The sequence below is a fragment of the Phycicoccus ginsengisoli genome, assembly GCF_054779295.1.
In genome coordinates this window covers 1-57,671 of sequence record NZ_BAAGYN010000008.1, presented here as the reverse complement: position 1 = coordinate 57,671, position 57,671 = coordinate 1, and the positions used below count along the sequence as shown (strand labels likewise).

General features: G+C 73.8%; 46 protein-coding genes and 1 riboswitch (1 of these 47 running past the window's edge). Of the genes, 31 read left to right on the top strand and 15 right to left on the bottom strand.

Annotated elements, in window-relative coordinates; genetic code table 11:
• The 3 genes from ACYVDO_RS14160 to ACYVDO_RS14150 form a co-directional block, all read right to left on the bottom strand.
• Positions 1-2,300: the 5' portion of a multicopper oxidase domain-containing protein gene (locus ACYVDO_RS14160; protein ID WP_460936971.1), read on the bottom strand. Its footprint begins 412 nt before the window's first position; 2,300 of the gene's 2,712 nt are visible here — the first part of the coding sequence; its start codon is at positions 2,298-2,300; its stop codon lies off the left edge, out of view.
• Positions 2,301-2,368: 68 nt separating this feature from the next.
• On the bottom strand, positions 2,369-3,637 hold the full coding sequence (locus tag ACYVDO_RS14155; protein WP_460936969.1) for a hypothetical protein: 1,269 nt from the start codon (positions 3,635-3,637) through the stop codon (positions 2,369-2,371).
• Positions 3,634-4,371: a helix-turn-helix transcriptional regulator gene (locus ACYVDO_RS14150; RefSeq protein WP_460936967.1), complete on the bottom strand. Its 738-nt coding sequence runs from the start codon at positions 4,369-4,371 to the stop codon at positions 3,634-3,636. The genes ACYVDO_RS14155 and ACYVDO_RS14150 overlap by 4 nt, the downstream gene beginning before the upstream one ends.
• 66 nt (positions 4,372-4,437) lie before the next feature.
• On the opposite strand from ACYVDO_RS14150, the gene ACYVDO_RS14145 reads away from it, so the two are divergent.
• Both ACYVDO_RS14145 and hrpA read left to right on the top strand, forming a co-directional pair.
• Complete coding sequence (locus ACYVDO_RS14145; protein ID WP_460936964.1) at positions 4,438-5,316, top strand: DUF2249 domain-containing protein; 879 nt, start codon at positions 4,438-4,440, stop codon at positions 5,314-5,316.
• A gap of 77 nt (positions 5,317-5,393) precedes the next feature.
• Positions 5,394-9,383 (top strand): ATP-dependent RNA helicase HrpA, encoded by a 3,990-nt coding sequence (gene hrpA, locus ACYVDO_RS14140; RefSeq protein ID WP_460936962.1) that lies wholly within the window; start codon positions 5,394-5,396, stop codon positions 9,381-9,383.
• Between the two features lie 114 nt (positions 9,384-9,497).
• On the opposite strand, the gene ACYVDO_RS14135 is transcribed toward hrpA, so the two are convergent.
• The gene (locus ACYVDO_RS14135) at positions 9,498-11,051 is read right to left on the bottom strand and encodes an MFS transporter (RefSeq protein ID WP_460936960.1); all 1,554 of its coding nucleotides are present in this window, start codon (positions 11,049-11,051) and stop codon (positions 9,498-9,500) included.
• Between the two features lie 40 nt (positions 11,052-11,091).
• Positions 11,092-11,718, bottom strand: coding sequence for a TetR/AcrR family transcriptional regulator (locus tag ACYVDO_RS14130; RefSeq protein WP_460936958.1), 627 nt, complete (start codon positions 11,716-11,718; stop codon positions 11,092-11,094).
• A 190-nt stretch (positions 11,719-11,908) separates the two neighbouring features.
• Here ACYVDO_RS14130 and ACYVDO_RS14125 point away from each other — a divergent pair, with 190 nt between their 5' ends.
• Positions 11,909-12,838 (top strand): PAC2 family protein, encoded by a 930-nt coding sequence (locus ACYVDO_RS14125; protein WP_460936955.1) that lies wholly within the window; start codon positions 11,909-11,911, stop codon positions 12,836-12,838.
• A 111-nt stretch (positions 12,839-12,949) separates the two neighbouring features.
• Here ACYVDO_RS14125 and ACYVDO_RS14120 read toward each other — a convergent pair whose 3' ends face one another.
• Positions 12,950-13,750, bottom strand: a complete 801-nt coding sequence (locus tag ACYVDO_RS14120) for a DUF1206 domain-containing protein (RefSeq protein WP_460936953.1) — start codon at positions 13,748-13,750, stop codon at positions 12,950-12,952.
• A 68-nt stretch (positions 13,751-13,818) separates the two neighbouring features.
• Positions 13,819-15,534 (bottom strand): DNA polymerase, encoded by a 1,716-nt coding sequence (locus tag ACYVDO_RS14115; RefSeq protein ID WP_460936951.1) that lies wholly within the window; start codon positions 15,532-15,534, stop codon positions 13,819-13,821.
• Between the two features lie 183 nt (positions 15,535-15,717).
• Between ACYVDO_RS14115 and ACYVDO_RS14110 the strand changes: the two genes are divergently transcribed.
• Complete coding sequence (locus tag ACYVDO_RS14110) at positions 15,718-17,238, top strand: S8 family serine peptidase (protein ID WP_460936950.1); 1,521 nt, start codon at positions 15,718-15,720, stop codon at positions 17,236-17,238.
• A gap of 202 nt (positions 17,239-17,440) precedes the next feature.
• Here the strand turns inward: ACYVDO_RS14110 and ACYVDO_RS14105 are convergent, their stop codons facing one another.
• On the bottom strand, positions 17,441-17,932 hold the full coding sequence (locus tag ACYVDO_RS14105; RefSeq protein WP_460936948.1) for a SufE family protein: 492 nt from the start codon (positions 17,930-17,932) through the stop codon (positions 17,441-17,443).
• On the bottom strand, positions 17,929-18,837 hold the full coding sequence (locus tag ACYVDO_RS14100; protein ID WP_460936946.1) for a sulfurtransferase: 909 nt from the start codon (positions 18,835-18,837) through the stop codon (positions 17,929-17,931). Before ACYVDO_RS14100 ends, ACYVDO_RS14105 begins: the two co-directional genes overlap by 4 nt.
• A 93-nt stretch (positions 18,838-18,930) precedes the next feature.
• On the opposite strand from ACYVDO_RS14100, the gene ACYVDO_RS14095 reads away from it, so the two are divergent.
• From ACYVDO_RS14095 to ACYVDO_RS14070, 6 genes are all read left to right on the top strand, one after another.
• Positions 18,931-19,647, top strand: a complete 717-nt coding sequence (locus ACYVDO_RS14095; RefSeq protein ID WP_460936944.1) for an EcsC family protein — start codon at positions 18,931-18,933, stop codon at positions 19,645-19,647.
• Positions 19,648-19,888: 241 nt separating this feature from the next.
• Entirely contained in the window at positions 19,889-20,290 is a 402-nt protein-coding gene (locus ACYVDO_RS14090) for a YkvA family protein (RefSeq protein WP_460936942.1), read from the top strand.
• A gap of 180 nt (positions 20,291-20,470) precedes the next feature.
• Positions 20,471-21,604 carry a DUF4192 domain-containing protein gene (locus ACYVDO_RS14085; RefSeq protein WP_460936940.1) on the top strand — a complete coding sequence of 378 codons (1,134 nt, stop codon included), beginning with the start codon at positions 20,471-20,473 and terminating at the stop codon, positions 21,602-21,604.
• A gap of 94 nt (positions 21,605-21,698) precedes the next feature.
• A riboswitch (SAM riboswitch) is annotated at positions 21,699-21,808 on the top strand.
• A 15-nt stretch (positions 21,809-21,823) separates the two neighbouring features.
• Entirely contained in the window at positions 21,824-22,960 is a 1,137-nt protein-coding gene (gene metX, locus ACYVDO_RS14080; protein ID WP_460936939.1) for a homoserine O-acetyltransferase MetX, read from the top strand.
• A gap of 93 nt (positions 22,961-23,053) precedes the next feature.
• Complete coding sequence (locus tag ACYVDO_RS14075; protein ID WP_460936937.1) at positions 23,054-23,455, top strand: universal stress protein; 402 nt, start codon at positions 23,054-23,056, stop codon at positions 23,453-23,455.
• A 210-nt stretch (positions 23,456-23,665) separates the two neighbouring features.
• Complete coding sequence (locus ACYVDO_RS14070; RefSeq protein WP_460936935.1) at positions 23,666-25,351, top strand: RNA polymerase sigma factor; 1,686 nt, start codon at positions 23,666-23,668, stop codon at positions 25,349-25,351.
• Between the two features lie 176 nt (positions 25,352-25,527).
• Here the strand turns inward: ACYVDO_RS14070 and ACYVDO_RS14065 are convergent, their stop codons facing one another.
• The 5 genes from ACYVDO_RS14065 to ACYVDO_RS14045 all read right to left on the bottom strand — a co-directional run bounded on the left by ACYVDO_RS14065 (position 25,528) and on the right by ACYVDO_RS14045 (position 32,532).
• Positions 25,528-27,279: a DUF5671 domain-containing protein gene (locus tag ACYVDO_RS14065; RefSeq protein WP_460936933.1), complete on the bottom strand. Its 1,752-nt coding sequence runs from the start codon at positions 27,277-27,279 to the stop codon at positions 25,528-25,530.
• On the bottom strand, positions 27,276-27,722 hold the full coding sequence (locus tag ACYVDO_RS14060; RefSeq protein ID WP_460936931.1) for a hypothetical protein: 447 nt from the start codon (positions 27,720-27,722) through the stop codon (positions 27,276-27,278). The genes ACYVDO_RS14065 and ACYVDO_RS14060 overlap by 4 nt, the downstream gene beginning before the upstream one ends.
• Positions 27,723-27,905: 183 nt before the next feature.
• Complete coding sequence (locus tag ACYVDO_RS14055; RefSeq protein ID WP_460936928.1) at positions 27,906-30,290, bottom strand: transglutaminase family protein; 2,385 nt, start codon at positions 30,288-30,290, stop codon at positions 27,906-27,908.
• Positions 30,287-31,546 (bottom strand): DUF58 domain-containing protein, encoded by a 1,260-nt coding sequence (locus tag ACYVDO_RS14050; RefSeq protein WP_460936926.1) that lies wholly within the window; start codon positions 31,544-31,546, stop codon positions 30,287-30,289. The genes ACYVDO_RS14055 and ACYVDO_RS14050 overlap by 4 nt, the downstream gene beginning before the upstream one ends.
• A gap of 8 nt (positions 31,547-31,554) precedes the next feature.
• On the bottom strand, positions 31,555-32,532 hold the full coding sequence (locus ACYVDO_RS14045) for an AAA family ATPase (protein ID WP_460937229.1): 978 nt from the start codon (positions 32,530-32,532) through the stop codon (positions 31,555-31,557).
• Between the two features lie 455 nt (positions 32,533-32,987).
• Between ACYVDO_RS14045 and mraZ the strand changes: the two genes are divergently transcribed.
• From mraZ to ACYVDO_RS13940, 21 genes are all read left to right on the top strand, one after another.
• Complete coding sequence (gene mraZ / locus ACYVDO_RS14040; RefSeq protein ID WP_460936924.1) at positions 32,988-33,419, top strand: division/cell wall cluster transcriptional repressor MraZ; 432 nt, start codon at positions 32,988-32,990, stop codon at positions 33,417-33,419.
• A gap of 218 nt (positions 33,420-33,637) precedes the next feature.
• Positions 33,638-34,630 carry a 16S rRNA (cytosine(1402)-N(4))-methyltransferase RsmH gene (rsmH, locus tag ACYVDO_RS14035; RefSeq protein ID WP_460936922.1) on the top strand — a complete coding sequence of 331 codons (993 nt, stop codon included), beginning with the start codon at positions 33,638-33,640 and terminating at the stop codon, positions 34,628-34,630.
• Complete coding sequence (locus ACYVDO_RS14030; protein WP_460936920.1) at positions 34,627-35,346, top strand: hypothetical protein; 720 nt, start codon at positions 34,627-34,629, stop codon at positions 35,344-35,346. Before rsmH ends, ACYVDO_RS14030 begins: the two co-directional genes overlap by 4 nt.
• Before the next feature lie 363 nt (positions 35,347-35,709).
• A complete protein-coding gene (locus tag ACYVDO_RS14025; protein WP_460936918.1) occupies positions 35,710-37,497 on the top strand; it encodes a peptidoglycan D,D-transpeptidase FtsI family protein in 1,788 nt (595 codons plus the stop codon).
• Between the two features lie 17 nt (positions 37,498-37,514).
• Positions 37,515-39,077: a UDP-N-acetylmuramoyl-L-alanyl-D-glutamate--2,6-diaminopimelate ligase gene (locus tag ACYVDO_RS14020; RefSeq protein ID WP_460936915.1), complete on the top strand. Its 1,563-nt coding sequence runs from the start codon at positions 37,515-37,517 to the stop codon at positions 39,075-39,077.
• Positions 39,074-40,525 carry a UDP-N-acetylmuramoyl-tripeptide--D-alanyl-D-alanine ligase gene (locus ACYVDO_RS14015; protein WP_460936913.1) on the top strand — a complete coding sequence of 484 codons (1,452 nt, stop codon included), beginning with the start codon at positions 39,074-39,076 and terminating at the stop codon, positions 40,523-40,525. The genes ACYVDO_RS14020 and ACYVDO_RS14015 overlap by 4 nt, the downstream gene beginning before the upstream one ends.
• Positions 40,522-41,604 carry a phospho-N-acetylmuramoyl-pentapeptide-transferase gene (mraY, locus tag ACYVDO_RS14010; RefSeq protein WP_460936911.1) on the top strand — a complete coding sequence of 361 codons (1,083 nt, stop codon included), beginning with the start codon at positions 40,522-40,524 and terminating at the stop codon, positions 41,602-41,604. Before ACYVDO_RS14015 ends, mraY begins: the two co-directional genes overlap by 4 nt.
• Entirely contained in the window at positions 41,601-43,100 is a 1,500-nt protein-coding gene (gene murD, locus ACYVDO_RS14005; protein ID WP_460936908.1) for a UDP-N-acetylmuramoyl-L-alanine--D-glutamate ligase, read from the top strand. The genes mraY and murD overlap by 4 nt, the downstream gene beginning before the upstream one ends.
• Positions 43,101-43,103: 3 nt before the next feature.
• Positions 43,104-44,369: a putative lipid II flippase FtsW gene (gene ftsW, locus ACYVDO_RS14000; protein WP_460936906.1), complete on the top strand. Its 1,266-nt coding sequence runs from the start codon at positions 43,104-43,106 to the stop codon at positions 44,367-44,369.
• Positions 44,369-45,484, top strand: a complete 1,116-nt coding sequence (gene murG / locus ACYVDO_RS13995; protein ID WP_460936904.1) for an undecaprenyldiphospho-muramoylpentapeptide beta-N-acetylglucosaminyltransferase — start codon at positions 44,369-44,371, stop codon at positions 45,482-45,484. The genes ftsW and murG overlap by 1 nt, the downstream gene beginning before the upstream one ends.
• A complete protein-coding gene (gene murC, locus ACYVDO_RS13990) occupies positions 45,481-46,920 on the top strand; it encodes a UDP-N-acetylmuramate--L-alanine ligase (RefSeq protein ID WP_460936902.1) in 1,440 nt (479 codons plus the stop codon). Before murG ends, murC begins: the two co-directional genes overlap by 4 nt.
• Entirely contained in the window at positions 46,917-47,660 is a 744-nt protein-coding gene (locus ACYVDO_RS13985; protein WP_460936900.1) for a cell division protein FtsQ/DivIB, read from the top strand. The genes murC and ACYVDO_RS13985 overlap by 4 nt, the downstream gene beginning before the upstream one ends.
• Positions 47,661-47,925: 265 nt before the next feature.
• A complete protein-coding gene (gene ftsZ / locus ACYVDO_RS13980) occupies positions 47,926-49,218 on the top strand; it encodes a cell division protein FtsZ (RefSeq protein WP_460936898.1) in 1,293 nt (430 codons plus the stop codon).
• 75 nt (positions 49,219-49,293) lie between these two features.
• Positions 49,294-50,019: a peptidoglycan editing factor PgeF gene (gene pgeF, locus ACYVDO_RS13975; RefSeq protein ID WP_460936896.1), complete on the top strand. Its 726-nt coding sequence runs from the start codon at positions 49,294-49,296 to the stop codon at positions 50,017-50,019.
• A complete protein-coding gene (locus ACYVDO_RS13970; protein WP_460936894.1) occupies positions 50,016-50,747 on the top strand; it encodes a YggS family pyridoxal phosphate-dependent enzyme in 732 nt (243 codons plus the stop codon). Before pgeF ends, ACYVDO_RS13970 begins: the two co-directional genes overlap by 4 nt.
• A gap of 49 nt (positions 50,748-50,796) precedes the next feature.
• Positions 50,797-51,291, top strand: coding sequence for a cell division protein SepF (locus tag ACYVDO_RS13965; RefSeq protein WP_460936892.1), 495 nt, complete (start codon positions 50,797-50,799; stop codon positions 51,289-51,291).
• A gap of 45 nt (positions 51,292-51,336) precedes the next feature.
• Complete coding sequence (locus ACYVDO_RS13960; protein WP_460936890.1) at positions 51,337-51,624, top strand: YggT family protein; 288 nt, start codon at positions 51,337-51,339, stop codon at positions 51,622-51,624.
• Between the two features lie 159 nt (positions 51,625-51,783).
• A complete protein-coding gene (locus tag ACYVDO_RS13955; RefSeq protein ID WP_460936888.1) occupies positions 51,784-52,920 on the top strand; it encodes a DivIVA domain-containing protein in 1,137 nt (378 codons plus the stop codon).
• 239 nt (positions 52,921-53,159) lie between these two features.
• Positions 53,160-54,221 carry a TraR/DksA family transcriptional regulator gene (locus tag ACYVDO_RS13950; protein WP_460936886.1) on the top strand — a complete coding sequence of 354 codons (1,062 nt, stop codon included), beginning with the start codon at positions 53,160-53,162 and terminating at the stop codon, positions 54,219-54,221.
• Positions 54,194-54,820: a signal peptidase II gene (gene lspA, locus ACYVDO_RS13945; protein ID WP_460936884.1), complete on the top strand. Its 627-nt coding sequence runs from the start codon at positions 54,194-54,196 to the stop codon at positions 54,818-54,820. Before ACYVDO_RS13950 ends, lspA begins: the two co-directional genes overlap by 28 nt.
• On the top strand, positions 54,813-55,736 hold the full coding sequence (locus ACYVDO_RS13940; protein ID WP_460936882.1) for an RluA family pseudouridine synthase: 924 nt from the start codon (positions 54,813-54,815) through the stop codon (positions 55,734-55,736). The genes lspA and ACYVDO_RS13940 overlap by 8 nt, the downstream gene beginning before the upstream one ends.
• Positions 55,737-55,893: 157 nt before the next feature.
• On the opposite strand, the gene ACYVDO_RS13935 is transcribed toward ACYVDO_RS13940, so the two are convergent.
• Entirely contained in the window at positions 55,894-57,180 is a 1,287-nt protein-coding gene (locus ACYVDO_RS13935) for an MFS transporter (protein ID WP_460936880.1), read from the bottom strand.
• Positions 57,181-57,671 lie beyond the last annotated feature (491 nt).

The following is a 57,671-nucleotide window of genomic DNA, read 5'->3' as shown; positions in this document are numbered from 1 at the left end:
TGCACCAGGAGGTACTCGCGGTCGACCCGGGGCAGGCCCGGCGGGTCGATGACCACCGCGCCGAACATGCCGTTGGCGATGTGCAGCGACATCGGCATCGAGCTGCAGTGGTACATCCAGATGCCCGCCTGGCGAGCGGTGAAGGCGAAGGCGACGGACTGGCCGGGCGCGATGGTGCGCATCGGCTCGTCGGGGGCCAGGGCGCCGGCGTGGAAGTCGACCGAGTGGCCCAGGCCCGCGTCGTTGCGCAGGGTCACCTCGAACCGGTCGCCCACGTGGCCGCGCAGTACCGGTCCCGGCGCCGTCCCGTTGAACGTCCACAACCGTTGCCGCACACCGACCGCGACCTCACGCTCCACCTCCTGCGCGACGAGCGCGACGCGGTGCACCCGCGCACCGGTCGCCGGGGCCAGCCGCGCGTCGCGGGCGGTGAACCCCGCCGCCGGCGTGGCCAGGAAGTCCGGTGTCGCGTCCCCACCCGTGGCCTCCGCGCCACCCGCACCTCCTGTGCCCCCGGTGGCGCTCGCCGCCGGCCGGCCGGGCGAGGTGCCCTCGCCGGTGGTCGCGTGCTGGTGTCCGGCGGCCGCTGCCGCGCCGATGACCTTGACGGAGAACACCATCCCCATCTGGCGGTGTCCGACGATGGTGCACCACCCGTCGAGGTCGCGACCGACGGCGGCGACCTCCACGCGCCCGGTCTGGCCGGTCGACAGGCGCCCGCTGCTCTGTCCGGTCTCGAGCGCGAGGTCGTGCACGTCGCTGTCGCGGTTGACGACCTCGATGACGAGCCGGTCGCCGGCGGGCACGTCCACCGCGGCGGGGTGGAACCGCATGCCACGGGCCTCGACGCGCACGGTGGTGGTGTGGCCGGTGGCCGTGACGCCCGCGGAGGCGGCGGACGTGACGGCGCCGAGCCCGGCCGGGTCCACCACGGTGCCCAGCGCGACCGCCAGCACGACCGCCGACAGGCCGGCCGCCGCCCACCCGGTATGCCGCGTGCGCACCTGTGCGGGCGGCTCCGGCTGGTGGCGCACTCCGGTCGGCGTCGGCCGGGGCGTCGCGGCGCCGTCCGATGCCGGGGCCGTCCGGCCGACGCGCCGGGCCGCCCTGAGCGCCAGGGGCAGCAGCACGAGGAACGACGCGTGGGCGGCGAGCACCAGTGCGGAGACCAGCACCCGCACGACGCTGGGCGACGGGAGCAGGAGCAGCACCAGGCCCGCGTTCGCCACGGTGACGCGCAGGGCGGCGCCGCGTTCGAGCACGTCGGTGGTGGCGCGCACGACGGAGGGGCCCCCTCCGCGGACCACCGGCAGCAGGTAGGTCAGGGCGCCCAACAGCACCTGGACGCCGAACCCGGCCGCGAGCGGCACGGCCACGCGGTGCGTCGCCTCGCCGGCGGCCACCCAGTCCGGCGCCAGCAGCACGAGCACCGCGAACCAGCCGAGCGACACGGCGAGCCATGCCACCGCCGCGAGCACCGACCACGCGGCATACGACTGCGGCGGTCGCGCCCGAGCGGCGCTGACGGCCGGGCGCAGGGACCAGAGGGCGGCACCGAGGAAGCCGAGCAGTGCCAGACCGGTGACGACGCGGCCTCCGGCGAGGGCGGCGGCCACCACGACGACCAGGGAGACGACGAGCACCGGCAGGGCCTGGCGCGACTGCCGCTCGGCGCCCTCGGCGATGCGGGTGCGCAGGATGGTGGGCCACAGCGTCAGGAGCGTGCCGAGCACCGTGAGCCCGAGCCAGCCGAGGACGTTGGCGGCCACGTGGGCCAGCACGAGGCGGCCGTGGAGCAGCTCAGCGGGGTGGCGCGCCAGCAGCGTCCCCAGCGCCGCCCCGACGGGGAGGCAGGCCGACGCCGCGACGTAGTAGCGCACGGACGCGCCGAAGCGGGACGGCAACGCCCGGTGCGCCTGCAGGGCGACGGCGACGCCGTGGGCGGCCGCGGCGGCTCCCACGCCGACCGCACCGGCCAGCGTGAGGAGCCAGGTGTCGGTGACGACCCCGGCGACCACGGCGACCACGCCCGCGTTGAGGAGCACCAGCCTCGCGACCTGCCCGCGCCGTGAGGGGGAGGGGTTCTTCAGGAGCGCGTCGGCGAAGTGGGCGCTCCAGACCAGGACGGCGTTGGTCACCGCGCCGAGCAGGAGCAGGTGCACCAGCAGCCAGCGCGACTCGGGCACGAAGGGGTGGGCCAGCGCGACCCCGAGCAGGGCCACCAGCCAGGTGATGGAACCGCTGTTGGCCGCCAGGTGCCAGCGGACCCGCGGCCGGGGTCGCTCGCCCCCGGCGCCCACCGGGCGTCGCGCCGGGCCTCGTGCTGGTCCTCGCGACGGGCCCCGCGCCGGCCCGCTCACCGGGCCGTTCACCGGGGCCCTCCCACGGGGAGCGTGCCGCTGGTGGCGGCCCGCGCGGGTGAGCCGTTCTGGTCGGGGATCGGTGACACGCCGTCGCAGGGAGGCGGCGGGGAGTCCGGCGCGGTGGCATCCGCACGGGGTCTGGTCCAGCGGCTGGTCCAGCGGCTGGTCCAGCGGCTCGTCCGGCGTGGCGCGCCGCTTCGCGTGCTGCGTGGCGTGCCGCCCGTGGCGGCGGACCAGGCCGTGACCGCGAGGAACAGCAGGACCGCCGCCGCGTTGCCCACGCCGCCGGCCCGGCGGCCGCCGTCGACCCCCCAGGCGTCGCCGGCCAGGACGCGCACGACGAGGGAGGCCTGGAGCAGGAGGGCGGGGACGTACATCACGGTCCGGTACGGGAGCCGGACCCGCAGCACCGCCGGAAGGATGACCGGCGCGTGCGCCAGGATCATCGACAGGGTGAAGCCGAGGAAGACGGCGTGCACGGCGGCGTCGTAGGCGGGGCCGTCGAGCACCGGTCCGGCGAGGAGCCAGGTCCCCCCGGCCACGGCGAGCCAGGCGTAGCCGGACAGCAGGCAGACGGCGATGAAGCGCGGGAGTCCGGTGCCGTGGACCGTCCGGCGGGCCACGTCGTGCACGGCCAGCCACCCGACCAGGACGAGCACGGCCGCCCCGAGGAGCGGGAAGCCGGCCGCGGGCCACAGCAGGGACGCGACCGCGGACACCATGACGGCGGCGGAGGTCAGCACCAGCGCGGCTGCCCCGCCCGCGCCGAGGAGCTGGAGCCGGGCGAGCTCGAGGCGTTCGCCGGCGATGGTGAGGACGACGAAGCCGGCCAGCCAGGGCAGCAGCCGCGGCACCGGCACGGAGCCGAGCCAGAGCAGGGCCCCGCCGGTCGCGAGCACCGCGCCCAGGGCCTGGACGAGCACCGCGTCGTCACGCTGGCGGCGCCACAGGGCCACGTAGACCGCCACGAGCGCGGCGGCGCCTGCCGTCGAGAGCCCCTGGCCCACGCGCAGCGGCACCGGCGCGACCAGGAGGAGTCCGCCGCCGCCGAGCAGGACGGGCGCGGCATACCCCATCGGCCGGCGCAGGGCCACGGCCCGCTCCAGCGCGACCAGGGTGCCCACGAACCCGAGGACGAGCAGCGGTCCGTGCACCTCGGGGAGCCGCTGGGAGAGCCTCAGCGCGGGGGCGTCGAGCAGCCGAAGGCCGGCGTCGACCCCCAGCAGCAGGGCCAGCCCCGCGGGGAGCAGGAACGGCAGCCGGCGCCAGGTCACGACCGGTCGCCGCCGGTCCGGGCGGTCGCCCCGGTGAGGTGGAGCAGGCAGGCGCCCGGCTCGGCGAAGGGCACGAGCGACGTCTCGCCGCTGCGGGTGTGCCAGGTGTCGAGGGCACCACGGACGATGCCGAGGTGCACCGAGCAGACGACCTCCGGCTCCTCGCGGGCCGCGGCGAGGAGGGGGCACTGGCGCAGCCGCACGGTCTCGACCCGGCTGTCCGCGGTGGGGTCGAAGCCGAGGCCGCCGAGGAGGTCCACCACGTCCCGCCGCGCGCCGGCGGGGGAGGAGGGGGCCACCCGCTCGGACGCCAGCTGCTCACCCCAGACCCGGCCGGCCTCGACGGCGTCCTCGCGCGGGTGGGCGCTGCTGCGGGCCAGCTGCATCGCAAGGGCGGTCGCGAGCCCGGCGTACTCGCGCACCACCGGCTGCGGCAGCTCGCTCGCCGCGTAGAGCCACGCGGGTCGTCCCCGGCCGGAGGACCCCGCCCGCTCGCGGGTGGCCAGCCCGGCGTCGACGAGGGCGTCGAGGTGCTCGCGCACGGTGTTGGGGTGCTGGCCGGTGCTCTGCGCCAGCGCGGCGGCCGTCACCGGCTCGGCGTGGCCGGCCAGAAGGTCGAGCACCCCGGCCGCGGCACGGCTCGGGGCCGCCCGGACAGCAGCCCGCGCGGAAGCCGGTCGGGGCCCCAACCCCGGAGTCGCCAGGCGCTGGTCCAGGGGAGTTGTTATTTTCACGGAAAGAAGTGTATTAAATATGTAGACGCCCTGCCACTCGCGGCAGGACCCTTCCGGGAGGACATCGTGGACACCGTCGTCATCGCATCGACCGAGCAGGACGCCGCGGCCGTCGAGGCCGTCACAAGCCACCACGCCGAGATGGCCGGCACCCTGGCCGCCCTGGCCCGCCGCGTGGCGACCGCCGGTGACACCGACGCGGCGCTCGCGGCCCGCGACGACCTCGTGCGCTGGGCCCAGCACGACCTCGTGCCGCACGCCCTCGCCGAGGAGAAGGCGATGTACCCGCTGGCCCACCGTGACGACCGGGGACGGCTGCTCGTCGACGCGATGCTGGCCGAGCACCAGCTCATCCTCGGGCTGGTCGAGGCACTGAGGACGGCGGGTTCGCAGGTCGAGGCCGCCGCCGAGGCGCGCGCGCTCGCGGTGACGTTCGAGAGCCACCTCGCCAAGGAGAACGAGCAGGTGCTGCCGCTGCTGGCCGCCTCGCCCGACGTCTCGCTCGCCGGCGCCCTCGCCGGGATGCACGAGCTGCTCGGTGGCCACGACCACGGCCACGACCACGGTCATGACCACGACCACGACCACGGCGAGGGCCACGGCCACGAGGGGGGCCACGGCCACGAGGCGGGCCACGACCCGGACGCCGCCGCGGACGCCTCCGCGTCCACCGGTGGTTGCGGGGGAGCCTGCTCCTGCGGCGAGACCGACGGTGCCGACCTGCCCGAGCTCGACGCGCGCACGGTGCCGCACGCCATCCGCCACGCCACGATCTTCGGGGCCCTCGACGCGGTCCGGGCCGGTGGCGGCATGGTGCTCGTCGCCCCGCACGACCCGCTGCCCCTGCTCAAGCAGCTCGAGGGCCGGGCGCCGGGAGCCTTCGCCGTCGACTACCTCGAGCGCGGCCCCGAGGCCTGGCGGCTGCGCTTCACCCGCGTCGCCTGACGCCCCTGCACTCCCGGGCCCGGCATCCCCCCTGTGCCGGGCCCGGGTGTCCCGGCGCCGCACGTATGCTGGCGCCCATGCCCAGCCCCGACTCCGGCGACCGCGCCGCGGGGCCGGGGAGGCAGGACCCCCGGCGCCGGTCCGGCGCCGGACGCGGCAGGGGCGCCGCGCGGGGCCGCGGCTCCCGGCATCCTCGGACCCCACCCCTCCGGCCCCCGCGGGAGATCGCGCTCCCGGAGCTGCACTACCCCGAGGAGCTGCCGGTCGTCGCCCGCAAGGACGACATCGCGGCGGCCATCCGCGACCACCAGGTCGTCGTGGTCGCCGGCGAGACGGGGTCGGGCAAGACCACCCAGCTGCCCAAGATCTGCCTCGAGGTCGGCCGCGGCCGCGACGGCCTCGTGGGCCACACCCAGCCCCGGCGCATCGCTGCCCGCTCCGTCGCCGAGCGCATCGCCGAGGAGCTGCAGGTCGAGCTCGGGGGCGTCATCGGCTACCAGGTGCGGTTCACCGACACGAGCAGCGACGACACGCTCGTCAAGGTGATGACCGACGGCATCCTGCTCAACGAGATGCAGCGCGACCGGATGCTGCGCAAGTACGACACGATCATCATCGACGAGGCGCACGAGCGGTCCCTCAACATCGACTTCATCCTCGGCTACCTCAAGCAGCTGCTCCCGCGCCGGCCCGACCTCAAGGTCGTCATCACCTCGGCGACGATCGACCCCGAGCGGTTCGCCCAGCACTTCGCCGACGCCAGGACCGGCGAGCCCGCGCCGATCATCGAGGTGTCGGGCCGCACCTACCCCGTCGAGGTCCGCTACCGCCCGCTCGTCGACCCCGACCGGGAGGACGCCGAGGAGCGAGACCAGGTCACCGGCGTCGTCGAGGCGGTCGAGGAGCTGTGGACCGAGGCCCGCGGCGGGGACGGCGGCGGCCAGGACATCCTCGTCTTCCTCTCGGGGGAGCGGGAGATCCGCGACACCGCGTCGGCGCTCGAGGGCCTGGGGCTGCCGCAGACGGAGGTCGTCCCGCTCTACGCGCGGCTGTCCGCGGCGGAGCAGCACCGCGTCTTCTCCAGGCACTCCGGACGCCGGATCGTGTTGGCCACCAACGTCGCCGAGACGTCGCTGACCGTCCCGGGCATCCGGTACGTCGTCGACGCCGGCACCGCCCGGATCTCGCGCTACAGCCAGCGCACCAAGGTGCAGCGGCTGCCCATCGAGCCGGTCTCGCAGGCCAGTGCGAACCAGCGCGCCGGCCGGTGCGGCCGCGTCGCCGACGGCATCTGCATCCGGCTGTACTCCGAGGCCGACTACGAGTCGCGGCCGGAGTTCACCGAGCCCGAGGTGCAGCGCACCAGCCTCGCCTCGGTCATCCTGCAGATGACCGCCCTCGGGCTCGGTGACGTCGCACGGTTCCCGTTCGTCGACGCCCCGGACCCGCGCCAGGTCGCCGACGGCGTGCGCCTCCTCGAGGAGCTCCAGGCCTTCGACACGGTCGCTGAGGGCTCCGGGTATGCCGTTGAGCCGGGGGAGGAGGCCGTGTCGCCGCGGCGACGGGGCCGCGAGCGGCGGCTCACGGCATACGGGAGGTCGCTGGCCAGGCTGCCCGTCGACCCGCGGCTGGGGCGCATGCTCATCGAGGCCGGGAAGCTCGGGTGCACCCGCGAGGCGATCGTCATCGTGGCCGCGCTGTCGATGCAGGACCCGCGCGAGCGACCGGCCGACAAGCAGACCCAGGCCGACCAGGCGCACGCCCGGTTCCGCGACGAGCACTCGGACTTCATCTCACTGCTCAACCTCTGGGGGTACCTCAAGGAGCAGCAGAAGGCGTTGTCGCACAGCGCGTTCCGGCGCATGTGCCGCACCGAGTTCCTGCACTACCTGCGGGTGCGCGAGTGGCAGGACCTGCACACCCAGCTGCGGCGGGCCTGCCAGGACGTCGGCATCGACCCCAGGCAGGCGACCGCTGCACCGGGGGAGCCGCCCAACGCCGACCTCGTGCACCAGGCGCTCCTCGCCGGCCTGCTGTCCCACATCGGGGTCCGCGACGAGGCGAAGCGGGACTACCTCGGAGCGCGGGGTGCGCGGTTCGGCATCTCGCCCGGGTCCACGCTGTTCCGCCGGCAGCCGGCGTTCGTCATGGCCGCCGAGCTCGTGGAGACGACCCGGCTGTGGGCGCGCACCAACGCCCGGATCGACCCGCTGTGGGCCGAGCGCGCGGCCCCACACCTGGTGAAGCGGACGTACTCCGAGCCCCGCTGGTCGCGCAAGCAGGGGGCCGCGCAGGCGACGGAGCGGGTGACCCTCTACGGCGTGCCCCTCGTCGCGGCCCGCACGGTCAACTACGCCCGGATCTCGCCGGAGGAGTCGCGCGACCTGTTCATCAGGCACGCGCTGGTCGAAGGGGACTGGGAGACCCACCACGAGTTCCAGCGCGCGAACACCGCTCTGCTGCAACGGCTCTCCGAGCTCGAGGAGCGCGCGCGCCGGCGCGACATCGTGGTCGAGGACGAGGACCTCGTGGCCTTCTTCGACGAGCGCGTCCCGGCCGACGTCGTCTCGCAGCGGCACTTCGACCGGTGGTGGAAGCAGGCGCGGCGGGAGACGCGGGACCTGCTCACCTTCACCGAGGAGCTGCTCACCCGCGACAGCGCCGAGGAGGTGTCGGCCCGCGACTACCCGCCCACCTGGCGCCAGGGCGGGCTGGAGCTGCCGGTGACCTACCAGTTCGAGCCGGGCGCGGCCGCCGACGGCGTGACGGTGCACATCCCCGTGCAGGTGCTGAACCGCGTGTCACCCGAGGGGTTCGACTGGCAGGTGCCGGGGCTGCGCACCGACCTCGCGACCGCGCTCGTCCGGGCGCTGCCCAAGGCGGTCCGCCGCAACTTCGTCCCCGCCCCCGACCACGCCGCGGCGGCCCTCGCGGACGTGCACCCCGGTGACGGCCGGACCCTCGTCGAGGAGCTCGGCCGGGTGCTGCACGCGCGCACCGGCGTCCGGGTCGACCCGGGCGACTGGCACCCCGAGGCCGTGCCCGACCACCTGCGGGTCACCTTCAGCGTCGAGGACGGGGGTGGCCGGGTGCTGGGCGCGGGCAAGGACCTCGAGGAGCTGCAGTCGCGGCTCGCCGGGCAGGTGCAGCGACGGATGTCCCGCGCCGGCGCCCGGATCGAGCGAAAGGGACTGCGGCAGTGGGACTTCGGTGCACTGCCGGAGACCTTCGACACCACGTCGGGGGGTCAGACGGTGCAGGGCTTCCCGGCGCTCGTGGACCGCGGCGACTCCGTCGACCTCGTCGTCCTGCCGGGCCGGCGGGCCGCCGAGGCCGCCACCGCGCTCGGCGTGCGCCGCCTGCTGCTCCTCAACACCGCCCCGCCGTGGAAGCGCGTGCTCGCCCGGCTCGGCAACGCCCAGAAGCTCACGCTCGCCGACAACCCGCACGGCTCGGTGCCCGCCCTGCTCGAGGACTGCCTCGCCTGCGCGGTCGACGCGATCATGGCCGAGCGCGGGTCGGACGGTGCCGACGGCGTCCGCGACGAGGACGCGTTCGAGGAGGTGCTCGCCGCGGTCCGCACCCACGTGGCGACCCGCGTGCTCCAGGTGGTCGACGAGGTCGAGCCCGTGCTGTCCACCGCCCGCGAGGTGCGGCACCTCCTCGACGGGTTGCGTGCGCCGGCCGCCGCGGGCCTCGTCGCGGACGTGCGGGCCCAGCTCGACAGCCTGCTCTACCCCGGATTCGTGGCAGACACCGGCATCGCGCACCTGCCGCACCTGCGCCGCTACCTGCGCGCGATGGTGCAGCGGCTCGAGAAGGCGCCGTCGTCGCCGTCCGCCCTGGCCCGCGACTCCGCGAACCAGGAGGTCGTCGACCGGGTCGAGGTCGCGTATGCCGACCTGCTCGACTCGCTGTCGCCCGAGGACCGCCGCTCGACCGCGGTCCGCGACGTCGGGTGGTTGGTCGAGGAGCTGCGGGTCAGCCTGTTCGCGAACTCGCTCGGGACGCCGCGACCGGTGTCGGAGAAGCGCATCCGCAACGCCATCGCCGCCCTCCAGCCCTGAGGTCGCGGCCGCCTGACACTGAGCCGCCCGGCCCCGGACACGGGTTTGGGTGCCCAGGAGTGCGGAGTTCCGCACGCCTGGACACCCAAACCGGCACCTGGCAGCTGGCTCGCGTCAGGCGAGGTGGACGTTCTCGTGGCCCTCGGCCGAGAGCGCCTCGTGCTTGACGTTGAGGAACAGGAACGTCACCAGCGCACCGACGAGGATCATGCCGGCGCCCACGAGGTAGGCGTGCCCGGACCCGTAGGTCTGCGCCTGGAGCGCGATCTGGTGCTGGGCGGCCTGGACCTGCTCGGGGGAGAGTGCGCCCGACTGCACCTTGGCCTGCAGGGCGGCGCCGAGCTCGGTCCCGCGGTCCCTGGCGGAGTTCGCGAACACCGTGCTGAGCGTGGCCAGGCCGAGCGAGCCGCCGACCTGCTGCATCGTGTTGAGGACGGCCGAGGCCACGCCCGAGTCCTCCTTGGCGACGCCGGCCACGGCGGTGAGCGTCATCGGCACGAAGGTCAGGCCCATGCCGACCGACAGGGTGAGGATCCACGGCAGCAGGCCACCGGCGTACGAGCTGTCGACGTCGAGCCGGGAGAACCCGAACATGCCGACCGCTGCGAGCAGGGCACCGGACCCGGAGATCCAGCGCGGGTCCACTCGCGTCATGAGGGTCGAGGCGACCTGCGCCGCCACGACGATGCCGGCGGAGAACGGCAGGAACGCGAAGCCGGACTTCAGCGGCGAGTAGCCGAGCACCTGCTGGATGTAGAGGCCGAGGAAGTAGAACATCGCGAACATCGCGGCGCCCACGACGAGCATGACGACGAACGAGGTGCCGCGGGTGCGGTCGGCGAGGATGCGGATCGGCATGAGCGCGTGGCTCGAGCGCGCCTCGACGGCGACGAAGGCGACGAGCAGGACGACGCCGAGCGCGAGGGTGACGATGGTCGTCGTGGACGACCACGAGTCGGAGGCGGCGTGGGTCAGCCCGTAGACGAGCGAGACGAGGCCACCGGTGCCGAGGATGGCGCCGGGGACGTCGACGCGGCCCTCGGCGCGGATCGACTCGGGCAGGAACCGGGGCGCCAGGGCGGCCACGGCCAGGCCGATCGGCACGTTGATGAACATCGTCCAGCGCCAGTCGATCTCGGTCAGCGCGCCACCGAGGATGAGGCCGACGGCCGCGCCGGCACCGGACATCGCGGCATACACGCCCATCGCCCGGTTGCGAGCGGGGCCGGCGGGGAACGTCGTGGTGATGAGTGCCAGGGCGGTGGGGGAGGCCAGCGCGGCGCCGACGCCCTGCAGGGCACGGGCGCCGAGGAGCATGCCCTCGGACTGGGCCAGCCCGCCGAGCAGCGAGGCGCCGGCGAAGAGCAGCACGCCGGTCATGAAGACGGTGCGGCGCCCGAAGAGGTCACCGAGGCGTCCGCCGAGCAGCAGCAGGCCGCCGAACGCGAGGGTGTAGGCCGTGACGACCCACGACAGGTTGTCCTGGGTGAAGCCGAGGTCGGTCATGATGTGCGGCATCGCGATGTTCACGATGGTGCCGTCGAGCACCACCATGAGCTGGGCGGCGCTGATGACGGTGAGGGCGATGCCCAGGTGACGGCCGCGGCCGCCCTGCGCCTCCCCGGGCCGGGGGGTCGAGACGGGCTCGACGACAGCAGGAGATGACATGCGTTGTCCTTGGTGTGGAGGTGGAGCGGGAAACGGGACTTCAGGTGCGCGGCAGCGTCGCTGCGCAGGCGGGGAGGACGACGCTGTCCACCAGGAACGTGAGGCGCTCGCGGCTCGGGTGTGAGCCGGTCAGCATCGCCTCGTGGATGCTGATCGCGGGCAGCAGGCGCGAGAGGAGGTCGATGTCGGCCCCCTCGCCCACCTCGCCCCGCTGCTGCGCCGCCTCGAAGATGCGGCGGGTGCCGGCCAGCTTGGGCCCGATGAGCCGCGTGAGGACGGCCTCGCCGAGCTCGGGGTCGCGGTGCATGGCCGTGACCAGCTGGCTGAACACCTGGATCGGCCGGTCCTCGCCGAGGCCGCCCTTGGCGCACGCCTGCGCGACCAGGTCACCGCGCAGCGAGCCGGTGTCGGGGAAGCGGTCTGCCTCGACGCCCATCATGAGCTGGAGCGCGTCGACGACGAGGTCCACCTTGCCGGGCCAGCGACGGTAGAGCGTCGCCTTGGAGGCCTTGGCCGCCGCCGCGACGAGGTCGAAGCTGAACCGGTCGTAGCCGTGCTCGACCAGGGTCTCGAGGGCCGCCTCGAGGATCTCGCGCTCGCGGTCGCCCTCGACCCGGGGTCGCGGCCGCGACTCCTCGGCGGTGGCGGTGCTCCGGGCGGGGGTCATCGGGCGTCCTCGGATGGGTCGGGAGTGGATGGAACGAAACTGTTTCGTTTCATCCGAACGGTAGATCGCGCCGATCCATTCCCGCAACCCGATTCCTTCGTCGCCCGGAATCCGTCGCCTCCCGGAATCCCTCGTCGGGTTGCGGCGTTGGCACTGTCGAACGTCCGCAGCCCTCACCTTGGAGATCGCCGTGCAGAACCCGTCCGAGCTCTTCCACTTCGAGACCGACACCGACCCCCAGGACGTGCGGGCCTCCGTCCTGGTGCTCGCGCTCGGCGGCTTCATGGACGCCGGCCACACCCAGCGCCTGCTCACCGAGCACCTCCTCGCGACCGGCGGGTCCACCGTCGTGGCGTCCTTCGACGTCGACCAGCTGCTCGACTACCGCAGCCGCCGGCCCATGATGGTGTTCGACACCAACCGGTGGGTCAGCTACGAGGACCCGTGCCTGGCCCTGCACCGGCTCGCCGACCGCGACGGGACTCCCTTCCTGCTGCTCACCGGGCCGGAGCCCGACTTCCAGTGGGAGCGGATGGCCGACGCGATCCGCCAGCTCGTGGTCCTGCTGGGCGTGGACCTGGTCGTGTCCGCGCACGGGATCCCCATGGCCGTGCCGCACACCCGCCCGATCGGCATGACGTCGCACGCGACCGACCCGCGGCTGATCCCGCTGCAGGAGAACCCCTTCGGGCGGGTCCAGGTGCCCGGCAGCCTCTCCTCCCTCGTCGAGCTGCGGCTGGGGGAGTCGGGCCACGACGCGATCGGCTTCGCCGTCCACGTGCCGCACTACCTCGCCCAGGCCGAGTTCGCCGACGGTGCCGTCACCGCCCTCAACGCGATCATCGCCGCCACCGGGCTCAACCTGCCGGTCGACGACCTCGTCGCGCAGGCGGGCCTCAACCGGGCCGAGATCGCCCGCGAGGTCGAGGGTTCCGAGGAGGTGGCCCAGGTCATCGCGGCGCTCGAGCGGCAGTACGACACGTTCCTCGAGGGCCGTCAGAAGCCGAGCCTCCTGGCGACCGACGTGAGCGAGCTGCCGTCCGCCGACGAGATCGGCGCGGAGTTCGAGCAGTTCCTGCGCGAGATCGACGAGCCCGGCCCCGACGGCCCGCAGGGCTGAGCGAGGACCCACCCCAGCACCGAGGCCCCCGGCGTGCGCCGGGGGCCTCGCTCTCTGCGCGGCCACCTGGGCCGCCTCGAGGAGCGGCCGCCAGACCTTGGCGTGCGGCCGTCAGACCTTGGCGTGCTTCGCGCGGGCGAAGCTGTACAGGCCGAACGCGGCGAAGCCCAACGCCATGACGACCAGCAGGACGGTGCCGAACGGCTGGCCCCGCAGGGACTTCAGCGCCCCGTCGAGGCCGGTGGCCTCCTTGGCGTTGTGGTGCACCCCCGCGGCGCAGAAGAGGAAGCCGACGATCGCCAGGGCGACGCCCTTGGCCATGTAGCCCACCCGGCCGGCCCGGGTGGCCCACGTGCCGGGGTGGTCCTCGAGGTCCTGGAGGAACTTCTTCGACCAGCCCTTGTAGACGTGGTACGCGCCAACCCCCAGGACGACGAGCCCGACGACGATGACCAGGACGCGGCCACCGGGCTTGCCCATCAGGCTCGACGTGAAGTCGACGCTCTGGGACTTGCTGGTGCTCGACCGCCCGCGCGCGAAGGTGAACGCCGACCAGGCCAGGGCGAGGTAGAGGACCGCCTTGGAGCCGGCCTTGACCCGCCCGCCCCAGGCGTCCTTGTCCGCGCCGGGGTGCCCGATCAGGGCGTCGGTGACCTGCCACAGGGCCAGGCCCAGGAACGCCACGACGGCGAACCACAGCAGCGCCTTGCCGAGGCCGTTGCCCGCCAGGGAGGCGAGCGCACCGTTCTGGTCGGCGCTCTTCCCACCGTGCCCGAAGGCGACCTGGAGGGCGATCCAGCCGATGAGCAGGTGCAGCAGCCCGCTCACCGCGTACCCGGCGCGCGCGGTGTACTCCAGCGCCGGGTGGTCGGACGCCTCGCGGGCGACCTGTCTGACGTCGTGTCCGTCCATGCCCACACCTAACCAGCAACCCCACCGGCCGGCAGGGCACGCGAGGCATTTGCCCCGACTTGCGCGAGTCAGCCCTTGGCCTCGGACCACCGGCGGACCACGGAGGTGTCGGCGACGAACCGCACCGTGCTCGTCCCGGCCCACCGGCGCGCGCTGTCCGTCAGGGCCGTCTCCACCCGCGCCCGGACCTCCTCGGCGTGCTCCTGCGGGGCGTGGACGAGCAGCTCGTCGTGCAGGCAGAGGACGATCTGGGCGCCGAGGTCGCGGGTCGTCGCCCGGACCGTCGCCGCCCAGGCCTTGAACAGCTCGGCCGCCGATCCCTGGATCACCGCGTTGCGCGCGAACCGGCCCCTGGCCGCGTCGTACCCGGCCGCGTCCTGGGGTGCACCCCCCGTGAGGACCTCGTCGAGCCGCAGCAGGCGACCCCCGAAGGTGCGCAGCGGACGTCGGCCCACGCCCGCGGCATACGCGTCGTCGAGGAACCCCATGGCGACGGGGTAGGCGCGCTCCAGCCCCTTGAGCGCCTCGCCCGCCGCGCCGCTGCGCTGGCCGTACATCGCTGCGAGGACGGCGACCTTGGCGACCGGCCGCTCCACGCCGAGCCGGCTCGCCACCGGCGCGTAGAGGTCGTCGGCCCGCGTCGCGGTGGCGAACGCCGGGTCGCCGGACACCACCGCCAGCACTCGGGGCTCGATCTGCCCGAGGTCGGCCCGGACGAGCACGTGTCCCGGGTGGGCCGCGACCGCGGGGCGCAGCTCGGTCGGGAGGTTGTGCAGGCCGTTCTGGGCCGTCATCCGGCCGGCGGCACCGTCGCACGCGGTCCAGGCGCCGCGCAGCCGGTCGTCGGGGCCGACGTGGGCGTCGAGCCAGCCGTAGCCGTACGTCGTGGCGATCCGCTCCGCCTTGCGCCACTCCAGCAGCGCCTCGACGACGGCGTGGGTGTGGCGGTAGGGCTCGAGGACCCACTTGCGCGTGTTGGGGACGTCGACGCCCACCGCGGCGAGCAGCTCCTTGACCTGCGCGGGGTTGCGCAGGTCGGTGGACTCCCGCCCGGGGGCGTGGCGCAGCACGGCGGCGTCGCGCCGCGCCCTCGTGGCGCGGGCGTCCTCCTCGTCGACCGGCCGGGGGCCGGCGGCCCCGGCGATGAGCGCCTCGGCGGTGGTCCGGTCGAGGGGGAGCCCGTCGCGGGCGAGCTCGACGCACAGCAGGGCAGCCGCCGACTCGGAGTGGGCCGTGGCCACCGCCCGGTCCCCGAGCTCGGCGAGCTGCCGGTGCTGCAGCCGCGCACACTCCAGGGCCGCGTCGCCCCACGCCAGCAGGGTCCCGTCGTCGGGGTCCCACGCCGGCGAGCCGGCCTCCGCGGCGAGGTGGCCGTCGGGGCGCAGCACGGAGCCGTCCCGGGGCTCGTCGTCGCCGGCGTCGAAGTCGAACAGGTCGCCGCGCCGTGCCTGCGGGACGAGCGCGGGGTCGAGCCCGTGGGCCGCAGCCCAGGCCTGCTGGGGGAGCGCCTGCCACCCGCCGTGGAGGAGGCGGTGCGCCTCGGCGACGTCCCAGCAGCGCGACAGCGGTATGCCGCGTTCGGCCAACGGCTGCGCGTCCACCCCGGCGGCCCACCAGGTGAACCGCACCGGACCCTCGGTGGAGTCTCCCTGCGGGCCGTCCCGCTCGAGACCGGCCGCCACGCGGGCGGCCTCGGCCACCGGACCGGCGAAGCGCACCCCGGGCCCCACGACGGCCGCGCGCGCGTCAGGGCTGGTGACGAACGCGACGGGGTGGACGGCCATGACCGGGCCATCCTGTCACCCGCCGCCGACGGCCCCGGTACGGATCCGGACGCCGACCCGAACTCGTCGGCTCCCAAACCCCACAACCCGCCCGAACTAGGACAGGGTGGACCGACCGGGGCGGCCCACGCGGCTGCCCGGTCAGGTGACCCCCCGCACGGGAACCCCAACCAGGAGGAACACATGTCCCACATCCGCAGACGTGGCCTGGCGCTCGCCGCATCGAGTGCCCTGCTCGCCGGATCCCTGCTCACCGCCGGAGCGGCGAGCGCGTCGACCGAGTCGACCACGGCCGACTCCACGCCGGTCCCCACGGCGTTTGAGGATGGCTACCTCATGAGCTACGTGCTCAACGCCAAGGAGGCCAACCCGGGTCAGACCCGGCTCGTCGAGCAGGCCGTGCGAGCTGCTGGCGGCGTCGTCGTCCAGTCGTGGCCGCAGATCGGCGTCGTCGTCGCCCACTCCGACCGGGCCGCGTTCCGCACCGACGTGCGGCGTCTGGGCGGCAACGCCCTCGAGTCCGTCGGCGCGAGCCGGACCGCCGCGGTCAAGGAGGGCACGCCCTCCGACCTCACCGCCTCCTGGGGCCGTGGCGCGTCTGCGTACCAGCAGGGCCACGCCAAGCCGGCCAACGGCGACCTCTCCGACGCCATGACGACCCCTGCCACGCCCGCTGCCGACCCGCGTGAGGCGGAGCAGTGGGACATGGTGCAGATCAAGGCCGACCAGGCCCACACCATCACCGACGGCGACCGCAACGTCCTCGTCGGGGTGCTCGACAGCGGCATCGACCCCGACCACCCCGACCTGGCCCCGAACATCGACGTCGCCGACTCGGTGAGCTGCGTGGGCGCCGGCCGGCCCAGCCAGGCCCCGGGCTCGTGGTACCCGACCACCTCCGACCACGGCACCCACGTGGCCGGCACCATCGGCGCCGCCCGCAACGGCACCGGCATCGTCGGCGTCGCGCCGAACGTACGGATGGCTGCGGTGAAGGTCGTCAACGACGACGGCTTCATCTACCCCGAGTACGCCATCTGCGGCTTCGTCTGGGCCGGCCTGCACAAGATGGACGTCACCAACAACAGCTACTACGTCGACCCGATGGAGTTCTGGTGCGGGGACCAGCCCGACCAGGCTGCCGTGCTCGAGGCCGTGGGCCGCGCCGTCCGCTGGTCGACCGACCAGGGTGTCGTGCACGCCGCCGCTGCCGGCAACTCGGCCAAGGACCTCGCCCACAAGACCCAGGACACGGCGAGCCCGAACGACACCACGCCGATGACCCGCGTGATCAACGACGGCTGCAAGGACATCCCGACCGAGCTGCCCGGCGTCGTGACCGTCTCGGCGACCACCAGTGCGGAGCAGCTGGCGTCGTTCAGCAACCGCGGGCTCGGCGTCATCGACGTGGCCGCCCCCGGCCGCACGATCCTGTCGACCGTGGTGAAGGACAACGGCTACGGCACCAAGAGCGGCACCTCGATGGCGTCCCCGCACGTCGCCGGTGTCCTCGCGCTCATGAAGTCGGCGCACCCCACGTGGACTCCCGAGCAGATGGTCGCCAAGCTGCGCGCGCAGGCCGACGACCGTCCCTGCTCGGCCCCCGAGACCAGCAGGACGCCGACCCCGGCGTGCGTGGGCGGCACGGCCGACAACAGCTACTACGGCGAGGGCATCGTCGACGCCCTCGACGCGGTGCGGTGAGGCGCAACCGCTGACGCGCGCGGGCTGACCGCCGGCCGCAACGACCACGAGGCCGCGGTCCCCACCGGGGACCGCGGCCTCGTGCCGTTCCTCCGACGACCTCGACGACCTCGACGGTGTCGACGACCTCGACGGTGTCGACGACTCGACGACTCGATGACCTCGAAGCCCTCGATGATCTCGACGTCCTCGAGAGCCGTTGCTACGCCTGGGACTTCAGGGCCACCTGGCGCTTGATCCGGCTGAGCATCCCCACCATGCCGCGCAGCCGCAGCGGCGACACGGCCTCGCCGAGGTGGAAGCGGTACGGCGCGTCCTCCGGCACGGCGAGCACCTCCGCGACGCTCAGGCCGTCGAGACCCTCGTGCAGGATCCCCGCGAAGCCGCGCGTCGTCGGTGCCTCGGGTGGGGCGGAGAAGAAGAGGTGCACCGGCTGCTCGGCCGCGGGCACCGCGTCGTCCGAGCCCCCGCCGCCCGAGCCCTCGTCGCCCACCTCGACGACGAGGAACAGCGGCGACTGGCACTCGTGCACCTGCTCCAGCTCGCCCAGCCGCCCGGCATACCGCTCCGGCAGGTCGGGCAGGCCCTCGCTGAACTCCAGCAGGAGCTCCAGGCGCTGCGGCGCGGCGAGGTCCGCGAAGTCGTCCGCGATCTCCTGCAGCGCGGCGGGGAGGGCAGCGGCCTGCTCGGTCACTTGGGGGCGCCCTGCTCGACCGGTACGCGCACCGAGTTGCCCCACTCGGTCCACGAGCCGTCGTAGTTGCGCACGTCGTCGAACCCGAGCAGGTGCGTCAGGACGAACCACGTGTGCGACGAGCGCTCGCCGATGCGGCAGTAGGCGACCGTCGGCTCGTGCGGGTCCAGGCCCTGCTCCTGCAGGTAGATCGCCTCGAGCTCCTCGCGCGACCGGAACGTGCCGTCCTCGTTGGCCGCCCGGGCCCACGGCACCGACCTCGCCCCGGGGATGTGGCCCCCGCGCATGGCACCCTCCTGCGGGTAGTCGGGCATGTGCAGCAGCTCGCCGGAGTACTCGCCGGGGGAGCGGACGTCGACCAGCGGCTTGCCGAGGTGCGCGAGGACGTCCTCCTTGAAGGCCCGGATCGGCGCGTCGTGCCGCTCCACGACGGGGTATGCCGCGTCGCCGGTGCGGGGGGCGACCTGCGGAACGTCCCGGGTCAGCTCCCGCCCCTCGGCGATCCACTTGGCGCGGCCGCCGTCGAGCAGCCGCACGTCCTCGTGCCCGAACAGGCTCATCACCCACAACGCGTAGGCGGCCCACCAGTTGTTCTTGTCGCCGTAGATGACGACGGTCGTGTCGCGCCCGATGCCGCGCTGCGACATGACCCGTGCGAACTGCTCGGGGTCGACGTAGTCGCGGACCACCCCGTCGTTGAGGTCCTGGTGCCAGTCGAGCTTGAGGGCGCCGGGGATGTGGCCGGTGTCGTAGAGCAGCACGTCCTCGTCGGACTCCAGCAGCGCGACGGCATCGTCGGCACCGGTGCCGACCCGGCCGGCCGCGACCTGCTCGGCGAGCCAGTCGGTGCTGACGAGGCGCTCGGGATGGGCGTACTGCTCGTGGGAGGGGGAGGTCGCAGTCATGGCTCCAAGGCTAGACCGGTGTCCTCCGCCCTCTCGTGGCAGGATGCCGGACACAGAGGACACCGGTGCAACTCGACCCGAAGGGGTGCTGACGTGGCTTTTCTCGGACGGGGCAGGGACGACGAGGAGGCGCCGCCGCAGTCGGCGCTGGAGCTGGCCGCCCATCCCGACGGCGACCCCGGGCGGCTGTCCTCGACCGTCACCGGGCTGATCGAGAACCTGCTCGACACCGGCATCGACGGCAAGGGCCGGTTCGACTCCGCGCAGAAGGTCGCCGACATCAAGCGGGCCGAGCAGCCGACCTCCGAGGGGGCCGTCGACGCGGTCGTCCGCCAGCACCTCAAGCTCGGGGCCGCAGGCGGCTTCGTGACGGGCCTCGGCGGGTTCATCACCATGCCGGTGGCGCTGCCGGTCAACGTGCTGGAGTTCTACCTCGTCGCCACCCGGATGGTGGCCGCGGTCGCCTCGCTGCGCGGGTACGACATCAAGCGGCCCGAGATCCGCTCGGCGGTGCTGCTCACCCTCGTGGGGGCCGACGCGGAGGACCTGCTGAAGAAGGCCGGGGTGCTGAGCACCGGTCGGCTGTCCAACCTCGCGGCCCAGCGCCTGCCCGGCCCTGCGCTCATGGTCGTCAACAAGGCCGTCGGCTTCCGGCTGCTGACCATCGCGGGCAAGAAGTCGCTGACCCGGCTCGGCAAGGGCGTGCCCATGGTCGGTGGCGTGCTCGGGGCCGGCCTGGACACCTACCTGCTGACCCGGATCGCCGCCCAGGCGAGGCACGAGTTCCCGCCGCGCAACACCTCGCACTGAACCCTGCCCCAACCGCGCCGCACGGCACCGCGCCGAGCGAGCAGCACCGCACCCAGCGAGCGGCACTACACCACGCCGCACCACGCACCGAGGTTCCCGCCGGCGTCCGTGGCGAGGGCTGCACCGGTGCCCGCGCCGGCGTACGGTCGAGGAAGCGAGGGGAACCGCGGGCCGGAATCCCGCGTCCGACCCGTTCGTTGACCCGTGTCCGGGACGCCCGTCCCGGGACCAAGGAGGACCGATGGCCACCACGACCCGACTTTCCGCCTTCCGCTCGATCTTCAGCGCGATCCGCATCGCCAGCCGTCCCGGGTCGGCGAGCATGGGGGAGCGGCTCGCGAGCCTGCCGCGACTGGTGCGGGCCACCTTCCGCGGCGAGTACGCCGGCACCTCCCGGGGCCGCCTGCTCGCCATGCTGGGAGCCGTCCTCTACGTCGTGTCACCGGTCGACCTCGTCCCCGAGGCGCTGCTGTCGGTCGTGGGCCTGGCCGACGACGCGGTGGTCCTCTCCTGGATCGCCGCGGCCGTCGTGAACGAGACGGAGGCCTTCCTCAGCTGGGAGCGCACGCAGCCCGGGCGGAGCCGGACCACCGGTCCGGCCGCCGCTGCCCGGGAGACCGTCGACTCGCACGTGGTGCGCTGACCGCCCGGATCCTCGCCGTCCGCTGCCGGCTGGGAGGGGTTGTTCCCCGTCCACAGACGCGGCCCTGACCTGCGCGCGTCCACGGTTCCCTCGTCCACAGGCGCGGCCCTGACCCGCGCGCGTCCACAGGCGGCGTGCCGTCCCCTGTCCCCGGTGCTCCGGGGTGACGAGGGTCGGGGCATGAACCCGATCCGGCTCCAGAGCCCGTCCGACGTCGTGGCGGTGCTGCCCTACCAGCTCGGCTACCACCCGCAGGACGCGGTCGTCGTGGTGACGCTCCGCGGGCGGGCCGTCGGGCTCGTCGAGCGCATCGACCTCCCCCCGCCGGAGCACGTCGGCGAGGCCGCCGACGCGCTCGTCGCCCCCCTGCTCGGTGATCCGCCCGACGCGGTCGTCCTCGTGGGCTACGAGTCCTCGGCGGGCGCCGCGATGCCGCTGCTCGACCGGTTGCGCACGGGGTGCCGGCTGGCCGGGGTCGACGTCCTCGACCGTGTCGTCGTCCGCGACGGCAGGTGGTACTCCCCGGACTGCGACCAGGGCTGCTGCCCGCCGCAGGGGCGCCCGGTCGACGACACGTCGGCGGCGCCCGGGGTGGCCGAGCTCGTCGCGATGGGGGTCTCACCCCTGGCCTCCCGGGCCGCGGTGGCCGACGTCGTGGCAGCGGACCCCTGCGTCGCGCCGGCGGTGGGCCGGGTCCTGGCTCGCCGAAGCGGTCCCGGGCCCGGGCGTGGGTCGACCGCGGGTGCACCGGCGCGCGGTCGCGGGGGCGACGAGCAGCGCCGTGCCTGGCTCGTCCAGTGGGCCGCCGCCCTCGATGTGGGCCCCGACGCCCCGGCCGTCGAGACGACCGGCCCGGACGAGGTCGCCCAGCTCGTGCTCAGCCTCGCCGACGTCGAGCTGCGCGACGGCCTCATCGCGCGCTGGTGCCCCGACACGCTGCCGCTCGACGCGCTCGGACCCGTCCTCGCCGACCAGCTGCGGACCGTGCTGCCGGAGCCCCCGTGGGCGCGGCCGGGCGCCGACGGCCCCGCGCCGGACGCGGGTCGGCGCGCCCTGGCCCGGCTCGAGTGGCTGGCCCGCGCCACCCCCGACGAGCACGCCCCGCCGGTGCTGACCGTGCTGGCCAGCCTCGCCTGGTGGCTGGGTGACGGCGCGGTGGCGCGGGAGGCGTTGGAGCGGGCGCTGGACGCCAGGCCGGACTACCGGCTGGCGCTGCTGCTCGAGCGGATGGTCGACCTCGGTGTCCGCTACCGGCGGGACGACCCGTCCCCGACGGAGGCGCCGCCGTCCGCGGGTCTGGGCCGCCCCGCCTGACCCGCCCGGCTGACCCGCCCGAATGACCCGACCGGGGTGTCCCACGTCCCGGACGGGGGGTGACCCGGGCGGCGCGGCTCGTATCATGGGGACAGGTCATGAGTTCCAGCGCGAAGCCCCGGCTCGCTGGGCGGCAACCCTCCTCGCGGTGGGGTGCCCCGGGTGATGACCCGGCCCGCCTGACCGGCTGGGCAAGCGCGAGCACCGCAGGAGCCCTCGATGACCACCACGTCCCGACGTCCGACGACCTCCGCCGCCTGGCGTGAGGGGGACCACCCCGGGGACCGCCGCTTCGTCCGGCTCGGGGCTGTCGAGCTCGAGCGCGGCGGGGTCGTCCCGGACGTCACCCTGGCCTACGAGACCTGGGGTCGGCTCAACGCCGCCGGGGACAACGCCGTGCTGGTCGAGCACGCCCTCACGGGCGACAGCCACGTCGTCGGACCCGCCGGGCCCGGTCACCCGACCCCCGGCTGGTGGGACGGACTGATCGGGCCCGGGCGTCCCATCGACACGGACCACTGGTTCGTCGTGGCAGCCAACGTCCTGGGTGGCTGCCAGGGCAGCACCGGGCCGGCGTCGGAGGCCCCCGACGGCCGCCCCTGGGGCAGCCGGTTCCCGTTCGTCACCATCCGGGACCAGGTGCGCACCGAGGCCCTCCTCGCCGACGAGCTCGGCATCGCCACGTGGCGGCTGGTGCTGGGCGGCTCCATGGGGGGTATGCGCGTGCTCGAGTGGGCCGTCACGCACCCCGACCGCGTCGCGGCCGCCGCGGTCCTGGCCAGCACCGCCTACGCCACGGCCGAGCAGATCGGCTGGTGCCAGCCCCAGCTGCTCGCGATCCGGTCCGACCCTGCCTTCCACGGCGGGGACTACTACGACCGGGAGGCCGGGCCCGACACCGGTCTGGGGATCGCCCGCCGCATCGCCCACGTCACCTACCGCAGCGAGCTGGAGCTGCACGAGCGGTTCGGGCGGGTGCCGCAGGGCGAGGAGGACCCCCTCGGCGGCCGCGGCCGGTATGCCGTGGAGTCCTACCTCGACCACCACGCCGGCAAGCTGGCCGGCCGGTTCGACGCCAACTCCTACCTCGTCCTGACAGAGGCGATGAGCTCGCACGACGTGGGTCGCGGGCGGGGAGGGGTGCAGGCGGCGCTGGCCGCGGTCACCGCCGACCTGACGGTGGTGGCGGTCGACAGCGACCGGCTGTACCCGCCCCGGCTGTCGCGGGAGGTGGCCGAGGCCGTGCCCGGCGCGCGGCTCGCCACCGTGCGCTCCGACTACGGCCACGACGGCTTCCTCATCGAGGTGGACCAGGTCGGCGGGATCATCGAGGGCATCCTCGGCGGGACCGCCTGACAGGTCCCTGCGGGTAGGCCCTGCCTGGCCGGTCCTCTTCCGGTAGCGTCGGCACGGCGGCCGACGCCGCGGTCGACGAACGAGGAGGTTCCTGTGGCCATCGTGGTGGGTTACGTCCCGACGAGGGAAGGACGAGCGGCTCTGCGCCGGGCAGCGGACGAGTCGCTGCTGCGCAAGTCCAAGCTCATCGTCATCAACTCCCAGCGCGGTGGCCGGGACTACGACTCCGACGAGGCGCAGCGGTTCGAGGCGGAGCTGAGCCGGATCCAGGGCGAGCTGGACCAGGAGGGCCTGGAGCACGAGGTCCGCCAGCTGGTGCGCGGCAACGAGCCCGCGGAGGACCTCATCGCGGTCGCCGAGGAGGAGCACGCCGACTTCATCGTCATCGGGCTGCGGCGGCGGACCCCCGTGGGCAAGCTCATCCTGGGCTCCAACGCCCAGCGCATCCTGCTGGACGCCTCGTGTCCCGTGCTGGCGGTCAAGGCCCAGGCCTGACGCACCCGCGGCGCCTCGCGCGCAGGGGATTTTGCGTACCGATGCGGGTTTGTGGGGCTTCTCGTTTTACAATGTCACCATCGAGGTCCGCCAGAGCGCCCCGCTCCCGGCAACCGAGCAATACTTCCGCCCCCGCAGTTGTTGTCACAGGCATCCCCCGTGCCCGTGATGGCGCGCGCCGTGCCGCGAGTCCGCGACGAAAGGTAGTCCGTGTCGCCTGTGTCCAAGAAGGCTGCGAGCCCCGCACCATCCCTTCCCCCGGAGTTCGCTCTCCCCGCGCTGCAGAAGCTGCTGCAGCAGGGTCGCACGCACGGGTCGGTGAACTCCGAGCAGCTTCGTGAGGCCCTCGAGGGCGCCGAGATCGCGCCGAAGCGGATGAAGGTCGTGCTGCGCTCGCTCGACGAGCAGGGCATCCACGTCACCCTCGACGCCGCCACCGCCTCGCGTGCGGTCGCCGCCACGAACACCAGGACCCGCGCCACGGCCTCGGCGAAGAAGACCACCGCCAAGAAGGCCACCACGGCCAAGGACGGGGCGGACAAGGACGCTCCTCCGGCGAAGAAGACCGCCGCGAAGTCGGCCGCCAAGTCGACTGCGGCGAAGTCCGCAGCGGCCGCCGACGAGGGCGCCGCCACGACGGCCAAGACCGCGGCGAAGGCGGCGAAGGCGACCACCACCAAGAAGGCTGCCGCGGCAGCTGCCGGCGCGGCCACCGCACCCGCCAAGGGCGCGGCCAAGCCGGGGGCGAAGTCCGGGGCCAAGGCCGCTGCCAAGGGTGCGGCCGCCGAGGGCGCCGAGGGCGACGGCGTCCCCGAGGAGGAGCTCGAGGACGAGGAGCCCACCGAGGTCGTCGAGGCCGAGCTCGAGGACGTGGAGGTCGAGGAGGTCGACGCCGAGGAGAAGTCCGAGGAGGAGGAGAAGACCGGCTTCGTCCTGCGCGACGACGACGAGGAGGACGCGCCCGTCCAGCAGGTCGTCACCGCTGGCGCCACCGCCGACCCGGTCAAGGACTACCTCAAGCAGATCGGCAAGGTCGCCCTGCTCAACGCCGAGCAGGAGGTCGAGCTCGCCAAGCGGATCGAGGCCGGCCTGTTCGCCGAGGAGAAGCTGAACTCCGGCGACAAGATCGACATGAAGCTCAAGCGCGAGCTGTGGTGGATCGCCCAGGACGGCAAGAAGGCCAAGAACCACCTGCTCGAGGCCAACCTGCGCCTGGTGGTCTCCCTGGCCAAGCGCTACACCGGTCGCGGCATGCTCTTCCTCGACCTGATCCAGGAGGGCAACCTCGGCCTGATCCGTGCGGTCGAGAAGTTCGACTACACCAAGGGCTACAAGTTCTCGACCTACGCGACGTGGTGGATCCGCCAGGCCATCACCCGCGCCATGGCCGACCAGGCGCGCACCATCCGCATCCCGGTGCACATGGTCGAGGTCATCAACAAGCTCGCCCGCGTGCAGCGCCAGATGCTGCAGGACCTCGGACGCGAGCCCACCCCGGAGGAGCTCGCCAAGGAGCTCGACATGACCCCCGAGAAGGTCGTCGAGGTCCAGAAGTACGGTCGCGAGCCCATCTCGCTGCACACCCCGCTCGGCGAGGACGGCGACTCCGAGTTCGGTGACCTCATCGAGGACTCCGAGGCGGTCGTCCCGGCCGATGCCGTCAGCTTCACCCTGCTGCAGGAGCAGCTGCACTCGGTGCTCGACACCCTCTCCGAGCGCGAGGCGGGTGTGGTCTCGATGCGGTTCGGCCTCACCGACGGCCAGCCCAAGACGCTCGACGAGATCGGCAAGGTCTACGGCGTCACGCGTGAGCGGATCCGCCAGATCGAGTCCAAGACGATGAGCAAGCTGCGCCACCCGAGCCGCAGCCAGGTCCTGCGCGACTACCTGGACTGACGACGACGCGGGGAGGACCCGACCGAGCGCCAGCGAGGGAGGCCCGGACCCGCGAGGAGTCGGTCCCGGCGACCTGGACTGAGCCGCCAGCACGCTTCGACGACGAGGGCCCGTGGACGACGTCCACGGGCCTTCGTCGTGTCCCGCGCCGAGAGGTCGCTCGCGGTGGAGGGACGTCACTCGCGGTGGAGGGGGATGGTGCGCAGCCGTTCGCCCTCGCTGAGCACGAGCACCTCGTCCTCGGACGTCTCGCCGATCGCGGCGAGCACCGCCTCCGCCGTGAGCGGGGGAGCAGCGACCGGGCCCCCCGCCGGCTCTGCAGCAACGCGGACGACGGCGCCGTGGCCGTTGAGGGCCGGGGTCCAGGCCTGCACCCGGCCGCCCGTGCTGCGGGCCAGGGTCCTGGCGAGGTCGGGGTCGTGCGGCCCCACGACCAGCACGTACCTCGGGCCGTGCCGCCGAGCCGGGGCGGCGGTACGGTCGGCCCGGTACACCGTCCAGTGGTAGGCCGCCACGGCGGCCGCCGCGAGCAGGATGCCGATGGCGAACCGGGCGCTGCGCACCGTGGCGGCGCCGAGGGTGTCGTCGAAGGCGGCCTGGAAGAACTGGTACACGGCGACCAGCAGCGAGACGACGGCCGCGACGCTGCCGGCGCCCAGCAGGCCGAACAGGTACGCGCGCCGGGTCGGCGACTCGACCTCGGCGCCGGGATCGGCATGGGCCTCCGCCTGGGCCGGCCGCCAGTAGAACACCCACACCGGCGTGCCGACGACCAGCAGGGTCGCGGCTGCCAGCACGGTGTTCACGGTGCTCGGGCCGGTCAGCACGGTGCTGTTCGTCGCACCCTCGAGGGCGGCGATGACGGCGGTGGCCACACCGGCGGCCGCCGTGAGCAGCCCGGCACCGGCGAGGAGGTACTCGTACACCCGGCGGGCCTCAGACCGCTGGGCGTGCTCCTCCTGCTCGAGCACCGCGTGGTGGTACCACCACACCAGCCCGCCGGCCACCACGAGGCCTGCCGCGGCCGGGGCCCCGGCGAAGTGGTTCGCGGCATCCGTCGTCGTGGGTCGCCCGACGACCCACACCAGCACGTCGTAGAGCACGGTGCTGGCTGCCACGATCGCCACGACGAAGCCCGCGCCGACACCCGCGAGGAGGGCGTAGGCGACCCACCACGGCCCCCGCGGCTCGCGCGACGCCGTCCGCACCCAGTACTGCAGCCACACCGCCGCGCCCACGGCGAGCGTCACCCCGCCGCGCAGGGCCGGGTGGCCGCCGGTGGTGAGCAGGTCGGCCGGCATGGAGAACAGCGAGCGCAGCCCGGTGGCGACCAGCACACCGAGCCCGGAGGCGGCGGTCCACAGGCCCATCCCGGAGCCGGTCAGGTGGTGCAGCGTGCGGTGCTCCCGGGGCACGGACCGGCCCTCGAGCCACCAGAGACCGCCCCAGGTCGCGCCCCAGACGAGCACGGACGCGAGGGCGGCGCCGTCGTAGGCCCGCACCCCGACGGCCCAGCGCAGGACGTCCTCGAGCGACGACATGGTGACGCCCAGCGCGGTCAGCGAGGCGAGGGTGACGAACGCGGCCCAGGCGAGCGACCGGCCCTCCTCGGGCTGCTGGCGCAGCAGGCGGCGCGTCGCCAGCGCCAGGACGACCAGGAGGGGCAGCCCCACGAGGGTGAACGTCAGGCTGAGGGCCAGGGCGGTCTCGTCGGCGCGCGCCAGGGTGCCCCGTTCGAGCACGTGGCCCAGCAGCCCGGAGACGCCGATGGCTCCGACGACGAGGAGCCCCAGGAGCAGGAGGTACTGGAAGAAGCGCCGGACCACGTGCACGTCCGCCGGCCCGGCCCCGGCGCGGCCCGCCAGCCGCCGCGAGGCCAGCACCACGCCGACCACGATGAGGACGAGCAGGAGCAGGGCGGAGATCATTTCGAGCCTCCTGTGCAGTCGTAGAGCGGCCAGGGGATCCCCTCGAGCAGCCACTGCCCGTCGGTCCGCGCGAGGTGGTAGACGTGCTCCTCGGACTCACCGACCGCGAACGGGCCCTCGGAGTCCGAGCGGTCCACGGCCACCTGCACCTGCGCGGTGCTCGAGCCCACGGTGGCGTGCACCAGGTTCACCCGGGTCGAGTCGGCCACCATGACGCCGGTGAGGTCCTCGCGGTCGCAGGTGCTGGAGGGGGCGAGGTACCCGGCCGCCGTCTCGGTGTCGCCGTCCAGGACCGCCGTGAGGTACGACTGGACCGTCGCCTCGGGCGTGCCGGCACCGTAGTGGGAGCTGCCCCGGGTGGTGGACCACACGGCGGCAGCGGCCGCGAGGGCGACGAGTGCGCCCACCACGACCACGAGGACGCGGTTGGGGCTCCTGCTCATGCCCCCATGCTCGGGGCGTGCCGGCGCAGGTGGCAGAGGCTTCGGTCCGGGATCGGTCAGGGCGCCCCGGCCCTACGCCGCCCCGGTCCCGGACCGGTCAGGACGCCACGGCCCTTCGGCGCGCCGGTGCTGGACCGGTCAGGCGAGCGAGCCGGCCCACCCGTCCCGGAACAGCCCGTGCGGTCAGCCGCGCCGGCTGGCCCGCCAGTCCTGGAACCGGTCGTACGGCCGGCGCACCAGCGTGGCCAGCTGCTCCCGGCGCTCGCGCCACTCCACGAGCCCCTCGGTCGGCCACCACGTGGCGCGCAGGCGGTCCCGCCGCCGGCGCACGCCCGACACGGCCTTCACGACGGCGGTGCTGTCGTGGCGGATGTCGGTGAGCACCGTCGAGCCGGGGCGGGCGTAGCGCGACTTCTCCACGCCGTCGACCACCCGGCGCAGGGCCGTCGACTGCTCGCCCTCGAGGTAGGCCTCGCGCTGGTAGAAGGCGCCGGCCTGGCGCGGGGTGCTGCCCCTCGGCGCGATGACCCCGAGGTCGCCGATGCGCTCGACCATCGAGCGCCACTCGACCTCGACGCGGGCCGCCTCGTCGGCGGCGCGGCGCAGCTGGCGTCGCCGCCGCGCCCGGGCCGCCAGCGGCACCGCGAGGGAGCCGAGCACGCCGGCGAGGATGCCGAGCAGGACCCAGAGGGTGATCAGGGCCCGGCGACCTTCGAACCAGCCCGTCAGCCCGGAGCCGGTGGACGTGGTCCGCGTCGGGTCGAGCGCGCCGGGGTCGTTGCGGCCGTCCGGCCGGGTGCTCGTGGCGGTGGGGGCGCTGGTGGCCGTGCTCGACCCGGTCGGGGCGGTGCTGCCGGGCGACGTCGACTCGAGCGAGTACGGGGGCGCCACGGTGCTCTGCGTGCCCGACGGGGTGGGCTCGAACCGCAGCCACCCGACGCCCTCGAAGAACAGCTCGGGCCACGCATGGGCCTCGGCGCCGGTCACGGTGTAGCTGCCCCGGGTCGCGGTGCCGGGCAGGTAGCCGATGGCCATGCGGGCGGGGATGCCGGCCTCGCGCGACATCATCACCATGGCCGTCGCGAACTGGACGCAGTACCCGACCTTCGCCCGCAGGAACAGGGTGATGGCGTCGGGCCGCTCGAGCTGGCCGAAGTCGTTGCGCACGGTGTCCGGCACCTGCAGCGAGTAGCGGAAGCCACCGTCGGTCCGCAGGTACTTCTGGATCGCCTGGGCCGCCTCGATCCGGGTGGCGCCCCGCGGGACGACCTCCCGGACGGCCTTCTCGACGGCGGGCTGGGCGGCCGGGTCGACCTGCAGGTCCGGGGGGAGCAGGCCCCCGGTCGGCTGCCGGACCGGCTGGGCGAGCGACTCCGGAGTGGGGTTGAGCGCGAGGTAGGTGAAGCTGTACGAGCGCGCCGCCCGGTCCACCGACACGACCGAGGTGTTGGCGTCGACGCCCCAGGGGACGCGGCCGAGGTCGCCGGACACCACCGGGGTGGGGGCCGCGATCTGCGGCGCCTCGATCCTCGACTCGTCGACCGAGACCCGGTAGGTCTCGCGGGGGACGCCAGGGGAGAGGTCTGCCGGCGGGCTGACCGTGGTGCGGCGGGCGTACCGCACGTCGGGCGGGTCCGGTTGCCAGGTGTCGTCCCGGTAGCTCTGCAACACGCCGATCCGCAGCGGGCTGAGCAGGCGCGCGTTCGTCGTGTAGGTGAACACCGGCGCCTTGGACGGGTTCTGCAGGCTGCGCGTGAGGTCCAGGGTCGTCTTCAACCCCACCTGGCCGTCGCTGAAGCCGGTGGCCTGCTGGGAGCGGCCGAGGCCGTCGATGAGGTAGCGCGTCGGCAGGTGGGGGATGGCCACCGGCAGGACCACGGCGATCGCCAGGCCGGCGACCGCGAGCGAGCGGCCCGCCGCGGCGTACCCGAAGGACCCGTCCCGGTCGTCGTCACGGCGGCGCCCGGACGCGCCCAGCGGCACCGTCGTGCTCCACCGCCGCAGCGAGGCGATGCCCTGCCGGCCGAGCAGCACCAGCCAGACGGCGCCCGCGGCGACGAAGTACATGGGGTTGAGGGCGTCCCCGGAGTTCGAGGCGCTGATGAGGAAGGTCGTGAGCAGCGGCAGGCCGGCCAGGGCGGGGGAGCGGCGCATCACGGCCAGGTGGTCCACGACGATCGCCGCGGCGCCGATCGCCAGCCCGATGCCGAGGGTCACCCCGCGGTTGGTGGGAGCCGGCGCGGCGTAGTTCTGGATCGTCTCGCGGGCGTCGACGAGCAGCCGGTTGAACGCGAGCACCATGTCGGGCGTGGGGAGGCCGTACCAGAGGTGACCCCGCCCGTAGAGCCATCCGGCGGCCAGCACCACCCCGACGAGCTGGGTCAGGGCGACCGCCGGCCAGGAGCCGGTGAGGTGGCGCGCCACGATACCCGCGACGACGACGACCAGCACCATGCCCAGGGTGGGTCGCATCCACGTGCTCGGGGTGAACAGGGTCGTGAGCGGCCACGCCACGACGGCCGAGGCCAGACCGGCCAGGACCGAGTCGGCGACGCGTCCGCGGTTCATGCGACCACCCGGGACCCGGTGCCGGAGAGGGCCGCCCACACGGTGGCGAGGTCGTCGCCCGCGCCCACGACGGCCACGCCCCAGCCGGCACCCTGGAGGATGGGCACGCAGGGCAGCTCGCCGGTGCCCTGCTGCCGGCGCCGCCGGGTGGCGGCGAAGCCGTCGGGGTCGAGCACGAGGGCCAGGGCGGTGCCGCCGGGCTGGCGCAGCGACGCGACCTGCCGGGCGAGCTCCTCGTCGAGGTCGGTCACGACGGCCAGCACGAGGCCACCCGAGGCGGTCACGGGGTGCGCCGCCTGGAGCACGTCGGCGAACAGGTCGTCGCGCCCGGTCTGGGCGACGGCCAGGACGTCCAGGAGCGGGTCGACCTCCAGGGCGCTCGCCGCCCGGCTGTCCTCGGCCGTCTCGTCGCACACGAGGTGCACGGCATACCCCTGCTCGAGCAGGTGGACCCCGACCGAGGCGCAGGCGGTCACGGCCCACTCGAAGGAGCTCGAGCTGCCGCTGCCGTGGTGCCCGCGCGCCCGCGAGTCGAGCACGATGGCCGCCCGGCGCCGGGCGGGGCGGTCCTCCTGGCGGACCATGAGGTCACCGGTCTTGGCCGTGGCCGGCCAGTGGATGCGGCGCAGGTCGTCGCCGTCACGGTAGGCGCGGATCGACACGTCGTCCTCGCCGTGCAGGGCCACCATGTGCGGGATGGCTCCTTCGGCGCCGACGCCGCTGCCCGCGGGGCGTCCCCCGCCGAGCGGCAGGATCCTCGGCAGCACGAGCACGTCGCTCGACCCTGAGATCGCGGCCACCCTCGTGCTCAGCCCGAACGGGTCGCGCAGCCGCACCCCGAGTGGTCCGAGCCGGTGCCGTCCCCGCACGTGCGAGCGCACCGTGTAGTGCACCTCCTGCCGGTCGCCGCGACGCATCCGCGGCACGACGAACCGGGGGCGGTCGCCGAGGGCGTAGTCGAGCTGCTCCTCGGCCATGAGCAGGGGGCTGGTCGCCGCGCCGGCGTTCTCGATGGCGAGGGTGACCAGGGCCTTCTCGTCGACCTGCACCCGGCCGGGGACCGCCGTGCGCTCGAGCGAGAAGCGCAGGTCGTGCCGGCGCATGAGGGCGCCGCTGAGCAGCGGCAGCGCCACGAGCAGGACCCCGATGCGGGTGAGGTCGGTGAAGCCCAGCCCGATCCCGCACAGCACGAGGGTCAGGCCCGCCGCGACGAACGCCCGTCCGCGCGTGGTGAGGAGGTCGCGAAGCCTGCGCACGGGCTGCCTCAGCGGCCGGCGGCGGGCACGGGCACGCGGCGCAGGAGGTCCTGCAGGACCTCGCCGGTGCTGCGCCGGGCGAGCTGGGTCTCGCCGGTGGGGATGACGCGGTGGGCCAGGACCGGCAGGACGATCGCCTGGACGTCGTCGGGCAGGACGTGGTCGCGGCCCTCGAGCGCGGCGTGGGCCCGGGACGCGCGGAGCATGTGCAGCGTGGCGCGGGGCGAGGCGCCGAGGCGCAGCGCCGTGCTGGAGCGCGTGGCGGCGGAGACGTCGACGACGTACTGCTTGATCGCGTCGCTGGTGAAGACCGAGCGGACCGCCTTGACCATGGCGGTCACGGTGGCGGCATCGGTGACGGGGGAGAGGGTCTCCAGCGGGGAGACCTGGCCGTGGGTGTCGAGCATCGCCACCTCGGCGCGGGCGGAGGGGTAGCCGAGGGAGATGCGGGCCATGAACCGGTCGCGCTGGGCCTCGGGCAGCGGGTAGGTGCCCTCCATCTCGATCGGGTTCTGGGTCGCCATGACGATGAACGGCTTGGGCAGGTCGTAGGTCTGGCCGTCGACGGTGACCTGGCCCTCCTCCATCGACTCCAGCAGCGCGGACTGGGTCTTCGGCGAGGCGCGGTTGATCTCGTCGCCGACCACGACGTTGGCGAAGATCGCGCCGGGGCGGAACTCGAAGTCGCGCACGTCCTGGTTGAACACGCTCACGCCGGTGATGTCGCTCGGCAGCAGGTCGGGCGTGAACTGGACCCGGCGCACCGAGCAGTCGATCGAGCGGGCCAGGGTCTTGGCGAGCATCGTCTTGCCGACGCCCGGCACGTCCTCGAGCAGCAGGTGGCCCTCGGCGAGCAGCACCGTGATGGCGGTGTGGACGACGTCGGGCTTGCCCTCGATGACCGAGTTCATGGCCCGGGCGAGCCGCGAGGCCACCTCGCTGACCTGCCCGAGGGAGGCGGGGGAGCCGGCAGGCAGCGAGAGGATCTCGGTCCCGGGGGCCGGGGTGACGGTCCTGGGGGTGGGGACGCCCGTCCTGTCCACGCTGGTCTGCTCGTCTCCGCTGGTCGGCACCGGGGGTCCCCCTTCGTCGGTCCCGGCGGTCGCCACGGTGCGCCCCCGGGTGTCGCTCGATCTTCCCCCACAACCCCCCACGAAAAACAGCGGGTATGCCGTCTCGTGACCTCTCCGGGGCTCGGTCCGCCGTGGGGGCGGCACCCGCGGCGGCGGCGCGAGCTGCCCGAGGTGACGCGAACCGCTTGGGGAGCCGTCGTCGAGGCCAAGGCTCCCCACTTTCCTCCACGCGGCCTGACCTGCGGAAATGGCCGAACGGATGAGGCCTCAGGGCGGGATTTGCTGACCTAGGGGATGATGGTGGAGTAAAGTGGGGGATGTGAGAGGGCCGTGGGGCCCTCCTCGGGTCGAGATGGGGTGGTGGCGCCGTGTTCCTCGGTACCCACACGCCCCGCCTCGACGACAAGGGCCGGCTCTTCCTGCCCGCCAAGTTCCGCGACCGCATGGCCGACGGGCTGGTGGTCACGCGCGGACAGGAGCGCTGCCTCTACGTCTTCCCGATGGAGGAGTTCCTGCGGGTCACGCAGCAGATGCAGGCCGCCCCGACGACCAGCAAGGCGGTCCGCGACTTCACCCGTGTCTTCCTGTCCGGTGCGAGCGACGAGGTGCCGGACAAGCAGGGGCGGGTGACCATCCCGGCCACCCTGCGTGCGTATGCCGGGCTCACCCGCGAGTGCACCGTCATCGGCGCCGGCAGCCGCGTGGAGGTCTGGGACACCGACGCTTGGAACGCCTACCTCGAGAGCACCGAGCAGGGCTTCGCCGACCAGTCCGAGGAGGTGATCCCCGGGCTGCTCTGACCGACCGGGCCACGCGCCCTGGAGCCAGGTCTCCAGCCGCTCCGCCTCCCGGGACGACTTCCCCCGTCCCGGGCTGCACCCCCCTTGGAGCGGATGGGGACCTGACCTCAGGGACACCGGCCCAGCAGCACCCAGCACCACCCGCAGCACCCAGCACCACCCAGCACCACCCGAGCAGGCACCACCCCGCACGGCACCACCCAGCAGCAGGAGACGTCATGAGCGCACGAGGAGCGGCCGCGGACCGGCACGTTCCCGTCCTGCGCGACCGCGTCGTCGACCTGCTCGCCCCCGCGCTGGCCGAGCCCGGCGCCGTCTACGTCGACGGCACCCTGGGCATGGGTGGCCACGCCCAGGCGATCCTCGAGCGCTGCCCGCAGGCCCGGGTCGTCGGGATCGACCGCGACACCGAGGCGCTCGAGCTCGCGGCCGAGCGGCTCGCGCCGTACGCCGACCGCACCACGTTCGTGCACGCCGTCTACGACGAGGTCGACACCGCGCTGCGCGACCTCGGCATCACCGCGGCGGACGCGATGCTCTTCGACCTCGGGGTTTCCTCGCTCCAGCTCGACGAGGCGGACCGCGGCTTCGCCTACGCCCAGGACGCGCCGCTCGACATGCGGATGGACCAGGGCACCGGCATCACGGCGGCGGACGTCCTCAACACCTACGACGCCGCCGACCTCGAGCGGGTGCTCCGCGAGTACGGCGAGGAGCGCTTCGCCCGCAAGATCGCGGCCGCGGTCGTGCGCGAGCGGGAGCTCGAGCCGTTCGACCGCTCGGGCCGGCTCGTCGACCTGCTCAAGAAGGTCGTGCCGGCCGCCTCGCAGAAGAGCGGTGGGCACCCGGGCAAGCGCACCTTCCAGGCCCTGCGGATCGAGGTCAACGCCGAGCTGTCGGTCTGGGCGCGCGCCCTGCCGCGGGCGATCGGCGTCCTCGCGGTCGGCGGCCGGGTCGCTGTCCTGTCGTACCACTCGCTCGAGGACCGCATCACCAAACGGGTCCTCGCCGAGGGCGCGCGCAGCAGCGCTCCCGCGGGCCTGCCGGTCGAGCTCCCGGAGCACGCGGCATACCTGCGCCTGCTCACCCGTGGCGCCGAGGAGGCGTCCGCCCAGGAGCAGGCCGCCAACCCCCGGTCCGCCTCGGTCCGCCTCCGCGCGGCCGAGCGCACCCGTCCTACCCCCGCACCGACGAAGGGAACCCACCGATGAGCCAGCAGACTGCGACGGCGAGGGTCGCATCTCGGGCACCGGCGCGACGGGCGGCGGCGCCGCAACCGCTGCGCCTGGTGCCCGCCGCGGTCGGGCACCCGGGCAACGGGCTCTTCGCGGCGTTCTGCATGCTGCTGCTCGTCGGCGGCCTCGTCGCGCTGCTCATGCTCAACACGGCCATGGCCGAGGGGTCCTTCACCCTGCACCGCCTGCAGCAGACCTCGGGCGAGCTCACCGACACCCAGCAGGCCCTCACCCAGGCCATCGACGCCCAGCGCAGCCCGGCCAACCTCGCCTCCCGGGCCGGGAGGCTCGGCATGGTGCCGTCGGACTCCGCCGCGTTCCTGCGACTGTCCGACGGCCGGGTGCTCGGCGTGGCGAAGGCCGCCACCAAGGGCAGCGGATTTACCGTGGTGACGGCACCCCAGGTCTCGCCGTCCGCGGTCGGTCCGTCGAAGCCCGCGGCGCCGCGGACACCGAGGACGACGACGAAGGTCAAGGGGGACGTGACGACCACGACGACGGTGGTGACCAAGGCGGACGGGTCCGTCGTCACGACCGTCACCAGCGTCAACGCCCGCACCCGGGCCACGACGAGCTCGACCACGACCACGCCCCCGACGAAGCCGTCCGGCACGAAGCCCGCGAACACCAAGCCTGCGACCACCAAGCCCGGGACCACGAAGCCGGCGACGGCCACGACCCCGTCCCACTGACGCAGGCGCACCGCGCAGCCCGACCCGTCCCAGCTTGACCAACACAGCCCGACCGAGCACAGCCCGACCACCACAGCCGGACCCACCCCGACCGAGGACACGAGGTAGCCAGTGACGCAGTCCCGAGGCACGCGCCCCGGACCTCCGCGCCAGCGCCCCGCGCCCTCGTCCGGGTCCCGCCCGGCGACCCAGCACCCCAAGGCGGCGGCCGGCCGGCCGCGCGGCCCCCAGGACCGCGGCCAGCGACCGGCACGCTCACCCGGCACGGGGCGCCGCGGCGCGGGCCCGTTGGGACGGGGCACCCCGCCGCGCCGCCCCGCTGCCAAGCCGGTGCACCTCGGCGGGGGCAACCCCCGTCGCCGGATGCGCACCATGACCGTCGCCGTGCTGTTCGTGTTCAGCATCTTCGGGGCGCAGCTGCTGCGCCTGCAGGGCTTCGACGCGGCCGGTGTCTCCCAGACCGCCGAGTCCAAGCGGATGGGCACGATCGTCTACCCCGCGATGCGCGGCTCCATCGTGGACCGCAACGGCACCGTCCTGGCCTCCAGCATCGAGAGGCGCACGGTGACCGTCGACCAGACGGCCGTGCCCGAGTACACCCGCACCGTCGACGGCGTCCGCACCAAGGTCGGCGTGGCGGGGGCGGCGCAGGACCTGTCACCCCTGCTGGGCATCGCCGTGCCCGACCTGACGAGGATGCTGACCGGTGAGGCGAGGTACCGCGTCCTGCAGAAGAACGTCACGCCGCTGAACTGGCGCAAGATCTCCGAGCTCGGCGTCAACGGCATCTACTCCGAGCCGACCAGTGAGCGCAGCTACCCCACCTCGACGGCGGCGGCCTCGCTCGTCGGCTTCGTCCGCGCCGACGGCACCGCAGGTGGCGGTCTCGAGGTGCTCATGGACAAGGAGCTCAAGGGCAAGGCCGGCAAGACCATCTTCGAGCAGAGCCAGGACGGCCGGCCCATCCCGAACGCACGGCAGGAGACGATTCCCGCCGTGCCGGGCAGGGATGTCCGGCTGACGATCGACTCCGACCTGCAGTGGTACGCCCAGAACGCGGTGGCGCAGAAGGTCCGTGAGACCAAGGCGCTGTCGGGCACGGTCGTGGTGGAGAACGCCAGGACGGGGGAGCTGCTCGCGGTGGCGTCGTACCCCACGTTCGACCCCAACCAGCCCGGGCAGTCCAGCGGCAACTGGACCAACAAGGCGTGGAGCGAGGTGTACGAGCCGGGCTCCACCGGCAAGGTCATGGCCGCCGCTGCTGCTCTGCAGGAGGGTGTGGTGACGCCCTCGACCGTGGTGGAGGTCCCCAACCGCCTGCCGCGCGCCGGCACCCAGTTCAAGGACAGCCACGACCACCCGACGGAGTACCTCACCTTCGCCGGGGTGCTGGCGCAGTCGAGCAACATCGGCACCATCCTGGCGACCGAGCGGGTCGGGGCCGCCAAGACGTACGGCTACTTCCGCAAGTTCGGCCTCGGCGCCACGTCGGGCATGGACTTCCCCGGCGAGGGGCCTGGCCTGCTCACGAACTACAAGGACTGGAGCGGCTCGCAGCGCTACACCGTCCTGTTCGGGCAGGGCCTGGCCGTTAACGCCCTCCAGGCGGCGGGCGTGTTCCAGACGATCGCCAACGACGGCGTCCGGATCCCGCCGCGCATCGTCGCGGGTGTGGGCGACGGCCACGGGGGGTTCACCCCGTCGGCCCGGCCCGACCCGGTCACCGTCGTCTCGCCCGAGGTCGCCAAGCAGGTGCGCGACATGCTCGAGGGCGTCGTCGGCAAGGAGGGCACCGCGCCCGAGGCCAAGATCGACGGCTACCGCGTGGCGGGCAAGACCGGCACCGCCGACCGGTACGACCCGCGCACCGGCGGCTACTCGGGCAAGACCGCGAGCTTCATCGGCTTCGCCCCCGCCGACGACCCGCAGCTCGTGGTGGCGGTCACGCTCCAGCGCCCGATCAAGGGGTACTTCGGCGGCGCGGTCGCCGGCCCCGTCTTCCACGACGTCATGACCTACGCGCTGCAGGAGCTGAAGATCCCGCCGACCGGCACGAAGTCGCCGGTCGCGGTCATCCGGCCCAAGGACACGCCGTCGCCGAGCGACCCCACCGTCATCCGCGACCGCGGGTCCTCCGGCTCGGGTCGCTGACGGTAGGCTCGCTCTCCGTGCCTTTCCCCCGCCCGGCGTCCCCCGACACGACCCGGCTCTCGACGCTGGCGGCCCTCGCCGGCGGTGAGCTGGTGGGCTCGGACCCCCTCGTCTCGGGCGTGACCCTGGACTCCCGCGACGTCGCCGCCGGTGACCTCTACGCCGCCCTCCCGGGCGCCACCGCCCACGGTGCCTCGTATGCCGCGGGGGCGGCCGGGCTGGGCGCCGTCGCCGTCCTCACGGACGCGGCGGGAGCGGCGATCCTCGACGACGCCGGGATGGGGGCGCAGGCGCTGCCCCGGCTGCTCGTCGAGTCACCCCGGTCCGTCGTCGGTGCGCTGGCCTCGCGGGTGTTCGGCACGCAGGACCTGTCCCTGACCACGTACGGCATCACGGGGACCAACGGCAAGACCACCACGGCCTACCTCGTCAGCTCCGCCCTGCGGGCGCTCGGCCGCCGCACCGGTCTGATCGGCACGGTCGAGACGCGGATCGGGGACGAGCGGGTGCAGTCGGTGCGCACCACGCCCGAGGCGCCGGTCCTGCACGCCCTGCTGGCCCTGATGGCCGAGCGGGAGGTGGACGACTGCGTCATGGAGGTGTCGAGCCACGCGCTCAGCCAGCACCGCGTGGACGGCGTCGTCTACGACCTCGCGCTGTTCACGAACCTGTCCCAGGACCACCTGGACTTCCACCCGACCATGCGCGACTACTTCCTTGCCAAGGCCTCGCTCTTCACCCCCGAGCGCGCCCGGCGCGGGCTGGTCTGCGTCGACGACGAGTGGGGCCGCGAGCTCGCCGCCGTCGCCGGCATACCGCTCACCACGATCACCTCCGTCGCCGGCGTCGACGCCGACTGGCGGCTCACGGTCGACCCGCACGACGCGGCGCGGTTCGAGCTCGGCGACGGCCGGAGCACGCTGCGCCTGCGCTCGGCGCTGCCCGGGGACTTCAACCGCGTGAACACGGCGATGGCGGCGCTGGCGCTGGTGCTGACCGGCACCCCGGCTGCCGAGGCCGAGACGGCGATGGCGCAGGACCCGCACGTGCCCGGACGCATGGAGCCGGTCGACCCCACCGACGGGCCGCGGGCCGGCGACGCCGGGCTGCCCCTCGTGGTCGTGGACTACGCGCACACGCCGGATGCCGTGGCGGCGGCGCTGGCCGCGCTGCGCCCCTCAGCGCGCGGCGCGTTGGTCGTCGTCCTGGGCGCCGGCGGGGACCGCGACCGTGGCAAGCGAGACGCGATGGGGCGCGCAGCCGCAGAGGGCGCCGACGTCGTCTTCGTCACCGACGACAACCCCCGCTCGGAGGACCCGGCCGAGATCCGCCACGCCGTCCTCGCAGGGGCGCGCGACGCGGGCACCCCGGCGCAGCTGCACGACGTCGAGGGGCGGGCCGAGGCGATCCGCAGGGCCGTGCACGCGGCGCACGAGGCCGGCCCCGGCAGCGTCGTCGCGGTCGTCGGCAAGGGACACGAGACCGGACAGGAGGTCGCAGGGACCGTGCACCCCTTCGACGACAGGGACGTGGCGCGCGCCGCGCTCGACGAGCTGCTCGCCACCGGGGGACGGGCATGATCCCGATGACCCTCGCCGAGGTCGCCGAGGCGACCGGCGGCCGGCTCCACGGGGTCGACGACGCCGCGGCCGCGGCGCTGGTCGTCGACGGGCCGGTCGTCACCGACTCCCGCGAGGCGGGGCCCGGGGGGCTGTACGTCGCCCGGATCGGCGAGCACGCCGACGGCCACGCCTTCGTGCCTGCAGCCCGCGAGCTCGGCGCCGTCGCGGCGATGACCACCAGGCCGGTCGAGGAGCTGCCCTGCGTGGTCGTCGACGACATCCAGGACGGCCTCGCCGCGCTGGCGCGGGCCGTCGTCGACCGGCACCCCGACCTCACCGTCATCGGCATCACCGGGTCCTCGGGCAAGACCTCGACCAAGGACCTGCTGGCCCACGTGCTCTCGCAGGCAGCGCCGACCGTGGCGCCCGTGGGGTCGCTCAACTCCGAGGTCGGCGTGCCCCTGACCGTCTTCCGCGTCACGCCGGACACGCGGTACCTCGTGGTGGAGATGGGCGCCCGCGGCACCGGCCACATCCGGTACCTCACGACGATGGCGCCCCCGCGCATCGGCCTCGAGCTCAACGTCGGCTCGGCCCACGTCGGCGAGTTCGGCTCCCGAGAGGCGATCGCGGTGGCCAAGGCCGAGCTCGTCGAGGCGCTCGCCGCCGACGGTGTCGCCGTCCTCAACGCCGACGACGCGGTGGTGCGGGCGATGGCGGCGAGCACGACCGCCGAGGTGGTGCTCGTGGGCACGGCCCCCGACGCGGTCGTCCGCGCCGACGAGGTGACGCTCGACGCGCAGGGCCGGCCGTCGTTCCGCGTCACCACCCCCGAGGGGGTCGCCCGGGTGAGCCTGCAGCTGCACGGCGAGCACCACGTGGCCAACGCCCTGTCGGTGGTCGGCGCCGCCCGCGCCTGTGGCCTCGACCTCGAGTCGACGGTGAGGGCCCTGGCCACCGCCACACCCGCCTCCCGGTGGCGGATGGAGGTCACCGAGCGCGCCGACGGCGTCACGGTCGTCAACGACGCCTACAACGCGAACCCCGAGTCGATGCGGGCCGCCCTCAAGGCGCTCGTGGCCATGGGCCGCGCGGAGGACGGCAGCCCCCGGCGCACCTGGGCGGTGCTCGGCTCGATGCTCGAGCTGGGGGAGGAGTCGACCGCCGAGCACGACGCCATCGGCCGGCTCGCGGTGCGCCTCAACATCGGCCGCCTCGTCGTCGTCGGTGAGACCGCCCGGCCGATGGCGACCGGCGCCCAGCACGAGGGGTCGTGGGGCGACGAGGCCGTGTGGGTGCCCGACGCCGACGCCGCCTACGATCTGCTTTCCGAGACACTCGCCCCGGGAGACGTCGTGTTGTTCAAGTCCAGCCGCGACGCCGGGCTACGGTGGCTCGGGGACAAGGTGGCCGGCGACGCCGGACCCCATGCGGTGGCCGGCGGCACTGAGGAGGACGCGACGTGAAAGCCGTGCTGGCGGCGGCCGTCATCTCCCTCGTCGGCGCCCTGCTCGGGACGCCCATGTTCATCAAGTTCCTCGTCCGCCAGGGCTACGGCCAGTTCATCCGCGACGACGGCCCCACCTCGCACCACACCAAGCGCGGCACGCCCACCATGGGGGGCGCCGTCATCATCGGCTCCAGCCTGGCGGCCTACGGCCTCGCCCACCTCATCACCGCCACGCCGCTCACCTGGAGCGGCGTCCTCGTGCTCTTCCTCATGGCCGGGCTCGGGCTCGTCGGCTTCCTCGACGACTACATCAAGATCTCCAAGCAGCGCAGCCTCGGCCTGCGCTCGGGGGAGAAGCTCGCCGGGCAGACGCTCGTGGCCGTCGTCTTCGCCGTGCTCGCGCTGCAGTTCCCGAACAGCCACTGGCGCACCCCCGCCTCGACCTACGTCTCCTTCGTCCGGGACACGCCGTTCAACCTGGCGTTTGCGGGACCGCTCATCGGGCTGGTCCTGTTCGTCGTCTGGGCCAACCTCATGATCGCCGGCACCTCCAACGGCGTGAACCTCACCGACGGCCTCGACGGCCTCGCCACCGGCGCCTCGGTCATGGTGTTCGCCGCCTACGTCCTCATCGGCATCTGGCAGGGCAACCAGAACTGCCAGCTCACGCCGGGGCTCAAGTGCTACGAGGTGCGCGACTCCCGCGACCTCGCGGTGGTGGCCGCCGCCTGCATGGGGGCCTGCTTCGGGTTCCTCTGGTGGAACGCCTCGCCGGCCAAGATCTTCATGGGCGACACCGGGTCGCTGGCCCTCGGCGGCGCGCTCGCCGGGCTCGCGATCACCACCCGCACCGAGCTGCTCATCATCATCCTGGGCGGCCTGTTCGTGGCAATCACGCTGTCGGTCATCATCCAGGTCGGCTCGTTCAAGCTCACCGGCAAACGCGTGTTCCGGATGGCGCCGCTGCAGCACCACTTCGAGCTGCTGGGCTGGAACGAGGTCACCATCGTCATCCGGTTCTGGATCATCGCCGGGCTGTTCGTCGCGCTCGGGCTCGGCCTGTTCTACGCCGAGTGGGTGGTGGGCGCGCAGTGAGCGGGGCACCGGTCGGGGGTCGCCTCGACGGACTCACGGACGCGTCCGCCGACTGGAGCGGGCTGCGCGTCCTCGTCGCCGGGCTCGGGGTCAGCGGCTTCGCCGCGGCCGACGCCCTGCACGAGCGCGGCGCCGTCGTCGTCGTCGTCGACGGGGGCGACCCGGTGGCCAACCCGGGGCTGGGGGAGCGCGCCCGCATCCTCGACATCCTGGGCGTCGACGTGCGCCTGGGCCCGGAGCACGTGGCGGGTATGCCGGCGGGCTGGCCCGCCGACCTCGTCGTCACCTCACCGGGGTGGCGACCCGGCCAGCCGCTGCTCGTCGAGGCGGCCGCCCACGGCATACCGGTGTGGGGTGAGGTCGAGCTCGCCTGGCGCATGCGCCAGGCCGTGGGCCCGGCCCCGTGGCTGACCGTCACCGGCACCAACGGCAAGACCACGACGGTCGAGATGCTCGCCTCGATGCTGCGCGCGGCAGGCCTGCGGGCCACCGCCGCCGGCAACGTGGGCACCCCGATCCTCGAGGCGGTCCTGCACCCCGAGCCCTACGACGTCATCGCCGTCGAGCTCTCGAGCTTCCAGCTGCACTGGTCCGACTCGCTGGTCCCGCACGCCTCCGCCTGCCTCAACCTCGCCCCCGACCACCTCGACTGGCACGGCTCGATGGAGGCCTACCGGCTGGCCAAGGGCAAGGTCTACGCCAACACCAAGGTGGCCTGCGTCTACAACGTGCAGGACCCGGCGACCGAGCAGCTGGTCATGGACGCCGAGGTGCAGGAGGGCTGCCGGGCGATCGGCTTCACCCTCGGCACGCCCGGCCTGTCGATGGTGGGGCTGGTCGACGAGGTCCTCGCCGACCGGGCCTTCGTCGAGGAGCGCCGCACCTCCGCGGCCGAGCTCGCGACGCTGGCCGACGTGCAGGGGTCCTCGGCGGTGCTGGCACCGCACAACGTCGCCAACGCCCTGGCCGCGGCCGCGCTGGCCCGCGCCTACGGTGTGCCCCCCGTCGCCGTCCGTGACGGGCTGCGGGCCTTCCGCCCCGAGCCGCACCGCATCGCATCGGTGGGTGAGGTCGACGGCGTGCGGTACGTCGACGACTCCAAGGCCACCAACCCGCACGCCGCCGCTGCGTCCCTGCACGCCTTCGAGAAGGTCGTCTGGGTCGCCGGCGGCCTGCTCAAGGGCGCCGACGTCGAGGACCTGGTCCGCGACGCCGCCGGCCGGTTGCGAGGGGTGGTGCTGATCGGGGCCGACCGTGCGCAGATCGCGCAGGCCCTGGCCCGACACGCGCCCGATGTCCCCGTGGTCGACGTCCCGACGACGGACACTGGGGCCATGGACGTCGTCGTGGCGCGCGCCGCCGAGCTGGCCCAGCCGGGCGACGTCGTCCTGCTCGCGCCCGCCGCGGCGTCGATGGACATGTTCCCCAACTACGGCGCGCGGGGCGATGCCTTCGCAGCGGCGGTCGCCCGTCGTGCCGGTACCGCAGGAGAGTAGGCCGTGAGCAGTGCCACCGCCGCGCCCCCCGGGGCGCGGAAGGCGTCGCGCGTCGAGGACCAGCGCCTCGGCGGCTGGCTGGCCCGGCTCGACTCCCCGGTCACGAGCTACTACGTGCTGCTGTCGGTCTCCGTCGTGCTCGTGGTCATCGGGCTGATCATGGTGCTGTCGGCGTCGTCGGTGAAGTCGCTCGTCGAGTCGCACAACGGCACCCCCTACCTCTACTTCCGCAAGCAGCTGCTGTTCGCCGTGATCGGCGGGGTGGCCATGCTCGTGGCGAGCCGGATCCCGGTGCGTGGCTGGAAGGCCATGTCGCTGCCCATCCTGGGCGCCTCCCTCCTGGCGCAGCTGCTCGTCTTCACCCCGCTCGGGGTCACGGTCAACGGCAACCGCAACTGGCTGGGCTTCGGCGGCTTCACGATCCAGCCCTCGGAGTTCGCGAAGATCGGGCTCGTCCTTGTCGGGGCGGCCCTGCTGTCGGTCCGGCGCCGCTCGTTGGGGCGGGTGCGCAACGTCGTCGTGCCGTACCTCGTCCCGTGCGCCGTGCTCACGCTGGGCCTCGTCCTCGGGGGCGGGGACCTGGGCACCGCCATCGTCATGGGCGGCATCATCGCCGCCGTGCTGTTCACCGCCGGGGTGCCGCGCAGGCTGTTCGCGTGGGGCAGCGGAGTCATGCTCGCCGGCGCCGTGGCCCTGGTCCTGACCAGCCCGAACCGGCTGGGCCGGTTCGACGTCTGGCTCGGCAAGGACACGGACCCCTACGGTGCCGCCCGACAGCCGCTGCACGGGCGCTACGCGCTGGCCGACGGCGGCTGGTGGGGGGTCGGCCTGGGCGCCAGCCGGGAGAAGTGGCAGTGGCTGCCGGAGGCGCACAACGACTTCATCTTCGCCATCCTCGGTGAGGAGCTTGGGCTCCCCGGGACGCTGGTGACGATCGGGCTGTTCTGCGTCTTCGCCGTCGTCTGCTACCGCATCGTGCTGCGCACCGAGGACCTCTTCGTCAAGATCGCGACGGGCGGCATCATGGCGTGGATCGTGGTCCAGGCCTTCGTCAACATCGGCGCCGTCATCGGCCTGCTCCCCGTCATCGGGCTCCCGCTCCCGCTCGTCTCCTACGGCGGCTCCTCGCTCATGACGACGATGGTCGCGCTCGGCATCCTGCTGTCCTTCGCCCGCCACGAGCCCGGGTGCGCCGAGGCCCTGTCCGCGAAGCCCTCGGTGGTGCGCCGCACCATCGCCGTCCTGCCCGGGCGGAGGGGGAGGGACTGATGGCCACCGCGACCCCGACGTCCGTCCTGCTGGCCGGCGGCGGGACGGCCGGTCACGTCTCCCCGCTCCTCGCGCTCGCCGACTGCCTCCGGCGCCGCCACCCCGACCTCACCGTGACCGCCCTGGGCACCGAGACCGGCCTGGAGTCCCGCCTGGTCCCCGAGCGCGGCTACCGGCTGCTCACCGTCCCCAAGGTCCCCCTGCCGCGCAAGCCCTCCGGCGACCTGCTGCGCCTCCCCACCAACCTGCGCGGCGCGGTGCGGGCGGCCGAGCGGGCCATCGAGGAGACCGGCGCCCAGGTCGTGGTGGGCTTCGGCGGCTACGTCTCCACGCCGGCATACCTCGCGGCCCGTCGGTGCCACGTCCCGGTCGTGGTGCACGAGCAGAACGCCCGGCCGGGCCTGGCCAACCGGGTGGGCGCGCGGATGACCACGCACGTCGCCACGACCTTCGCCAGCACGCACCTCGCCCACGCCACCGCGATCGGCATGCCGCTGCGCGCGGAGATCGCCCAGCTGGACCGTCCGGCGGCGCGGGCGGAGGCGCTCGCCCACTTCGGCCTGCAGGACCACTGGCCGACCCTGCTGGTCACCGGCGGCTCGCTGGGCGCCCAGCGGCTCAACACCACGTTCGAGGCGCGGGCCGCCGAGCTGAGGGCGCACGGCGTGCAGGTGCTGCACCTCACCGGCGCGGGCAAGGAGTTCGCCCCGCCGGTCGACGGCCAGGGGCCGCCCTACGTCGTCGCCCCGTACACCGACCGGATGGACCTCGCGTACGCCGCGGCCGACGTCGTCGTGGCGCGAGCCGGCGCCAACACGGTGTGCGAGCTGACCGCGGTGGGCCTCCCCGCCGTCTACGTCCCGCTGCCCATCGGCAACGGCGAGCAGCGGTTCAACGCCGCCGACGTCGTCGCCGCCGGGGGCGGGGTCCTGGTCGACGACGCGCAGGCCACCCCCGAGTGGGTCGACGCCGTCCTGCTGCCGCTCCTCACCGACCGGCACCGGGTCGAGGCGATGGCCGCGGCCGCCGCGGGCGCCGGGGAGCGCGGGGCCGACGAGCTGCTGGCCGACATGGTCGAGGCCGCGTACGCCGAGTCCCTGGGGAGACAGGCGTGAACGGCCAGAACCTGCGGTTCGACTTCACCGATCCCGTGCCCCCGCTCGAGGAGCTCGGCGCCGTCCACTTCATCGCCATCGGGGGCTCGGGCATGTCCGGCGTCGCCCGGGTGATGCTGGCCCGGGGCACCCGCGTCAGCGGGTCCGACGCCAAGGAGTCGCCGGTCCTCGCGGCGCTGGCCGCCGAGGGCGCCGACGTCCACGTCGGGCACGACCCGGCCCACCTCGAGGGCGTCGACACGGTGGTGGTGTCCTCGGCGATCCGCGAGAGCAACGTCGAGCTAGCCATGGCCCGCGAGCGGGGCCTGCGCGTGCTGCACCGCTCGCAGGCGCTGGCCTCGACCATGGCCGGCTCCCGCCGCGTCGCCGTGGCGGGGGCCAACGGCAAGACGACCACGACCTCCATGCTGACCGTCGCGCTGCAGCACTGCGGCATCGACCCGTCGTTCGCCGCCGGGGGAGAGCTGGCCAAGCACGGCACGAACGCGCACTGGGGCACCGGCGACGTCTTCGTGGCCGAGGCCGACGAGAGCGACGGCTCGTTCCTCGTCTACCGCCCCGAGGTCGCCGTCGTCACCAACGTGCAGCCGGACCACCTCGACTTCTACGGCACGTTCGAACGGGTCCGCGAGGCGTATGCCGCGTTCGCCGCCTCGGTGCTGCCCGGTGGGCTGCTCGTGGCCTGCCAGGACGACGAGGGCTCGCGGGACCTCGCTGCCCGGGCCCGGTCCGCCGGCACCCGGGTGCTCACCTACGGCTGGTCGGCCGAGGCCGACGTCGTCCTGCGCGACGAGACGTTCCGGGGGCTCATGGCACGCGCCACCCTCACGGGTCCGGACGGCGAGCCGCGCGTCCTGCGGGTCAACATCCCGGGGCGGCACAACCTGCTCAACGCCGCCGCCGCGTACACCGTGGCCGTCGAGGGCCTGGGCCAGGACCCGACCCGCGTACTGGACGGGCTGTTCGGCTTCACCGGCACCCGGCGCCGCTTCGAGCCCAAGGGCTCCGCAGCCGGCGTGACCGTGGTCGACGACTACGCCCACAACCCCGGCAAGGTGTCGGCCGTCGTCTCGACGGGGCGCGCCCTCGTTGCGGACCCCGGCCGTCTCGTCGTCGTGTTCCAGCCGCACCTGTACTCCCGGACGAGGGACTTCGCCCGGGAGTTCGCCGCCGCCCTCGCGCCCGCCGACGTCGTCGTCCTCATGGACGTCTACGCGGCCCGTGAGGACCCGGTCCCCGGGGTCTCGTCCCAGCTGGTCGCAGACGCCCTGCTCGACCTCGAGCCCGGTGCGGACGTGCGCGTGGTCTCCTCGTGGACCGCCGTCCCGCAGGTCGTCGCCGACCTTGCCGCCGAGGGCGACCTGGTCCTGACGGTGGGGGCCGGTGACGTCACGATGATCGGCTCCGAGATCCTGCGGGTCCTCGGTCAGGGATGAGCGCGCGCAGCACCCCGCGAGGTCTGGCGTCCTCCCGCGACCGGTTCCAGCGACGCGCCGCCGAGGTCCGCCGCCGTCCGCTGCGGCTGTGGGCCTGGGCCGCGGGCGCCCTCGCCGTCGCGGCGCTGCTGGTGTGGCTGGTCGCCTACAGCCCGGTCCTCGCGGTCCGGTCGGTGGAGGTCGTCGGCGTCCCCGACGCCGAGGTGGCACCCATCACCGCGCTCGCCCGCGTGCCGATGGGCGAGCCGCTGGCCCGGGTGGACACGCAGGCCGTCGCGGCCCGCGTCGCCGAACGGGCCACCCTCGCCGACGTCTCCATCGAGCGCTCGTGGCCCAGCACCCTGGTCATCCACGCCAGCCCCCGGGTCCCCTTCCTCGTGGTCAAGAACCCTCAAGGTCAACTGAAGGTCGTGGACGAGACCGGGGTCGCCTACGCCGAGGTGACGAGGGCGCCCAAGGGTGTCCCCGTCGTGAGCGCGGCGTCGGACGCCGCGCTGTCCCGGGACGCCCTGGCCACCGCCGTGACCGTGGTCCGGGTCCTGCCGGACTCGCTGCAGCGGCGGGTGTCCTCGGTGACGGTCAGCAGCGCCAACCTCGTGACGCTGCGGGTCGGCCGCACGACGGTCGTGTGGGGTGGCGTCGAGGAGCCGGAGCGAAAGCTGGCGATCGTCGAGGCCCTGCTCAAGGGGTCGCACGCCGTCATCGACGTGAGCGCGCCGAGCACGCCCGTCACCCGCTGAGCCGGTGACCGGCCCTCGAGGGCAGGTGGGGCAGGAGCGACCGATGTGACGCCTGTTGCCGATGTGACACACTGGCGGCGCCCCCGTCCGCGAAAGGGCGATCTGCGGCGAATCCGTGCTGCGACACGCGGAGGGCGTCGTTGCCTGCCACTGCGGTCACGCATAGCGTCGTCGGCACCGGAAGTCGTTGGGAACCAAGGCATAACTCTCAACTTCACGTCTAGACACCAGCACCCAGCAGCACCCCCAGGAGAGGCCCACCGCCGTGGCAGCACCGCAGAACTACTTGGCCGTCATCAAGGTCGTCGGCATCGGCGGTGGTGGCGTCAACGCCATCAACCGCATGATCGAGGTCGGCCTCAAGGGCGTGGAGTTCATCGCCATCAACACCGATGCCCAGGCGCTGCTCATGAGTGACGCCGACGTCAAGCTCGACGTCGGCCGTGAGCTCACCCGCGGTCTCGGTGCCGGCGCGGACCCGGAGGTGGGCAGGAAGGCCGCCGAGGACCACGCGGAGGAGATCGAGGAGGTCCTCAAGGGGGCCGACATGGTCTTCGTGACCGCGGGCGAGGGTGGCGGCACCGGCACCGGCGGTGCCCCCGTCGTCGCGAAGATCGCCAAGGGCCTGGGCGCCCTGACGATCGGGGTCGTCACCCGGCCGTTCACCTTCGAGGGCCGGCGCCGCGCCAACCAGGCCGAGGCGGGCATCGGCAACCTCCGCGAGGAGGTCGACACCCTCATCGTCATCCCCAACGACCGGCTGCTGTCGATCAGCGACCGCGCCGTGTCGATGCTGGACGCCTTCCGGTCCGCCGACCAGGTGCTGCTCTCCGGTGTCCAGGGCATCACCGACCTCATCACCACGCCGGGCCTGATCAACCTCGACTTCGCCGACGTCAAGTCCGTCATGCAGGGCGCCGGCTCGGCACTCATGGGCATCGGTTCCTCGCGCGGTGACGACCGGGCCGTCCAGGCGGCCGAGCTCGCGATCTCCAGCCCGCTGCTCGAGGCCAGCATCGACGGCGCGCACGGCGTCCTGCTCTCCATCCAGGGTGGCAGCGACCTCGGCCTGTTCGAGATCAACGAGGCGGCCCGCCTGGTCCAGGAGGCCGCGCACCCCGAGGCCAACATCATCTTCGGCGCCGTCATCGACGACGCCCTCGGCGACGAGGTGCGGGTGACCGTCATCGCCGCCGGCTTCGACGGGGGCGCCCCGCTCAAGCGCGAGAACGAGCGGGCGATCGGACAGGTCCAGGGCGCGAGCCGGCCGGCCCAGCAGCCGAACCACCACCTGGCGCCGGGCGCCACCGCCCCGGCGGCACCGAGCCCGGCCGCGCCGGCGCACCAGGCCCAGCAGCCCGCGCAGCGCCCGGCCCAGGAGCAGCCGGTCCCGGCATACCAGCCCACGCCGTCCCGCGGCCACGACGACGAGCCCGTGACCACCTCGCAGCCGCACCAGGCCCAGCCCGCAGCCCCCCGCGAGCCGGCGGGGCGTCCCCCGCGGACCGTCACCTTCGACGAGGGCGACGACCTCGACGTCCCGGACTTCCTCAAGTGAGGGCCTGACCCCACGCACCGCCCGACAGGGGCGCCGGACGACCTCGTCCGGCGCCCCTGTCGTAGGTTGGGGCGCGTGTTCTACTGGCGCGAGGAGAGCAGCCGGGTGCGGTGGGCAGTCACCGACCGTCAGGGCGGGGCGAGCACCGGCGAGTTCGACTCGCTGAACCTCGGGGGGCACGTCGGTGACGACCCCCTCACGGTGGAGGAGAACCGCACGCGGGTCGCGACCTCGCTGGGGCTGCACCGCGACCGGCTCCTGTTCCTGAACCAGTGCCACGGCGCCGACGTGCTGGTGGCCGACGGTCCGTGGCCGCCGGGCGGACCGCCCGCCGCGGACGGGGTGGTGACCGCCGAGGCAGGGCTCGGGCTGGCCGTGCTCGTGGCGGACTGCACGCCCGTGCTGCTCGCCGACCCTGACGCCGGGGTGGTGGGCGCGGTGCACGCCGGGCGCCCCGGCATGACCTCGGGGGTCGTGGGGGTGGCCCTCGAGCGCATGCGGGAGCTGGGCGCCCGCGACGTCGCCGCCGTCGTCGGTCCGTCCGTCTGCGGCCGCTGCTACGAGGTCCCCGAGCAGATGCGCGCCACGGCGGCCGCCGTCGCGCCGGAGTCGGCCACGGTGTCGTGGACGGGCACGCCGGCGATCGACGTCGCCGCGGGGGTGGTCGCCCAGCTGCACGCAGCCGGGGTCGCCGTGAAGTGGCTGCCGGGGTGCGCGCGCGAGGACCACGACCTCTACTCCTACCGGCGGGACGGGCGGACCGGCCGCTTCGCCGGCGTCGTCGTCCTGGACGCGGCATGACCACCGGGGCCGACGGACCGGTCGGGACCCCCGCGGCACGCCGGGCCGAGCTCGCGGCGAACCTGGCGTCCGTCCGGGCGCGGATCGAGCGGGCCTGCGCGGCCGCCGGCCGTGACCCGGACGAGGTCACCCTCATCGCCGTCACCAAGTTCTTCCCACCCGGGGACGTCGACCTCCTCGCCGACCTAGGCATCCGCGCGGTGGGGGAGAACCGCGACCAGGAGGCCGCCGCCAAGTTCGCCGAGGTGGCCCGGCGGGCCGACCTCGAGGTCCACTTCATCGGCCAGCTGCAGAGCAACAAGGCCTCCTCCGTCGTCGGGTATGCCGACGTGGTCCAGTCCGTCGACCGGCTCAAGCTGGTGGCGGCGCTGGACCGTGCGGCGGCACGTGCCGGCCGACGGCTCCGGGTCCTGGTCCAGGTCGCCCTCGACGGGGGCGAGGGCAGGGGTGGGGCCGCCCCCGCCGACCTCCCGGGGCTCGCCGACGCGGTGGCGGCCAGCGAGCACCTCGAGCTGGGCGGGGTCATGGCGGTGGCCCCGCTGGGGGCCGACCCGGCACCCGCGTTCGCCCGGCTGCGCGACGTCGCGGACGGCATCCGCGCCGCCCACCCGGGCGCGACCTGGATCTCGGCCGGCATGAGCGGCGACCTCGAGCAGGCCGTCGCCCACGGGGCGACACACCTGCGTGTCGGCACCGCAATCCTCGGATCGCGGCAGTCCCACCGGTAACTTCAGTCCCGGACGACCGCACACACGAAGAAGACTGAGGGAGCTCTCAATGGCTGGTGCGCTGCGCAAGACGATGGTGTACCTCGGGCTCGCCGAGGACGAGCAGTACGACGGCTACGACTACGACGACTACGACGAGCCCCAGCAGCAGCAGCGGCACGAGGCGCCGGCCCAGGAGCGGTCCGAGCGGTCCGCCGCCGTGACCCCACTCCCGCAGCGCACGCCCGTGGCTCGGGTCGTCCGGGACGTCGAGGTCGGCACCCTCAACCGGATCACCACGATCCACCCGCGCACCTACAACGAGGCCAAGAACATCGGCGAGAGCTTCCGCGACGGCACGCCGGTCATCATGAACCTCTCCGACATGGACGACGCCGACGCCAAGCGCCTCGTCGACTTCGCCGCCGGTCTGGTGTTCGGCCTGCACGGGTCGATCGAGCGCGTCACGTCCAAGGTCTTCCTGCTGTCGCCCGCCCACGTCGAGGTCTCCGCCGAGGAGGGCGTGCCCGCGCCGACCCCGCGCGGCCTGTTCAACCAGAGCTGACCCCCGCCGCCGGTACGGCACGCGGTCGCATGGCAGGGTGAGCGCATGCTGCTCGGTTCGAACCCCGTCGCCAGCGTCGTGCGCTTCGTGGTCTTCCTCTTCTTCGTCGTCCTGCTCGGCCGGCTGGTCCTCGACTGGGTGCAGGCCTTCGCCCGCGACTGGCGCCCCCGGGGCGTGCTGCTCGTGGTGGCCGAGGCGATCTACACGGTCACGGACCCGCCGCTGAAGGCACTGCGCCGGGTCATCCCACCGCTGACCCTGGGAGCGGTCCGCCTCGACCTGGCCTTCCTCGTCCTGATGCTCGTCACCAGCGTCCTCATGGGCATCCTGTGAGCGGGACCGCGGCAGCCGCCGCTGGAGGACGGGCTCGAGGGCCGCGAACGGGTGGGGCCTGCGGGTCCAGTGGGACGGGGCGATCCTCTAGGCTGACGGCACCGCCCTACTCTGCGATGCTTGACCCGCACTGCTCATGCCAGCCCAACGAGGTGACAAATGACGCTCAGTCCTGAGGACGTCCTCAACAAGAACTTCACGCCGACGCAGTTCCGGCGTGGCTACGACGAGCGCGAGGTCGACGACTTCCTGGACGAGGTCGTCGCCGAGATGCGCAAGCTCGTCAAGGACAGCGACGACCTGCGCGACCAGCTCAACGAGTGCCGCGAGAGCAAGGGCATGCCGACGGTGGCCAAGCCCGACCCCGAGGCGCAGGCCAAGCGCGACGCCGAGGCCAAGGCCACCCAGGAGGCCGAGGCCCGGGCCAAGCGCGAGTCGCAGGAGCGGATCGCCGCCCTGGCGGCCCAGGCCCAGGAGGCCGAGCAGGCCGCGCAGCAGCGGATCGCCGAGGCGAACGCCAAGGCCCAGGAGGCCGAGCGCACCGCCCAGGCGCGGGCGGACGAGGCGGAGCAGGCGGCCCAGGAGCGCATCGCCAAGGCCCAGCAGGGTGTCGAGGCCCAGGCCGGTGAGTCCGAGGCGCGCGTGCAGGAGGCGGAGCAGCGCCTCGCGGCAGCCCAGCAGGAGGCAGAGCAGGCCCAGGCCAGGGCCGCGGAGGCCGAGGCCCGCGCCCAGGAGGCGGTGGCCCGTGCCGAGCAGGCGCAGGCAGCGGCGGCGCAGCAGGCCGCCCCGCAGGCCGAGGGTGCCGGCGCGGCAGCCATGGCCGGGGCAGCGGCCGGGGGTGGCGCCAGCGCCGCCGCCCTGCTGGAGATGGCCCAGCGCCTGCACGACGAGCACGTCGGTCAGGGCGAGCAGACGCGGGACCGGCTCATCGCCGAGGCGCAGAACCGTCACGACGAGCTGGTCACCGAGGGCCAGTCGCGGCACGACGAGCTCCTGAGCACCGCCCAGTCGCGGCACGACCAGCTCGTCGCGGAGGCGGAGTCCAAGCACGAGCAGCTCATCACCGAGGCGCGCGAGCGCTCGACGGGCATGGTGCACGAGGCGCAGCAGAAGAAGGCGCAGATCCTCGAGGAGCTCGGTCGCGAGCGCACCCTGCTCGAGAAGAAGATCGAGGAGCTCCGGGCGTTCGAGCGCAACTACCGGGCGCGCCTGAAGAGCTACATCGAGGACCAGCTCAAGGACCTCGACGACACGGCGGTCGAGCCTGCCGAGGCCGCAGCCGAGAGCAACGGCTGACCTCGCGTCGCCACTGCACGGGCAGTGCCCGACGGCGCCCCGACCGCACCCGCGGTCGGGGTGCCGTCGCGCTCCGTCGGGCCCCACCCCGCGCGGCACCACTCCTCCAGGGCACGGGTGCGTCCGGGTTTGGCGAGTTGGGCGTTTTGCCGTTGAGTACGCAGCGTGCAGCGCTTATCCTCGCCGCACCTGACCGCGCTCGGACCGCCGAGCGCCCTGTGAGCGAGGGGCCTGCCACGATGGTTGACACGGCGAAAGCCACCACGACGGCGGCCGCGAGCCGCACGCCGTCCCGCACCTCGACCACCGCACGGGTCGCGACGAAGAGCGCGTCGACGACGGCGAAGGCCGCAGCGAAGACATCCGCCTCCGCCAAGAAGGCTGCGCCCGCGACGAAGACGTCGTCCACGAAGAAGGCAGCGCCCGCGACGAAGGCCGCACCCGCCAAGAAGGCCGCGCCTGCCAAGAAGGCCGCGCCCGCCCAGAAAGCCGCTCCCACGAAGAAGGCTGCGCCCGCGACCAAGGCGTCGTCCGCAACGAAGGCCGCGCCCGCCAAGAAGGCTGCACCCGCGAAGAAGGCTGCGCCCACGAAGGAGGCTGCGCCCGCGACCAAGGCGTCGTCCGCAACGAAGGCCGCGCCCGCGAAGAAGGCTGCGCCCGCGACGAAGGCTGCGCCCGCGAAGGAGGCTGCGCCCGCGAAGGAGGCTGCGCCCGCGACCAAGGCGTCGTCCGCGACGAAGGCCGCGCCCGCGAAGAAGGCTGCGCCCGCGAAGAAGGCTGCCGCGACGAAGGCGGCACCGGCGAAGAAGGCCGCGCCGGCGACCAAGGCTGCTCCTGCCAAGGCTGTGTCCACCGCCAAGGCCGCGCCCGCGAAGGCAGCGCCCGCGAAGAAGACGGCCACCTCGCCGTCCGCCCTCGTGGTCCGTCCGGACGAGTCCCCGTGGACGGCGGCCGAGCTGCGCGCGGTCCGTTCCGAGATCGAGGGCGACATCGCCCGGCTGCGGACCGAGATCACCGACGCCGAGGCCGAGCTGGCCGGACTGATGCGCGATGCGGGGGACGGCGCGGGTGACGACCAGGCCGACGCCGGTGCCAAGACCTTCGAGCGCGAGCAGGAGATCTCCCTGGCCAACAACGCCCGGGAGATGCTCGAGCAGAACCTGCACGCCCTCGAGCGGCTCGACGACGGCACCTACGGCGTGTGCGAGTCCTGCGGCAACCCGATCGGCAAACTTCGCCTCCAGGCCGCTCCTCGTGCGACCCTATGCGTGACATGCAAGACGAAGCAGGAGCGCCGCTGATCCCGGCCGACGACCACATCCCTCCCACCACCCCTTCTCCGGCCACCTCGACTCCCTCCCCGCACCGGCGGCGGCTGTTCGTGCTGCTCGCGGCCGCGGCGCTCGCGGCATACGTCGCCGACCAGGTGACCAAGGCCTGGGCGCTCGCCGCGCTGACCCCGGGGGACCCGGTGCCGTTGGTCGGCGACTTCATCCGCCTCAACCTCATCCGCAACCCCGGTGCGGCCTTCTCGATCGGCAACGGCGCGACATGGGTGCTGACCCTCATCGCGTTCGGGGTGCTCGTGTTCATCCTGCGCACGGCCCGGCGCATCGGCAGCCGGTCGTGGGCGTGGGCCCTGGGCCTGCTCTTCGGCGGCTCGGTGGGCAACCTCACCGACCGGATGGTGCGTGAGCCCGGGCCCGGGCGCGGTCACGTCGTGGACTTCATCGACTACTTCGGGCTGTTCATCGGCAACGTCGCCGACATCGCCATCGTCGGCGCGGCCGTGCTCATCGGCCTCCTCGCGCTGCGCGGCATCGGCGTCGACGGCACGCGCGCCGAGCACGGACGCCACGAGTCGGGGCACGAGTCGGGGCACGAGGCGTCGCATGTCTGACGCCCGCACCCTGTTCGTCCCCGACGGACTGGAGGGGGAGCGCGTCGACGCGGCCCTCGCCCGGCTCTTCGGCGTCTCGCGTACCAAGGCCGCCGAGCTCGCGGCATCCGGCCAGGTCCAGGTCAACCACTCGTCCGCGGGCAAGTCCGACCGCGTCAGCGCCGGCGACCTGCTCGAGGTCGCCCTGCCCTCGCCCCAGGAGAGCCCCAGCGTCAAGGTCATCGCCGAGCCGGTGCCGGGGATGACGATCGTCCACGACGACGACGACCTGGTCGTCGTCGACAAGCCGGTGGGCGTGGCCGCCCACCCCAGCGTGGGCTGGACCGGGCCGACCGTCGTGGGGGGACTGGTGGCTGCCGGCTACCGGATCTCGACCAGCGGCGCCAGCGAACGACAGGGCATCGTGTCCAGGCTCGACGTGGGCACCTCCGGGCTCATGGTGGTGGCCAAGTCCGAGTACGCCTACAGCGTCCTGAAGCAGGCGTTCCGGTCCCGCACGGTCGACAAGAAGTACCACGCGCTCGTGCAGGGCCTGCCCGACCCGGTGGTCGGCACGATCGACGCCCCCATCGGACGCCACCCGAGCTACGACTACAAGTTCGCGGTGATGGAGAAGGGCAAGCCCAGCGTCACCCACTACGAGGTCATCGAGGCGTTCCGTGCCGCGAGCCTGCTCGACGTCCACCTCGAGACCGGGCGGACCCACCAGATCCGCGTGCACTTCAGCGCCCTGCGCCACCCGCTCGCCGGCGACCTCACCTACGGTGCCGACCCGACCCTCGCCCGCCGTCTCGGTCTCGAGCGGCAGTGGCTGCACGCGGTGGGCCTCGGCTTCGAGCACCCGGGCACCGGCAAGCACGTCTCGTTCGAGAGCCCGTACCCGCCCGACCTCCAGGCCGCGCTGGACGCGCTCTGACCCGGTCCCGCTCCTGACCCGGTCCCGCTCCTGACCCGGTCCCGCTCCTGACCCGGTCCCGCTCCTGACCCGGTCCCGCTCCTGATCCGATGCCGCCTCCGGCCCGGTCCCGGCCCACGTGGCCGGGACCGTGCCGGCGCTCACCTCGCGCCGGCGCTCAGGTGGCGTCCGGCCCCGCCTGCGTCGCAGCCGTGGTCGGGCCCGGCCCGGGGGCGACCACGTCGGTGGGGGCCCGCTCGCGCCGGGCGAGAGCCAGCAGGGGGAGCGCGCAGGCCTGGAACGCCGCGCTCACGAGGAAGGTGGGCGGGTAGCCCGAGACGTCGGCCAGGCGGCCCAGTCCCGGCTGCAGGACCACGCCACCGGCGGAGCCGAGGAGTGAGTCGAACGACAGCACGGTGGCGCGCTGCCGTGAGGGGATGAGCCCGTTGAGGTACGCCTGGCGGACCGGTACCGCGGCCGAGAAGCCGAAGCTCCACGCGACGAGCAGCACGATGACGGCCGCGAAGCTGTCGACGAGCCCGACCAGGGCCAGGGCGACGGTGCTCGTGGCCAGGACGATCAGCAGCCAGCTGGTGCGTCGGTGCACCAGGCGCCGCAGCCGCGGTCCGAGCAGGCCGCCGACGATCTGCGCGCCGGCGACGATGGCGGCGGCCAGGCCCGCGATGCCGTATGCCGTGCGGCTGCCGTACAGCTGCAGGAGGTAGGGCTGCATGGCGTAGAACGCGTAGACGTTGACCCCGCCGATGAACGGGGACGTGAGCATCACCCAGCGCACCGGTCGCTGGCCCAGGCCGTGCTCGAGCGAGTCGTGCCAGATGCGGCTGACCTCGGCACCGGGCCGCGTGCCCACCTCGGGGGTGAACCCCAGGTCGTGCATGGCCACCCACGCCACGAGGAAGGTCACGCCGAGCAACCCGGCGCGGACGAGGAAGGGCAGCCCCAGGCTGCCCGCCTGGGCCAGCAGGCCACCGCCCACGGAACCGGCGAGCATGGCGACGCCCTGGACCGCCTGACCACGGCCGAAGACGGCGTCGAGCCCCTCGTCGTACCCCGTCGACGTGAGCGCGTCGACGAGCCAGGCCTCCACGGCCCCGGAGAAGAAGGTGAAGCCCAGGCCCAGGCCGACGGACACCAGCGCCCACCAGCCGAACCCCGCGTGCATGTGCCACATCCAGACGTAGAGCAGGGTCATGACGCCCAACGTGGCGGCGCCGAGGAGGAAGGACAGCCGGCGACCCCGCAGGTCGGCGACCACGCCGGTCGGCACCTCGAACAGGACCATCCCCGCCGTGAAGAACGCGTTGGCCGCGAAGGCCTGGAAGTTGTCGAGACCCGCGTCGAGGAGGAAGAGCGTGTTGACGCCCCAGATGAGGGAGGTCGCGAGCGTGGTGAGCAGCTGGAGGGTCAGGTAGGTGCGCTGGACCGCTGCCGACGCGGGGTTCACGCTGGCAGTGTGCGGGACGACGAGCCTCCGAGGCGAGGGCCCGGCGCCGGAGCTCCGCCCGGCTCTGCCCCTGGTCCTCCGCCGGAGAACGGCGTCGCCGCAGGTCAACGGCGTGCTGACGGCACCGGGTGGCGGCCCGTCGGAGAGGATCGGGGACGGTCGTGGGTGGACCGTCCGGGGGCGGGAGAACGCGATTTCCGCCCCGCGCAGGCACCGTGCTACAGTTTCGTCATCGCCGAACGCCAAGCGCGCGAGGTCCTCGGACCACCTCATCGAGGTGGAGGGGATTTGACGCCCAAGTTGCGAAGCGAATAACCTAGAACGGTTGCCCCGGAAGATGTCGGCGAGAAATCGCAGCGTCGATGGTGCGCGTCCGATCCTTGAGAACTCAACAGCGTGTCAAAAATCGATGCCAATAACCTCGTCTCGGGGTGGCTTGTGGCCAGGCTTTCATGGTTTGGTTGTGGGTTGCTTCGGGCGATTTTCCTTTG

Excerpts from the sequence above, each read along its gene's own strand:
- hrpA (WP_460936962.1), top strand. The coding sequence starts at position 5,394 with ATGCCCAGCCCCGACTCCGGCGACCGCGCCGCGGGGCCGGGGAGGCAG.
- ACYVDO_RS14135 (WP_460936960.1), bottom strand. The coding sequence starts at position 11,051 with ATGTCATCTCCTGCTGTCGTCGAGCCCGTCTCGACCCCCCGGCCCGGG.
- ACYVDO_RS14130 (WP_460936958.1), bottom strand. The coding sequence starts at position 11,718 with ATGACCCCCGCCCGGAGCACCGCCACCGCCGAGGAGTCGCGGCCGCGA.
- ACYVDO_RS14120 (WP_460936953.1), bottom strand. The coding sequence starts at position 13,750 with ATGGACGGACACGACGTCAGACAGGTCGCCCGCGAGGCGTCCGACCAC.
- ACYVDO_RS14115 (WP_460936951.1), bottom strand. The coding sequence starts at position 15,534 with ATGGCCGTCCACCCCGTCGCGTTCGTCACCAGCCCTGACGCGCGCGCG.
- ACYVDO_RS14110 (WP_460936950.1), top strand. The coding sequence starts at position 15,718 with ATGTCCCACATCCGCAGACGTGGCCTGGCGCTCGCCGCATCGAGTGCC.
- ACYVDO_RS14100 (WP_460936946.1), bottom strand. The coding sequence starts at position 18,837 with ATGACTGCGACCTCCCCCTCCCACGAGCAGTACGCCCATCCCGAGCGC.
- ACYVDO_RS14090 (WP_460936942.1), top strand. The coding sequence starts at position 19,889 with ATGGCCACCACGACCCGACTTTCCGCCTTCCGCTCGATCTTCAGCGCG.
- ACYVDO_RS14085 (WP_460936940.1), top strand. The coding sequence starts at position 20,471 with ATGAACCCGATCCGGCTCCAGAGCCCGTCCGACGTCGTGGCGGTGCTG.
- metX (WP_460936939.1), top strand. The coding sequence starts at position 21,824 with ATGACCACCACGTCCCGACGTCCGACGACCTCCGCCGCCTGGCGTGAG.
- ACYVDO_RS14065 (WP_460936933.1), bottom strand. The coding sequence starts at position 27,279 with ATGATCTCCGCCCTGCTCCTGCTCGTCCTCATCGTGGTCGGCGTGGTG.
- ACYVDO_RS14060 (WP_460936931.1), bottom strand. The coding sequence starts at position 27,722 with ATGAGCAGGAGCCCCAACCGCGTCCTCGTGGTCGTGGTGGGCGCACTC.
- ACYVDO_RS14055 (WP_460936928.1), bottom strand. The coding sequence starts at position 30,290 with ATGAACCGCGGACGCGTCGCCGACTCGGTCCTGGCCGGTCTGGCCTCG.
- rsmH (WP_460936922.1), top strand. The coding sequence starts at position 33,638 with ATGAGCGCACGAGGAGCGGCCGCGGACCGGCACGTTCCCGTCCTGCGC.
- ACYVDO_RS14030 (WP_460936920.1), top strand. The coding sequence starts at position 34,627 with ATGAGCCAGCAGACTGCGACGGCGAGGGTCGCATCTCGGGCACCGGCG.
- ACYVDO_RS14025 (WP_460936918.1), top strand. The coding sequence starts at position 35,710 with ATGCGCACCATGACCGTCGCCGTGCTGTTCGTGTTCAGCATCTTCGGG.
- ACYVDO_RS14015 (WP_460936913.1), top strand. The coding sequence starts at position 39,074 with ATGATCCCGATGACCCTCGCCGAGGTCGCCGAGGCGACCGGCGGCCGG.
- murG (WP_460936904.1), top strand. The coding sequence starts at position 44,369 with ATGGCCACCGCGACCCCGACGTCCGTCCTGCTGGCCGGCGGCGGGACG.
- ACYVDO_RS13985 (WP_460936900.1), top strand. The coding sequence starts at position 46,917 with ATGAGCGCGCGCAGCACCCCGCGAGGTCTGGCGTCCTCCCGCGACCGG.
- ACYVDO_RS13970 (WP_460936894.1), top strand. The coding sequence starts at position 50,016 with ATGACCACCGGGGCCGACGGACCGGTCGGGACCCCCGCGGCACGCCGG.
- ACYVDO_RS13965 (WP_460936892.1), top strand. The coding sequence starts at position 50,797 with ATGGCTGGTGCGCTGCGCAAGACGATGGTGTACCTCGGGCTCGCCGAG.
- ACYVDO_RS13960 (WP_460936890.1), top strand. The coding sequence starts at position 51,337 with ATGCTGCTCGGTTCGAACCCCGTCGCCAGCGTCGTGCGCTTCGTGGTC.
- ACYVDO_RS13955 (WP_460936888.1), top strand. The coding sequence starts at position 51,784 with ATGACGCTCAGTCCTGAGGACGTCCTCAACAAGAACTTCACGCCGACG.
- ACYVDO_RS13950 (WP_460936886.1), top strand. The coding sequence starts at position 53,160 with ATGGTTGACACGGCGAAAGCCACCACGACGGCGGCCGCGAGCCGCACG.
- lspA (WP_460936884.1), top strand. The coding sequence starts at position 54,194 with ATGCAAGACGAAGCAGGAGCGCCGCTGATCCCGGCCGACGACCACATC.
- ACYVDO_RS13940 (WP_460936882.1), top strand. The coding sequence starts at position 54,813 with ATGTCTGACGCCCGCACCCTGTTCGTCCCCGACGGACTGGAGGGGGAG.